The organism is Cupriavidus plantarum, from assembly GCF_905397285.1.
GTDB classification, from domain to species: Bacteria; Pseudomonadota; Gammaproteobacteria; order Burkholderiales; family Burkholderiaceae; genus Cupriavidus; species Cupriavidus plantarum.
On sequence record NZ_CAJPUX010000015.1, the window covers coordinates 1 to 56,271 of the forward strand.

The 56,271-nt window shown below is 66.6% G+C and carries 52 protein-coding genes and 1 rRNA gene (1 of these 53 only partly in view); 35 read left to right on the forward strand and 18 right to left on the reverse strand.

The features are described 5' to 3' along the window. Positions 1-28: 28 nt before the first annotated feature. Positions 29-142: ribosomal RNA gene (rrf, locus tag KHP16_RS27385) — 5S ribosomal RNA — on the forward strand. Positions 143-220: 78 nt separating this feature from the next. Further along, positions 221-517, forward strand: a complete 297-nt coding sequence (locus KHP16_RS27390) for a GIY-YIG nuclease family protein (protein WP_121491795.1) — start codon at positions 221-223, stop codon at positions 515-517. 64 nt (positions 518-581) lie between these two features. On the opposite strand, the gene KHP16_RS27395 is transcribed toward KHP16_RS27390, so the two are convergent. Together KHP16_RS27395 and KHP16_RS27400 are read right to left on the reverse strand one after the other, a co-directional pair. Beyond that, positions 582-1,007: an organic hydroperoxide resistance protein gene (locus KHP16_RS27395; RefSeq protein WP_109585553.1), complete on the reverse strand. Its 426-nt coding sequence runs from the start codon at positions 1,005-1,007 to the stop codon at positions 582-584. Positions 1,008-1,079: 72 nt separating this feature from the next. Then, positions 1,080-1,550, reverse strand: a complete 471-nt coding sequence (locus KHP16_RS27400) for a MarR family winged helix-turn-helix transcriptional regulator (RefSeq protein WP_211961558.1) — start codon at positions 1,548-1,550, stop codon at positions 1,080-1,082. Positions 1,551-1,727: 177 nt separating this feature from the next. Here KHP16_RS27400 and KHP16_RS27405 point away from each other — a divergent pair, with 177 nt between their 5' ends. Further along, a complete protein-coding gene (locus KHP16_RS27405) occupies positions 1,728-3,188 on the forward strand; it encodes a DegQ family serine endoprotease (protein WP_109585551.1) in 1,461 nt (486 codons plus the stop codon). Positions 3,189-3,438: 250 nt separating this feature from the next. Then, entirely contained in the window at positions 3,439-3,780 is a 342-nt protein-coding gene (locus tag KHP16_RS27410; protein WP_109585550.1) for a hypothetical protein, read from the forward strand. Positions 3,781-3,835: 55 nt separating this feature from the next. Here KHP16_RS27410 and KHP16_RS27415 read toward each other — a convergent pair whose 3' ends face one another. From KHP16_RS27415 to KHP16_RS27435, 5 genes are all read right to left on the reverse strand, one after another. Further along, positions 3,836-5,230 (reverse strand): MFS transporter, encoded by a 1,395-nt coding sequence (locus tag KHP16_RS27415; protein ID WP_211961580.1) that lies wholly within the window; start codon positions 5,228-5,230, stop codon positions 3,836-3,838. A 2-nt stretch (positions 5,231-5,232) separates the two neighbouring features. After that, positions 5,233-5,736 (reverse strand): MarR family winged helix-turn-helix transcriptional regulator, encoded by a 504-nt coding sequence (locus KHP16_RS27420; RefSeq protein ID WP_109585548.1) that lies wholly within the window; start codon positions 5,734-5,736, stop codon positions 5,233-5,235. 73 nt (positions 5,737-5,809) lie between these two features. Continuing rightward, complete coding sequence (locus KHP16_RS27425; RefSeq protein ID WP_211961560.1) at positions 5,810-7,822, reverse strand: transglutaminase TgpA family protein; 2,013 nt, start codon at positions 7,820-7,822, stop codon at positions 5,810-5,812. After that, positions 7,819-8,913 carry a DUF58 domain-containing protein gene (locus KHP16_RS27430; RefSeq protein ID WP_115953486.1) on the reverse strand — a complete coding sequence of 365 codons (1,095 nt, stop codon included), beginning with the start codon at positions 8,911-8,913 and terminating at the stop codon, positions 7,819-7,821. The genes KHP16_RS27425 and KHP16_RS27430 overlap by 4 nt, the downstream gene beginning before the upstream one ends. 42 nt (positions 8,914-8,955) lie before the next feature. Then, entirely contained in the window at positions 8,956-9,882 is a 927-nt protein-coding gene (locus KHP16_RS27435; protein ID WP_211961562.1) for an AAA family ATPase, read from the reverse strand. Positions 9,883-10,068: 186 nt separating this feature from the next. On the opposite strand from KHP16_RS27435, the gene KHP16_RS27440 reads away from it, so the two are divergent. Further along, a complete protein-coding gene (locus KHP16_RS27440; protein WP_115953484.1) occupies positions 10,069-10,914 on the forward strand; it encodes a phytanoyl-CoA dioxygenase family protein in 846 nt (281 codons plus the stop codon). Positions 10,915-10,931: 17 nt separating this feature from the next. Here KHP16_RS27440 and KHP16_RS27445 read toward each other — a convergent pair whose 3' ends face one another. Next, positions 10,932-11,750 (reverse strand): IclR family transcriptional regulator, encoded by an 819-nt coding sequence (locus KHP16_RS27445; protein WP_109585544.1) that lies wholly within the window; start codon positions 11,748-11,750, stop codon positions 10,932-10,934. A gap of 176 nt (positions 11,751-11,926) precedes the next feature. Here KHP16_RS27445 and KHP16_RS27450 point away from each other — a divergent pair, with 176 nt between their 5' ends. After that, on the forward strand, positions 11,927-12,853 hold the full coding sequence (locus KHP16_RS27450) for a LysR family transcriptional regulator (protein ID WP_109585543.1): 927 nt from the start codon (positions 11,927-11,929) through the stop codon (positions 12,851-12,853). A gap of 213 nt (positions 12,854-13,066) precedes the next feature. On the opposite strand, the gene KHP16_RS27455 is transcribed toward KHP16_RS27450, so the two are convergent. Beyond that, positions 13,067-13,360, reverse strand: a complete 294-nt coding sequence (locus KHP16_RS27455; protein WP_109585542.1) for a hypothetical protein — start codon at positions 13,358-13,360, stop codon at positions 13,067-13,069. A 171-nt stretch (positions 13,361-13,531) separates the two neighbouring features. After that, on the reverse strand, positions 13,532-14,083 hold the full coding sequence (locus KHP16_RS27460; RefSeq protein WP_109585541.1) for a YggT family protein: 552 nt from the start codon (positions 14,081-14,083) through the stop codon (positions 13,532-13,534). A gap of 161 nt (positions 14,084-14,244) precedes the next feature. Here KHP16_RS27460 and KHP16_RS27465 point away from each other — a divergent pair, with 161 nt between their 5' ends. Then, a complete protein-coding gene (locus tag KHP16_RS27465) occupies positions 14,245-14,685 on the forward strand; it encodes a MarR family winged helix-turn-helix transcriptional regulator (protein ID WP_109585540.1) in 441 nt (146 codons plus the stop codon). A 24-nt stretch (positions 14,686-14,709) separates the two neighbouring features. Here KHP16_RS27465 and KHP16_RS27470 read toward each other — a convergent pair whose 3' ends face one another. Beyond that, positions 14,710-15,426: a dienelactone hydrolase family protein gene (locus KHP16_RS27470; RefSeq protein WP_109585539.1), complete on the reverse strand. Its 717-nt coding sequence runs from the start codon at positions 15,424-15,426 to the stop codon at positions 14,710-14,712. A 208-nt stretch (positions 15,427-15,634) separates the two neighbouring features. Between KHP16_RS27470 and KHP16_RS27475 the strand changes: the two genes are divergently transcribed. Beyond that, entirely contained in the window at positions 15,635-17,473 is a 1,839-nt protein-coding gene (locus tag KHP16_RS27475; RefSeq protein WP_211961564.1) for a ShlB/FhaC/HecB family hemolysin secretion/activation protein, read from the forward strand. 120 nt (positions 17,474-17,593) lie between these two features. Here the strand turns inward: KHP16_RS27475 and KHP16_RS27480 are convergent, their stop codons facing one another. Then, positions 17,594-17,992: a hypothetical protein gene (locus tag KHP16_RS27480; protein ID WP_244214628.1), complete on the reverse strand. Its 399-nt coding sequence runs from the start codon at positions 17,990-17,992 to the stop codon at positions 17,594-17,596. A 150-nt stretch (positions 17,993-18,142) separates the two neighbouring features. Next, a complete protein-coding gene (locus KHP16_RS27485) occupies positions 18,143-18,733 on the reverse strand; it encodes a phospholipase D family nuclease (protein ID WP_244214627.1) in 591 nt (196 codons plus the stop codon). A 138-nt stretch (positions 18,734-18,871) separates the two neighbouring features. Between KHP16_RS27485 and KHP16_RS27490 the strand changes: the two genes are divergently transcribed. Further along, on the forward strand, positions 18,872-19,078 hold the full coding sequence (locus tag KHP16_RS27490) for a dodecin (protein ID WP_109585536.1): 207 nt from the start codon (positions 18,872-18,874) through the stop codon (positions 19,076-19,078). Between the two features lie 86 nt (positions 19,079-19,164). Here KHP16_RS27490 and KHP16_RS27495 read toward each other — a convergent pair whose 3' ends face one another. Both KHP16_RS27495 and KHP16_RS27500 read right to left on the reverse strand, forming a co-directional pair. Continuing rightward, the gene (locus tag KHP16_RS27495; RefSeq protein ID WP_211961566.1) at positions 19,165-20,841 is read right to left on the reverse strand and encodes a ShlB/FhaC/HecB family hemolysin secretion/activation protein; all 1,677 of its coding nucleotides are present in this window, start codon (positions 20,839-20,841) and stop codon (positions 19,165-19,167) included. A 165-nt stretch (positions 20,842-21,006) separates the two neighbouring features. After that, complete coding sequence (locus KHP16_RS27500) at positions 21,007-22,611, reverse strand: collagen-like triple helix repeat-containing protein (protein ID WP_430392574.1); 1,605 nt, start codon at positions 22,609-22,611, stop codon at positions 21,007-21,009. Between the two features lie 579 nt (positions 22,612-23,190). Here KHP16_RS27500 and KHP16_RS27505 point away from each other — a divergent pair. The 20 genes from KHP16_RS27505 (at position 23,191) to KHP16_RS27600 (ending at position 46,475) form a co-directional block, all read left to right on the forward strand. After that, positions 23,191-24,420, forward strand: a complete 1,230-nt coding sequence (locus KHP16_RS27505) for a collagen-like triple helix repeat-containing protein (protein ID WP_211961568.1) — start codon at positions 23,191-23,193, stop codon at positions 24,418-24,420. A gap of 408 nt (positions 24,421-24,828) precedes the next feature. Beyond that, positions 24,829-25,035, forward strand: a complete 207-nt coding sequence (locus KHP16_RS27510; RefSeq protein WP_109585532.1) for a Flp family type IVb pilin — start codon at positions 24,829-24,831, stop codon at positions 25,033-25,035. Positions 25,036-25,262: 227 nt separating this feature from the next. Beyond that, the gene (locus tag KHP16_RS27515) at positions 25,263-25,715 is read left to right on the forward strand and encodes a TadE family protein (RefSeq protein WP_244214626.1); all 453 of its coding nucleotides are present in this window, start codon (positions 25,263-25,265) and stop codon (positions 25,713-25,715) included. Positions 25,716-25,806: 91 nt separating this feature from the next. Then, positions 25,807-26,766 carry a Flp pilus assembly protein CpaB gene (gene cpaB / locus KHP16_RS27520; RefSeq protein WP_211961569.1) on the forward strand — a complete coding sequence of 320 codons (960 nt, stop codon included), beginning with the start codon at positions 25,807-25,809 and terminating at the stop codon, positions 26,764-26,766. A 15-nt stretch (positions 26,767-26,781) separates the two neighbouring features. Next, positions 26,782-28,146, forward strand: coding sequence for a type II and III secretion system protein family protein (locus KHP16_RS27525; protein ID WP_115953476.1), 1,365 nt, complete (start codon positions 26,782-26,784; stop codon positions 28,144-28,146). Between the two features lie 34 nt (positions 28,147-28,180). Then, positions 28,181-29,407: a pilus assembly protein gene (locus tag KHP16_RS27530; protein ID WP_415831137.1), complete on the forward strand. Its 1,227-nt coding sequence runs from the start codon at positions 28,181-28,183 to the stop codon at positions 29,405-29,407. Between the two features lies 1 nt (position 29,408). Beyond that, positions 29,409-30,725, forward strand: a complete 1,317-nt coding sequence (locus KHP16_RS27535; RefSeq protein ID WP_109585528.1) for a CpaF family protein — start codon at positions 29,409-29,411, stop codon at positions 30,723-30,725. Next, positions 30,718-31,644 (forward strand): type II secretion system F family protein, encoded by a 927-nt coding sequence (locus tag KHP16_RS27540; RefSeq protein ID WP_211961570.1) that lies wholly within the window; start codon positions 30,718-30,720, stop codon positions 31,642-31,644. The genes KHP16_RS27535 and KHP16_RS27540 overlap by 8 nt, the downstream gene beginning before the upstream one ends. Positions 31,645-31,654: 10 nt before the next feature. Beyond that, a complete protein-coding gene (locus KHP16_RS27545) occupies positions 31,655-32,782 on the forward strand; it encodes a type II secretion system F family protein (protein ID WP_211961571.1) in 1,128 nt (375 codons plus the stop codon). A gap of 11 nt (positions 32,783-32,793) precedes the next feature. Beyond that, complete coding sequence (locus KHP16_RS27550; RefSeq protein WP_211961572.1) at positions 32,794-33,642, forward strand: tetratricopeptide repeat protein; 849 nt, start codon at positions 32,794-32,796, stop codon at positions 33,640-33,642. A 13-nt stretch (positions 33,643-33,655) separates the two neighbouring features. Then, positions 33,656-34,036, forward strand: coding sequence for a DUF3613 domain-containing protein (locus KHP16_RS27555; RefSeq protein ID WP_244836088.1), 381 nt, complete (start codon positions 33,656-33,658; stop codon positions 34,034-34,036). Positions 34,037-34,049: 13 nt separating this feature from the next. Continuing rightward, positions 34,050-35,804, forward strand: a complete 1,755-nt coding sequence (locus tag KHP16_RS27560; protein WP_244836090.1) for a TadG family pilus assembly protein — start codon at positions 34,050-34,052, stop codon at positions 35,802-35,804. A 15-nt stretch (positions 35,805-35,819) separates the two neighbouring features. Further along, positions 35,820-37,202: a sigma 54-interacting transcriptional regulator gene (locus KHP16_RS27565; RefSeq protein ID WP_109585523.1), complete on the forward strand. Its 1,383-nt coding sequence runs from the start codon at positions 35,820-35,822 to the stop codon at positions 37,200-37,202. Between the two features lie 84 nt (positions 37,203-37,286). After that, a complete protein-coding gene (locus tag KHP16_RS27570; protein ID WP_211961573.1) occupies positions 37,287-38,432 on the forward strand; it encodes an exonuclease SbcCD subunit D in 1,146 nt (381 codons plus the stop codon). Then, positions 38,429-41,554 carry an AAA family ATPase gene (locus KHP16_RS27575; protein ID WP_211961574.1) on the forward strand — a complete coding sequence of 1,042 codons (3,126 nt, stop codon included), beginning with the start codon at positions 38,429-38,431 and terminating at the stop codon, positions 41,552-41,554. The genes KHP16_RS27570 and KHP16_RS27575 overlap by 4 nt, the downstream gene beginning before the upstream one ends. Positions 41,555-41,889: 335 nt before the next feature. Next, on the forward strand, positions 41,890-42,573 hold the full coding sequence (locus KHP16_RS27580; RefSeq protein ID WP_109585520.1) for a 3-oxoacid CoA-transferase subunit A: 684 nt from the start codon (positions 41,890-41,892) through the stop codon (positions 42,571-42,573). A gap of 21 nt (positions 42,574-42,594) precedes the next feature. Continuing rightward, a complete protein-coding gene (locus KHP16_RS27585; RefSeq protein ID WP_211961575.1) occupies positions 42,595-43,242 on the forward strand; it encodes a 3-oxoacid CoA-transferase subunit B in 648 nt (215 codons plus the stop codon). A gap of 38 nt (positions 43,243-43,280) precedes the next feature. Then, on the forward strand, positions 43,281-44,483 hold the full coding sequence (pcaF, locus tag KHP16_RS27590; RefSeq protein WP_109585518.1) for a 3-oxoadipyl-CoA thiolase: 1,203 nt from the start codon (positions 43,281-43,283) through the stop codon (positions 44,481-44,483). A gap of 171 nt (positions 44,484-44,654) precedes the next feature. Then, entirely contained in the window at positions 44,655-45,386 is a 732-nt protein-coding gene (locus KHP16_RS27595) for an SDR family NAD(P)-dependent oxidoreductase (RefSeq protein ID WP_109585517.1), read from the forward strand. Positions 45,387-45,470: 84 nt separating this feature from the next. Further along, a complete protein-coding gene (locus tag KHP16_RS27600; RefSeq protein ID WP_115953469.1) occupies positions 45,471-46,475 on the forward strand; it encodes a Bug family tripartite tricarboxylate transporter substrate binding protein in 1,005 nt (334 codons plus the stop codon). A gap of 164 nt (positions 46,476-46,639) precedes the next feature. On the opposite strand, the gene KHP16_RS27605 is transcribed toward KHP16_RS27600, so the two are convergent. After that, on the reverse strand, positions 46,640-46,897 hold the full coding sequence (locus tag KHP16_RS27605; protein WP_115953468.1) for a hypothetical protein: 258 nt from the start codon (positions 46,895-46,897) through the stop codon (positions 46,640-46,642). Positions 46,898-47,227: 330 nt separating this feature from the next. Here KHP16_RS27605 and KHP16_RS27610 point away from each other — a divergent pair, with 330 nt between their 5' ends. After that, a complete protein-coding gene (locus KHP16_RS27610; protein ID WP_109585514.1) occupies positions 47,228-47,791 on the forward strand; it encodes a PadR family transcriptional regulator in 564 nt (187 codons plus the stop codon). Positions 47,792-47,832: 41 nt separating this feature from the next. On the opposite strand, the gene KHP16_RS27615 is transcribed toward KHP16_RS27610, so the two are convergent. After that, the gene (locus tag KHP16_RS27615) at positions 47,833-48,828 is read right to left on the reverse strand and encodes an NAD(P)H-dependent flavin oxidoreductase (RefSeq protein ID WP_109585513.1); all 996 of its coding nucleotides are present in this window, start codon (positions 48,826-48,828) and stop codon (positions 47,833-47,835) included. A gap of 234 nt (positions 48,829-49,062) precedes the next feature. Between KHP16_RS27615 and KHP16_RS27620 the strand changes: the two genes are divergently transcribed. Beyond that, on the forward strand, positions 49,063-50,094 hold the full coding sequence (locus KHP16_RS27620; RefSeq protein ID WP_211961585.1) for a tyrosine-type recombinase/integrase: 1,032 nt from the start codon (positions 49,063-49,065) through the stop codon (positions 50,092-50,094). A 55-nt stretch (positions 50,095-50,149) separates the two neighbouring features. Further along, positions 50,150-51,178 (forward strand): UDP-glucose 4-epimerase GalE, encoded by a 1,029-nt coding sequence (gene galE / locus KHP16_RS27625; protein WP_211961576.1) that lies wholly within the window; start codon positions 50,150-50,152, stop codon positions 51,176-51,178. Positions 51,179-51,246: 68 nt separating this feature from the next. Here galE and KHP16_RS27630 read toward each other — a convergent pair whose 3' ends face one another. Continuing rightward, entirely contained in the window at positions 51,247-51,552 is a 306-nt protein-coding gene (locus KHP16_RS27630) for an H-NS histone family protein (protein WP_109585511.1), read from the reverse strand. Positions 51,553-52,038: 486 nt separating this feature from the next. Between KHP16_RS27630 and KHP16_RS27635 the strand changes: the two genes are divergently transcribed. From KHP16_RS27635 to KHP16_RS27645, 3 genes are all read left to right on the forward strand, one after another. After that, entirely contained in the window at positions 52,039-53,829 is a 1,791-nt protein-coding gene (locus KHP16_RS27635; RefSeq protein ID WP_109585510.1) for a methyl-accepting chemotaxis protein, read from the forward strand. Positions 53,830-53,986: 157 nt separating this feature from the next. Further along, positions 53,987-55,975, forward strand: a complete 1,989-nt coding sequence (locus tag KHP16_RS27640) for a putative bifunctional diguanylate cyclase/phosphodiesterase (RefSeq protein ID WP_115953464.1) — start codon at positions 53,987-53,989, stop codon at positions 55,973-55,975. A gap of 128 nt (positions 55,976-56,103) precedes the next feature. Continuing rightward, positions 56,104-56,271 carry the beginning of a response regulator gene (locus tag KHP16_RS27645; protein WP_109585508.1) on the forward strand. It continues 216 nt past the right edge of the window, so only the first 168 of its 384 coding nucleotides appear in the window; it begins with the start codon at positions 56,104-56,106; its stop codon lies beyond the right edge, outside the window.

Sequence of the window (56,271 nt, forward strand, 5' to 3'; positions counted from 1 at the left end):
GACCTCCTCAGCGTGACAACCCCTTATGCCTGGTGACCATAGCGAGTTGGAACCACCCCTTCCCATCCCGAACAGGACCGTGAAACAACTCCGCGCCGATGATAGTGCGGACTACCCGTGTGAAAGTAGGTCATCGCCAGGCTCTTATGCTCAGAACCCCTCAGCGCACTCCGCTGAGGGGTTTTGTTTTTTACGCTTCTGATTCACGCTGCTGCATACCATGACCGCAGACACGACCGAAGACGATCCGTGCTGGTATCTCTATATGCTCGAGTGCGAGGGCAATTCGATCTATACCGGCATTACGACGGACGTCGCGCGGCGGTATGCGGCCCATGTTGCCGGGATCGGTGCGAAATATACGCGCGCGCGCAAGCCGGTGCGCCTGCTTGGCTGGATGCGGTTTGCCACGAAGTCCGAAGCGCTACGCGCGGAGATTGCCACGAAGCGGATGACGGCGGCGCAAAAGCGATTGTTCTGCGCGCAGCTGGAGTCTCCCGCTTCCGGGAACCCGTGATCGAGAATCCAAAAGACAAAAACGCCGGCGCAAGCCGGCGTTTTTCTTTTGGAACCTTGCTCGATCAGACCAGCGTCAGCGTGACTTCGATGTTGCCGCGCGTGGCGTTCGAGTACGGGCACACCTGGTGCGCGGCTTCGACCAGCTTCTGGGCGGCTTCGCGCTCGATGCCGGGCAGCGAGATCTTCAGTTCGGCCTGAATGCCGAAGCCTTGCGGAATCTGGCCGATGCCTACCGAGCCGTCGATCTTGGCGTCGGCCGGGATGGCGATCTTTTGCTGGCCGGCCACGAAGCGGATCGCGCCCAGGAAGCAAGCGGAGTAGCCCGCGGCGAACAGCTGCTCGGGATTCAGGCCGTTGCCGGCACCGCCCATCTCCTTCGGTACCGCGAGCTTGACGTCGAGTTGGCCGTCGGACGTGACGGCGCGGCCGTCGCGGCCACCGGTGGCGGATGCATGGGCGGTGTAAAGGACTTTGTCCAGCTTGGTCATTTCTTTGCTCCTGGTTTCGTCGCCTGTCGAGGGCGGTTTGACGTCAAAGGGTTCCACGCCGCAGCGCGGTTTTCATCCATCGGTCCGCGCGTTCTCCAGCGTAGACCGCAATGCCTGCAAACGTAGTGTCAGCGCCTGAATTTCCTCGACGGAGCACTGCGTTGCGCATAACAACTTCTCCGGGATCCCAACCGCGCGCTGGCGAAGCTGCCAGCCCGCTTCGGTGAGTGTCACGATCACGCGGCGTTCGTCCGCGGGGTCGCGTTCCCGGCTTACCAGCGACATCGACTCGAGGCGCTTGAGAAGCGGGGTCAGCGTGCCGGAATCCAGCGACAGGCGCTGGCCCAGTTCCGATACGCTTAGCTTCTCGCATTCCCACAACACCATCATCACCAGATACTGCGGATAAGTAAGCCCAAGCTCCCTGAGGATGGGCTTATATACCTTGGTCATGGCCAACGAACTCGAGTACAGCGCGAAGCAGAGCTGCTGGTCCAGCATCAGCAGCGACTCGGGCTTGGTGGGGGTGGTGTCGATGTCCATGTCTGATATCTTATACGCAATTCAATTGTGTGCAAGATAAATTTGGCGTTAGCCATGTTAGACGAAGGGTTGTTGAAGGCGTCCCGTTCTTTAAGTGTGATTTAAGTCTGCGTCCCTAGGATGACACTGTCGCGCTGGAATACCCCCGCGCAAAGGACATCAGAAAGGAAGAAGACCATGATCCGCCAGACGCTTGCTCGCTCTGCCTTCGGTATCGCAGCACTCGCCGCCATCGCCGGGGGCTACACATATTTGCAGAAGGAAGTCATCACGCCGGGATACGCCGCGCCGGCGCCCGTCGTGGCTTCGGCATCGCCGGTGGCAGTTGCCACGCCGACCGACTTTTCGGCGATCGTCGATCAGTATGGCCCCGCGGTGGTCAACATCAGCGTGACCGCCCGCGCGCAGCGTACCTCGGCACAGGGTTCGGGTCTCGATCCGGACGATCCGCTCGCGCAATTCTTCAAGCGCTTCGGTCCGCAGTTCCAGGCACCGCAGCAACAGCAGCCGCAACTGGTACGCGGACTCGGCTCGGGCTTCATCGTCAATCCCGATGGCGTGATCCTGACGAACGCGCACGTCGTGGATAACGCGACCGAGGTGACCGTCAAGCTGACGGACCGCCGCGAGTTCAAGGCGAAGGTGCTGGGCGTCGATCCGCAGACCGACATCGCGGTGATCAAGATCGATGCAAAGGATCTGCCGACCGTGCGTCTCGGCGATCCGTCGAAGGTGCGGGTCGGCGAGCCGGTGGTGGCGATCGGTTCGCCATACGGTTTCGAGAACACGGTCACGGCGGGTATCGTCAGCGCGAAGTCGCGTTCGCTGCCTGACGACACGTACGTGCCGTTCATCCAGACCGACGTGGCCGTGAACCCCGGCAACTCGGGCGGACCGCTGTTCAACCAGCGTGGGGAAGTCATCGGCATCAACTCGCAGATCTATAGCCAGACCGGCGGTTATCAGGGACTGTCTTTCGCGATTCCCATCAACGTTGCGACGAAGGTCGAACAGCAACTCGTCGCGCATGGCAAGGTCACGCGCGGCCGTCTGGGTATCTCGGTGCAGGAAGTCAATCAGGCGCTGGCCCAGTCCTTCAACCTGCCGAAGCCTGCCGGTGCGCTGGTCAACTCGGTGGAGCCGGACAGCCCCGCCGCGAAGGCTGGCCTGAAGCCGGGCGACGTGATCGTTCAGCTGGGCGACGACGTGATCGACCACTCGGGCGATCTGCCGGAGCACGTGGCCGATATCAAGCCCGGCACGGAGACGCAGCTGAAGGTCATCCGCAAGGGTGAGCCGCTGACGCTGGCGGTGAAGGTGGGCACGGCGAAGGAATCGGCCGTGGCGCAAAAGGGGAACCCGAACGACGCGGGTGGCAAGCTCGGCCTGGCCGTGCGGCCGCTGACGCCGAACGAGAAGCGTGACAGCGGCATCGACGGGGGCCTCGTCGTCGAGGACGTGGCAGGTCCGGCCGCGCGCGTCGGCATCCAGCCGGGCGACGTCATCCTGTCGCTGAACGGTACGCCGATCAGCTCGGCGGACCAGCTGAAGTCGCTCGTGTCGAAGGCGGGCAAGCAGGTCGCACTGCTGGTCCAGCGCGACGACGCGCGCATCTTCATCCCGCTCGATCTCGGCTGATCGACGTGCCTCGGGTGACGCGGTTTACGCTGCACCCGAGGCAGGTATACGTCAGGTATACGCCGACGTAAACCACAGGTATACGGGGCGTATACATACCCGCAAAGCCTTGCCAGAGGCCGATTTCAAGCCAACAAAACACACCCGAAGCGCGCGCGAACAGGTATGATCACGACTGCGATGCATGAAGCGTGTGGTGATCTCGGTCACCACGTCTGGTTCCTGCTGAATCGACAGAAGAAGGAAGTCTATGCAGTTGGATTTCAACCGCGCTCCCCTGACCTCCGGTACCACCCCCGGTACCGAGCGTGTCCGGCAATCGCCGGGCAAGTCAGCCGGAAGCGCAGCGTCTCCGCGCAGGCGCAAGAAGGTCGAGCCGCCTCACTGGGAGCGCGGCTATCGTTCCCACTACTACCGTAACGATCGTGGCGAGAAGCTCGGCGAGGTCCGGCTGTCCGATCGCGGGGAATTGCCCGTCGTTTATCGCTGGGCCGCCGGCAACTATTCGGGTGCCGAGGGTTCGCTCGTCCATGCGCGTGCGCGCGTCGAGGAAACCGTGGGCTTCGGGATGCGTCAACTGTCGCTGTTCTGACCCCGGACGATAGAGATCGACGTTAGAGGCCAGCGACATTCTCAAGCGGACTTGCCTAGTCGAGCCGCCGTTGTACCAGCATGAACACTGCCGCGACCAGCGACAGTGCGGCGACAAGCCGGTAAAGATCTCCGCAGGCCACCAGACGCGCCTGCTGTTCCATGACCGCGAACTGCCGGTTCTGGAGCAGTACTGCCCCCAGCCCCGACGCAAACGAGCTCGCGACCTGCCGCAACAGGTTCTTGCTGCGATAGCCATGACCGAAATCTTCCGCGCTCAGCGAACGGAACGTCAGGCCCGCGATCGGGATGATCACCATCACGCCGAACAGGCCCTTGCCCAGCAGTCCCCACAGCATGGCCGACGGACCGGCCTCGGGCGAGAGGCGCGAGAAATACCACGATGACGCGGCCATCACGAGCAGGCCCGCGACCATGACGGGCTTCTTGCGCGGCAGCCGTCGCGCGAGCCGCAGGTAGATGAGAATGCCGATCAGGCTGACGGTCGCCGCGAAGGTGTTGAGCCAGCCGGTGGTCGCCAGCGGAACGTGCAGCGCCTGCTCCGCGAGGACGGGAAAAACATAGCCGCTGAGGTTGCTGATCAGGTAGTACACGAAGTACATGGCCAGCCCGGTGAGGTACACCGGGTCGCGAAGGCCGCGCAGGCGCAGCATCGGTGCGGCATGGTGCCATTGCCGCCAGAGGAATGTGCCGAGCAGCAACAGGGCGATGCCGGCGGCGATGGCGAGCCGCAGGGGATGCGAGAAGACGTCGAAGCGCGCGGTGGCGAGCACGGACTGGAGCGTCACGATGGCGGCGCCGAACAGCAGCAGCGGGCCGAGCGCAAGGCGGTCGGTGTCGCTCGCTGCCTCCGCATCCGGAAGCAACCGCCACGCGCCGATCGCTGCAACGATGGCGAAGGGCAGCACGCCGAAGAACACGTCGCGCCAGACACCGCGCTCGACGAGTTCCGCCGCGAAGGCGGGAGCGAGTGCGGAGGCCCCGAAGATGCCGAGCATGAAGATCTTGATCGCGCGCGGGCGGTCCGCGGCGCCGAACAGGACGTTCACGAGGATGCGGCAACTGGTGAACAGCGCGCCGCCGCCGAAGCCTTGAACGAAGCGGGCCACGAGCATCTGCGCCAGCGACGTGCTGGAACCCGCCCCGATCGTGCCCGCGATGAATGCGAGCAGCGCCGCGGTCAGGTAGCGGCGATAGCCGAATCGACGGGCGAACCAGTTCTGCTTGAGAATCATGAGCATGCTGCCGACCGCGTACGCGGCCTGCACGAGCGCAAAGCTGCGCTCATCCGCATGGATGCCGCCGACGATGTGCGTCGACGCGAAGACGAACATGATGTTCTCGAGGAACTCGACGCCGGTGGCGAGTCCGAGCAGGATCATCAGCAGCGTCTGCCGCTGCCGGTGGGTCAGCCAGCGGCTCTGCCGCATCGTCACGGCTGCCCGGCCTCGGCTTCCAGCGCGGCGAGGGTCTGGTGGAGCTTGTTGAGGGAACGCGTGGCGGCGGTCAGGCCGCTGTCGCCGAACGGGGCCCATGCTTCGCCGTAGGCCGCATGCACGGCCGGGATTGCGCGATCGAGCAGCCGCTGCCCTGCCGCCGTGAGGCTGAGCTCCAGGCTGCGGCGGTCTTGCGTCGACGCGGTGCGCCGAACGAGTCCGCGCGCCTCCAGGCGATCCACGAGGCGCGTCATCTGCGTGCGCGTGGCGTCGATGGCGACGCCGAGCTCGGACGGAATGGTGGGCTCGCCGGCATCGATCGCAAGCATGCTGAGCACGAGGTACTGGCCGAGATCGAGATCGAACCTCGCGAGCGCGCGTTCGATATGGTTGCGCAACAGCCGCGCCGATCGAAGCAGCAGGCGGGAGGCGAGAATGAGGTCGCGCGGCGCCTCGGGGTGCTGCTCGCAGAAACGGTCGATGCGGCGTTCGAACGACATAGTTTATTTCATCCGTAATAGTTACGTATGAAATTATATGCACCGGCTTCCCGGGTGGCAATGGCCTTGGTGTTCAGCGTTGCCGGATGGAAAGGATGACCTCGCACAATGCCCGATGGAGCGCGGCGAGGCTGCCGGGGCCGGCTGCGGGCGGCGCGCCGTAGCGCAAGCGCACGTATTCGGCGGTAAAGGCGTGGAGGGCTGGCGCCGCCTGCGGCATCGCGGCAGCGGCGCGCTGCGCGAACGCCTGCGGCCCTTCGGCGGCGCCGCGTTCGTAGCCGCGCTTTGCCAGTTCGCGGCAAAAGCGCGCGTACATCGCCTGCAGCGGATCCAGCCGCTGGCGGCGCAGCCACAGCGGGACCAGGCCTATCAGCGTCAGCGAGGCGAGGCCCATCATCAGGATTTGCGGCAGGCGGTCGTCCATGCCGAACTGTCGCAGCAGCGCCATCTGGCGATCGCGATCGTAATCGAGGATCCAGCGCTGCCACGTGTACATCAGGCCGTCGAAGCTCCAGCGCAGGTCGCGTAGCCAGCCCGGTGTCCGCAAGGCGCGCACCGCGTCGGCCTCGTCGCCCGCGAGCGCCGCATCGACGCCCTCTTCCACGCGGCTCGGGGCGACCGCGCTGGTTGGATCCACGCGCACCCAGCCGCGGCCATCGATCCAGACTTCGGCCCACGCATGCGCGTCGGACTGCCGCACGATGTAGTGCCTGCCGATGGTGTTGTACTCACCGCCCTGATAGCCCGTGACCACGCGCGCGGGTACGCCGGCCGCTCGCATCAGAAACACGAAGCTGCTCGCATAATGTTCGCAGAATCCGCGGTGCGTATCGAACACGAACGAATCGACCTGCTGGCTGCCAAGTGGCGGCGGGGAGAGCGTGTAGTAGAACGCTTCGCCGGCAAAGACGCGCAGCGCGGCCTGCACGCGCTGCCACGGATCGGCTACCGTCTCGGCCCACCGCGCGGCGAGGGCGCGGCTGCGCGGGTTGCCCGGGGGGAGCTCCAGCGCGAGGGCGCGGATGCGTGGCGGCAGGGTTGCGGACGAGGCAGCGCCATGCTCGAACGTCGAGCGTGCGCGGTAGCGGACCGCGCGGTCGATGGGCGCGCGCGCGAAGAATTCGCCGTCGTAAGACATGCGTGCTTCTGGCATGCCGGAAAGCGCGATGCCGCGGTCGAGCAGATAGAGCCACGATTGCTGGCTGGCCTCGAGCGTCACCGAGTAGTCCCGCATGCCTGCCGGCGCGGGCGTGGCGACATCGGATGCGTCGTCGCGGAGGACGGGGGCGGCGCGTACCAGGCGCTGCTGTTCGAGTGTCCGCCATTGCTGGCCGTCGTAATGCCAGAGTATCAGCGCGCGCCAGTAGAGCGCGCTGGGCGGCAGCGGATCGCCACTCATGTCGGCGCGAAACGCGACCTCGGTCGAGCGGATCAACTCACCGATACTGCCGGGGCGCATCGTGTCCGTAATGCCCGTCTTGCCTGTCGATTCCGATTGCGGCAGCCGCCACAGCGGATGGTCCAGGCGGGGGAACAGCACAAACAGGAACAGCGCCCAGGGCAGGCCGATCAGCGCCATGCGGCCCAGCAGCGGCCAGATCGCCAGCCGCCCGCGCGCCTCGGGGTGATGGAGCAGCAGCCAGTTGCGCAGTACCCATGCGCCGATGGCCATGCTGTATAGCGCGAGCCAGAACGGCTGGTCGGTCAGATAGAGGGTAAGCAGCAGATAGAACGATAGCTGCGTGACGATCGTCGCATCCGACAGCGCCCGGCATTCGAGCAGCTTGAGGATGACGAACGCGCCAAGCAGCGCGACGCAGAGATCGCGGCCGAGGCTGCCCCCGGCCTGCCAGACGAGGGCGGCCGAAGTCGCGAGTACGAGCATCGCGACGACGGCCAGCATCGTGCGCGAGGGCAGCGGGGCGCGCTGGCGCCACAGCAGCCAGCGCCATGCCATCAGCACGACGAGCAACAGGCTGACCGAGACCGGCAGCGTGCGGGCCTGCGGCGCGAGCACGAGCGCGAGCTGGCCCATCAGCATGCCGTGTTCCTGATGCGCGAGCGGGCGGAGGCGGGCGGCGGTCATGACGTCGGGCGCTCCGGCCACAACGCGAGCGCCTCGAGGCAGGCGCGCCGATGCGCGGCGCCATGGCCCGGTGGGATTTCGACGGCGGGCAATCGCAGGCCGATGTCGAGATCGTCGCCCGCCGCAAGGACCCATGCGCAAAGACGCGACAGGCGAGCTTCCGTGTCCAGACCATCGGGCAGCGCATGCCAGTCCAGCCAGCAGGCGGGGTCGCGTGTGGCCTGACCGGTGCGGCTCATCCAGCGGCCCGTGCGCGCGCTGTGTTTCCACGCGATACGGTGCAGCGGATCGCCCGCGCGGTAGCGGCGCAACTGGTCGATGCCGTCATCCGACGCGATGGACAGGGCGCCGTCCTCGGCGTCGTCGGCGCGCGCGAGCAACGGCATCGGGGGCGCGGCGGCTTCCGGTGCGGGATACACGAGCGTGGCGAGCGGCAGGTCGGCGTAGCTCCAGACGCGGAACAGACCGAAGGGGAAACGGCTCTCCAGCGTGACGCGCGGCAGGGTCAGGCGGCCGCGGCGCGTGGCGGGCAGACGCAGCGCCAGTGCGCCGCTGGCCTGCGCGTCGAGCGTCAGCGAGGCGGCCTCCGTGGGGACGGTGGATGCGGACGCCGCGCTCGCGGCACCGCCTGGTCGGCGCGTTGCCGGACGACCTGGGATGCGAGGGCGCTTGTCCGCCTGCACGCGGGCTTCCATGCCGATGCGCGCGGTGTCGTCCCGGTTATCGACGTGCAGCGCGAAGACCGCCGCATCGCCGACGAACGCGGGCGATACGGCGCCCGCGCTGACCTCCAGGTCGAGGAGGTTGCGATACGCGGTCCACATGCAGGCCATGACGATGCCGATAAGCAGGAACGTCAGTGCGAAGCCCAGGCTGATGTTGTAGTTGAGCGAAGTCATCAGCATCGCCAGCAACAGCACCGCGAAGGCCATGCCGCCGCGCGTCGGCAGGATATAAAGCTGGCGGCGATGCAGGGTGACCACGCCGTTGACCGGGCCGTGCGCGCGACGCAGCCACTCGGCCGGACCACGTGGGCGGCCGTTGGGTGCGGACGGGGGCCCGCTCGTCGCGTTGGATGTCGGCGTGGACATAGAGGTGGTGCGATAGCGCGGTAGCCTGCGACCCGGACAGGCTCAGGGGATCGCGACCGATGCGAGGAGCCTGTCGATGACCGCGGTCTGGCTGGCGCCCCTGCTGGCGCCGGATGGCAGCAAGCGATGGCCGGCGACGGCAGCGAATACGGCCTGCACATCCTCCGGCACGACCATTTCACGCTGATCGAGCAGCGCCCACGCACGCGAGCAGGCCAGCAGCGCAAGGCCGCCGCGCGGCGACAGGCCCGCGGCAAAACTGCTCTCCGCGCGCGTGGCCTGCACGAGCGCGAGCACGTAGTCGACGAGCGCCGGCGCGGCGTAGACCTTGGCGGCTGCCGCCTGCAAGGCGACGACCTGCTCGGCGTTCATGACCGGCGTGACCTCGGTGGCCGACGCGCCGCCAAGATACAGCACGCGCTCGAACGACGGGTCGGGATAGCCCAGCGAGATACGCATCGTGAAACGATCGAGCTGGGATTCGGGCAGGGCATGCGTACCGATCTGCTCGAGCGGATTCTGCGTGGCGATCACAAAGAACGGCGTCGGCAGGGCATGCGTTGCGCCGTCGTGCGTGACCTGATACTCGGCCATGGCCTCGAGCAGCGCGCTCTGCGTCTTGGGCGGCGCGCGATTGATTTCATCGGCGAGCACGAGCTGGGCGAAGACGGGGCCGCGATGGAAACGGAATTCGCCCGCATCGCGCATGAAGACCGAGACACCGATGAGATCGGCGGGCAGCAGGTCGCTCGTGAATTGCACGCGCTGATACCGGAGGCCGAGCGTGCGGGCGAGGGCGTGAGCGAGCGTGGTCTTGCCGACGCCGGGGACATCCTCGAGCAGCAGGTGACCGCCGGCGAGCATGCAGGCGAGCGAGAGCCGAACCTGGCGCGGTTTGCCCAGCACGATACGGCCGAGTTGCTGTTGGGCCTCGGCAAGCGAGGCGAGAATCCTTGGGCGGGCAGTCACGTTGGCCTGTACTCTGACGGTCGGAACATCGATCGGATATTCGGTAGGGCGAGACGAACCCGCCCATTGTAGCGGCGGGCCGTGCCGGACGAACGGTCTGCTTCCGCACCATGCGCACCCGGGTTCTGGCATCATCGGTCTGTTGGCGCCTGCCGGCTTTTTTTCAGATTGCCTTTATCCGCTGCAATGACTCTTCCGTTGAAGGACGCATCTGACGCGTCCGTGTCCCTGGATTTCGACTCCTCCGCGCCGCTGGCCGATCGCGCTGGTCTGGCGAGTCTCGCGCGTGCCTTTCATGCGGGCGGTTACGTGATCCTGCGCGGCTTTGCGAGCGAGGCGCAATGCGCCGACCTCGAGGCGGTCACGCGCGAGCATCTGGCGGCGGCGGTACCGCCGGTGGAATTCGAGGCGGATCTCGGTTATCCGGGCGCGCCGGCCACGCGGGAATCGGCGGGCGGGGCGACGGTGCGGCGGCTGCGGCAGGCCTATGGACGGCACGAGGCGTATCGCCGCTGGGCCGCGGACCCGCGCATCGTGGCCACGGTCGAGGCATTGCTTGGCGAACCGGCGCGGCTGACGCTGGCCCATCACAACAGCGTGATGACGAAGCATCCGTTCTACGGCAGCCAGACCGGGTGGCATCGCGATACGCGCTATTGGTCGTTCACGAGTCCGGAACTGGTCACGGTGTGGCTGGCGCTCGGCGACGAAGACGAACGGAATGGCGTGCTGCGCGTGATTCCCGGCTCGCACAAGGCGAAGCTCGAACCGGCGCAGCTCGATCCCGCGGAGTTTCTTGTGGAAGCGCACCCGGCCAGCCAGCAGTTGCTGCGTGGGACGGTGCCGCTCGCCTTGCATCGCGGCGATGTGCTGATCTTCGACAGCCGGTTGTTCCATAGCGCGGGGCGGAATGAATCGAACGCCGTGAAGCTGTCGATAGCGTTCGCTTACTTCGGTGCAAGCAACCGTCCTGTGGCCGGTTCGCGCTCGGCGGAGTTTGGCAGCGTCGAGTTGCCGCCGGCACCCTACTGACCTGCCGAGCTTTCGGGTCAGGTACGCAGCTGTACCAGGCCGGAGATCTTCTCCGAGGCCTCGAGCAGCGGCGGCAGGAAGCGCTCGACCATCTCCTGGGCGCTGGTCCGGTTGGCCTGGCCGCTGATATTGATGGCGGCGATGACCTGCCCCGACCGGCTTCGGATCGGCGCCGCCACCGACACGAGTCCCTCTTCCAGTTCCTGATCGTTCTGCGCCCACCCGCGCGCGCGGATGGCCGCGATCAGCGTCTTCAGTTCGCCGATATCCGTGACGGTGCGGCTCGTGCGCGGGCGCAGGTCCGACGCCCGCAGCACGCGGTCCAGTTCCGTCTCGTCGAGGCCCGCGAGCAGCACGCGGCCCATCGAGGAGCAATAGGCGGGCAGCCGGCTGCCGATCGACAGGTTGATCGTCATGATCTTGCGCGCCGGCACGCGCAGCACGTAGACGACCTCGGTGCCGTCGAGGACGGAGATCGAGCAACTCTCGTGGACTGACTGGGACAGCGCTTCCATGATCGGCTCGGCCAGGTTCCAGAACGGCATCGACGTCAGGTAGGCGAAGCCGAGGTCGAGGATCTTGGGCGTCAGGCGAAACAGCCGCCCGTCCGCCTGCACGTAGCCGAGTCCCACTAGCGTCAGCAGGATGCGGCGGGCACCCGCCCGCGTCAGCCCGCTGGCTTGTGCGATTTCGGTGAGCGTCTGCGCGGGGTGCTGGGCGTTGAACGCGCGAATGACGGAGAGCCCACGCGCAAACGATTGCACGTAGCTGTCGCTGGGTTTTTCCGTGGCGGCGCCCTGCGGCGTACCCGGTTCGTGGTCGGCTTCTGTCGCCATCGATGGGAAGTGAAAAATCCGGCCGGAGTGGCGCGGAAAGGCCGAAAGAGTAGTGGAAATATGCGCGCCTCGCCAGTGCCCGGCGTGCGTCGGAAGCTGTGGCATCGTGCCGCGCGCGCTGACTTGGGGGCGGCTCTCCCGCATAATGTGCGTTTGCACAACGTTGGTAGCACCCGGTGAACGAAACAATCCAGTGGAATGATTGGGAAGCGTTCTGCTGCGTGGTCGAGCAAGGCACTTTCACGGCGGCGGCCGCGCAACTGGACTGTCCGAAGTCTCGCGTGTCGGCGGCCGTCGCGCGGCTGGAGACGGCCATCGGCGCCAAGCTGCTCGAGCGCACGACGCGCCGCATGCGGCTGACCGACGCGGGTGGCGCTGTCTATCGCGACGTCGCACCGCTGTTTGCGCGATTACGCGAGATCCGTCAGGAGACGCTCGCGCGCGAGGAGCGCGTGCAGGGCATGCTCCGTATCGCCACGCCGTACGAATTCGGCGCGCAGCAGCTGGGTGGCGTGATTTGCCGAACGCTGGCGGCCCATCCGGCGCTCGACATCATCGTGGAAATCTCGCAGGGCCTCGTCGATCCTATTCGCGAAGGCTTCGATATCGCGTTCGTGACTGTCGAATCCGATCTGCCCGACTCGGGTACGATCGCCCGCCGCATCTGGCACGTCGAACGCGGCCTCGTTGCGGCGCCCTCCCTCGCGGCCAGCCTGCCCGCGCAGATGCAGCCCGAGGATCTCTCGAACATGCCGACGCTGGCCACGCCGGGCGCGACCTTCTGGGAATTCACGCGCGACGGCGAGCGGATTTCCGTGCCGATCCGCCCCCGCATGCAGACCTACAACGCCGAACTGCGGCTACAGGCAGCCCTCTCGGGACTCGGCATCGCGCGCGTGCCCATGACCTATGCCGAGGCGGAGATTGCGCAGGGCCGACTCGTCCGGGTAATGCCGGATGTGCCGTTACCACCGCTCCGCGTGTTTGCGCTGCTGCCTGACCGCCGGCTCCAGCCGCGGAAGGTGCGGGCGTTCATGGAAGCGATCGAGTCGATGATGGGCGACGAAGAAGAGGGTGGTGCGGGCAGCGGACTGACCTGGTAGCGGGCTTGACCGGCCGCGGGAAGGGGGAAGTGGGAGGGAAACGCGGGAATACTGCGAAGACTGCGGAGACTGCGGAGACTGCGGGGGGATACTGGAGGGGAGGCAGGCTGCCGAATCTTGTGGACCCGACCGTCCGCCTCTCACCGTGGCCCTCTCTGGCAGGAGAGGTCAAGCAGGCTTCAGGCGCGCCCGGCGCCCGAAGCAGCGAAGCGCTCAGGCGCCTTCGCTAAACGCGTCGCGGCGTTCCGTGACGGTGCGGGCACCGTCGCTGTACGGGCTGCGCGGCTCGGAAACCGAGCGTGCGCCATCGGTGAAGGTGCTGCGGGGTTCGTTGATGCCGCGCGCGCCGTCAGTGTACGGGTCGCGGGCGCCAACGTGGCCGATGCTGCCGTCGAGACGGGCAATATCGGTCCGGGGCTGGGCGGCGTTGGCGGCGGCGCCCATGGTAAGGCCGAGGGTGACGAGCACGGCGGCGGCCGTGCCCTGGAGCTTGGAGAGAGTCTTCATTTGTCGTGCTGTCCTACTGTATTTTTGTGAAAGCATCGTGGTTGGGTGCCACGGTGGCTGTAATGTAGGCGCCAGCACGCGCGGGAAAAAGGGGCAATCCTCGACACTCTGTCCAGCTAGCTGAACAATCAGTGAAAACCCTAAAAGTCTCTAATGTGTGTGCAACATCAATCACACACTGCCCAGGCTGAGGCGGGCGAGCACCATCAGCAGGATTTGCGCGATCACGAACAGGATCAGGGGCGAAATGTCGAAGCCGCCCAGGCGCGGCACGATACGGCGCAGCGGACGCAGCAGCGGCTCCGTCAGGTGATAGATGGCCGGCGCCACCGGCGACTGCGGGTTGACCCACGACAGGATCGCCATGAGCAGCGTGACCCACATGATGAGGCTGATGCCCCACTTGAGCACGTGCAGGACTGCGATGGCGAGAATCACGGGCAGGAAGCCGAGCGGATCGCCTTCGTACAGCAGCGTGCGGCACACCAGATAAACCACCGCCGTGAGCCAGGCCGCGATCAGCGTGGCCCAGTCGATGCCGCCGAAGCCGGGGATGATCCGGCGTAACGGGCGGACCAGCCAGTCCGTAATTTGGAAGACGCCCTGCGAGACGGGATTGCGCGAGGGCAGGCGGGTCAGCTGCATCCACAGGCGCAGCAGCAGCGCCATGCCAAACAGCGTGAAGACGATATCGAGCAGGAACTGGACGATTTCCGTGAACATCGGGCGGATTTCCGGTGGGTGGTGAAGGTGGCTACGACCGCACAGATTCTGCCACACCTCGTTATGCGCGCGACCGCACCGGACGTAGCAAATGCGCCCCCTATAATGGGCGGCCTTTGCAACGCCACGCTGTCTGGTGGCGCACATCCCGACGCCGACACATGACACGCAAGACCCCCGCACCGCTCACCAAGCAGGAATTCGAGGCACTTTCTGATTTCCGCTACCAGTTGCGGCGCTTTCTGCGTTTCTCCGAAGATGCCGCGCGCGGCGAGGGGATGACCGTGCAGCAGTACCTGCTCATGCTCCATATCCGCGGCTTTCCGGATCGGAACTGGGCCTCCGTGGGGGAGCTTGCCGAGCGGCTGCAGACGCAGCAGCATGGCGTCGTCGCGCTGGTCAATCGCTGCGAGGCCGCCGGCCTGGTCACGCGGAAGGTGAATGCCGACGACCGGCGGATCGTCGAGGTGCATCTGCTGGCCAAGGGCGAGCGCAGCCTGAACCGGCTTGCCCTGCGCCACCGCGCCGAGCTCGAGTCGCTGCGCAACACCTTCCGTGTCGCACGCATTACTGCCTTCAACGACGAGGGCGACGACGCCTGATCCTGGCTTGACCCTAGCCTGACCCTAGCTCAGGTGTTCCGACAGGAAGGCCAGTGCGCGGCCATGCGCCAGCGCGGCCGATGGCTGATGATAGGAGCCACGCGCCCAGCAGTTGAAGCCGTGATCGGCCTTCTCGTAGACGAACACTTCGGTGTCCGCCTTCCCTTCGACCGCCGCGCGGATATCGGCGACCTGGTCGAGCGTGATGTGTGCATCGAGTGCGCCGAAGTGGAACTGCGCCGGCACGTTCAGCCTGGGCGCTTCCCGCAGGTTCGCATGGATGCCGCCGCCGTAGTAAGGCACCGCCGCGTCGACCAGGCCGCGCGCCGCCGAGAGGTACGACAGCAGGCCGCCGAAGCAATACCCCACCGCCGCGACCTTGCCCTGGCCACCGAGCTCCGCGCGCAGTGCGCGCACCGTCGCCGCGATGTCCGACACCGCGGCGTCGACATCGGTCGCCTTGCGCAGCGCGAAGGCCTGTTCCATGTCCGCGCCGGCGTAGCCGAGTTCCACCCGCGGCGACTGGCGCCAGAAAATATCCGGTGCCAGGACGACGTAACCATCGGACGCGTACTGGTCCGCGACCGAGCGGATGTGTTCGTTGACGCCAAAAATCTCCTGGATCAGCACGATGCCGGGGCCGCCGGCCTGCTTGCCTGCGGGCGGCAGGCTCAGATAGGCATCGAAGCTGCCATCGTTCGTTTCCACTCGAATCCAGCGGCTATTGGTCGTATTTGCCATGTGTGAGTACTCCGGGGTTGGAACAGGAATGCATAAACGCGTTTGCAAGTGTGCCATCGCTGTGGCATGACTGCTGGACGGCATGGCAATCGGTCTCTCCGTTCGTTTACCTGCGTCATGTCGCACGCTTCTTTGGACGTATTCCGAGAGGCAAGACGCAATGACTGTGACATTGTGGCGACCCGTCACAATCATCGATGTCTTGCTCATGCCGCTCCTGCCGACTCGTCAGCCCGTATCGATCTCTGTCCTGAGTACCGCCCGCGCCAATTTCCGGATGCCGTTCGCATCGCTGCTCGGCGCGGTTTGTGTGTTTCCTGGCTTTGCCACTCACGCGCAGGCGCAGCAGGCGGGGGTCCCGCAGGCGCTGCCCGACGCGGGACGCGCGTCGCGGCTGCTCCGGCGCGATCAGTTGATCGAGAACCAGCAGCAGGAACGCCTGCAGGAGGATCAGGAGCGCGCGATGCGCGCATTGCCGGATCCGCAGGGGGCGGACCTCGGAGCGATGTCTCGCGAGGACCGCCAGGTCGAAGCGCAGCCGCCCGAGGAGGCCGAGGCGTGCGGCGAGGTCCTGCGCATCGTATTGACTGGCGATGCGGAGCGCGTCGAGGCGGGTGAACTGGCGCGGCTTCGCGAGGCGTTCGAAGGACGATGCCTCGGCACCGCCGATCTTCACGCGCTTCGCGCGGAACTGACACGGTATTTCATCGAGCGAGGCGAGGTGACGACGCGCGCCTATCTGCCCGAGCGCCCCGCCGAGGACGGCGCGCTCGCGATCCACGTGATCCAGGGCGTCATCGAGCGCTACGACGTCGACAGCAACCGCGAGAAGGCGGTGTGGCCGCCAGGCGTGTTTCCTGCGCGTCCAGGGGAATTGCTCAACCTGCGCGATCTGGAGCAGGCGGTCGAGCAGATCAATCGGCTCTCTTCCAACGATGCGCGAATCGGGCTGTATCCCGGGACCGAGCCGGGGCAGACGATCGTGAACGTGATCAACCGCAGTTCGCGGCCCCTGCACCTGTACGCGTCGCTCGACAACATGGGAACCAAGGCCACGGGCCGCAACGCCTTATCGGCAACGCTCACGCTCGACAGTCCGTTCGGCTTCAACGAGCTGTTCGCGCTGACGCGACGTCAATCGGTCTTTCCGCTGGAGGGGGGCCATCGATCGGATGCCACGGCGCTGCAGGCCCAGGTTCCGTACGGCTATCACGCGTTATCGATGCAGTGGAGCCGCAGCACGTACCTGAATACGGTGACGTTCCCCTATAGCGGACGCAAGATCCCCATCGAAGGCCGCACCGATCTGTTCAGTGTTGGGGACGACCGCGTCGTCTATCGCGATGCGATGTCGCGCGTCACGGTGTCGGGCCGGCTGGCGTTGCAGTCGGGGCAGACCTGGATCGCGGGACATTCGCTTGGTGTCAGCGATCGCGATTTCACGTTTCTGGACCTCGGGATTGGCGCGACGACGCGGAGGTTCGGGGGCATCTCCACGGCGCGGTTTAGTGCGGTGCGCGGTCTCGCGATGCTTGGGGCTTATCGCGATCCCGCTGGCTTGCGCGACGATGTCCCACACGCGCAGTTTCAGAAATTCACGATGGCGATGAGCCATGCGCGGAGGCTGCAGGTCGGCAGCCGCGCGGTGGTGCTGTCCGCCCAGTTCAGCGGACAGTATTCGCTGAACACCCTCTATGGTTCGCAGCAGCTCTTGATTGGCGGACCCGGATCGGTGCGCGGGTTTCGGGATCATAGCCTCGGGGGCGATCACGGCTATTACGTGCGGACCGAGGCGAGCCTGCCCTGGCTGGTGCTGAGCGGCGCGAACGCGGTACGGGGACGCCTCTATGCGGGGTTCGACTGGGGTACCGTGATCAACCGGAACCCGGCGGCGCGATCGGGGGCGTTGACGGGTGTGGCGCTGGGGATCGGGGCGACGTGGCGCGCCGTCAGTATCGATGCGGCGCTGTCGCGGGCGGTGCGGGCGCCGTCGTCGCGGATGCGCGAGGGTACGCTGGTTGGCGTGCGGGTGAGTTGTTCGCTTTGATCTAACTTCGCCCCAAAAAAACTTCGCAAAAAAAATGCCGGAACCCGACGGGGACGGGTTTCCGGCATCGGACCGCGCGAGGCGGTCGCAGTGCTACTGATCTGTGGCGCGCTGGAAGGATTACCAGCGCAATTGCACGTTTCTGGAACCGGGGCTAAGTGTGGTCCGCTTCGAGGCCCCTTCATAAGTGGCGACGACCTGGTACGACGCACGCGGGCCCTTGATCAGGCAGCGCGGGCCGTCGGAGGTGAATTCCGCAACCTGCTTGCCGTTGCGCAGCAGTTTGACGTTGACGTCCGCGAGGTATTCGCCGTTGCTGCCCTTCGTGAAGAGCAGTCCCATGTCGTAGTGGCTCGCTTCGGAGCGCAGCTGTTGCTGTTCGTCCTGGGCGACGCCGCCGCACACGTACGTGAACGGGCCCGCCGTAGCAGTGGTGAGGTCAGCCTTTGCCGCAATCGGGAGCGTGAGCGCGGCAACGGTCGCTGCCGCAAGCGCCACGCGCTTGAAACCGGATTTCATCTGCAATGTCCTCTCGCGGTATGCGCACGGGCGTACGCGGTCCGCTGATGATCATGGCTCTAGTAGATATCGGCCGGCGCGGCTCGTATGTCAGTGTTTGGCTGAATTTTGCGCGAGTGCACGACGTTGCGTCGTGCACTCATGGCGTGGTCAGTACTCGGACGACTGGCGGAAGCGCGTGTTCCAGTTGTCGGTGTAGGCGCGAACGATGGCAGCGTCGCCGCGGATAAGCATGCCGTTTTCGGCGTTGCGCTGCTGGGCGGCCTTCGTGAAATTGAACGAGCCCGTGAACACGGCCTGATCGTCGAACACCATGACCTTGTTGTGGGCGATGGCGGGCTTGGTATCCACCACGACCGGGATGCCGGCGTGCTTGAGGAACGTGGCGCTCGTGTAGCGCTCGGATGTCTGGCTCTTGTCCACGATCACACGGACGTCCACGCCGCGACGGTGCGCCTCCGCGACGGCTTCGGCGATGGCGGCGTTGGTGAACGAGTATGCCTGGATCAGCAGCTTGCGGCGCGTCTTGCCGATGGCGTCGACGATCATGTCCTGGCAGCTGGGGCCGTCTGGCACGAAGCAGAGGGTGTAGCTGCTGCCTGTGGCGAACGGCGCGGGGCGCGTGGTTGGCGTGCCGATGGCGTCGGCGAGGCTTTCCAGCGATGAGGCCAGGCGTGCGTGGGCGGTTGTGGCGCAGAGGAGCAGGGCAACGGTGGCGATGAGTCTTTGACTGGCGGGCACGGCTTGATGGGGTCGATTGACAGGGGTGGAAAACCGGCCCGCAGCGTAGCAGGCTGTGTGCCCCTGAGCAATAACCATCACACCTGCTTACTTTCGTTTCCTATGATGGAGAGACGAACAACCAAACAGGAGTACTCAATGTCGAACCACACGTACAAGCTCGTCGAGATCGTTGGGACCGCGCCCGATGGCACGGATGCAGCGATTCGCAATGCTATCTCGAAGGCCAACGAGACGATCAAGCATATCGACTGGTTTGAGGTTGTCGAGACGCGGGGGCATGTTGTGGATGGAGCGGTGGCGCATTTTCAGGTGACGGTGAAGATCGGGTTCAGGGTGAATTGAGTTGTGCCCTCTCCCCAGGGGGGGGCTTCGCCCCCCTTCGGGTCAACGTGAGCCCTCTCCCCTGGCCCCTCTCCCCGGCCCATCGCTCAATCAAACTGATACGACCACAGCAGATTGATGCGCGGCGAGCGGTGGCTGGCGTTGACGGGTTTGTCCGCGACCGGTTGCGCGAGGGAGATGTCCATCGAGTAGAAGCGGCGGTCCGAGAAGCGCAGCCCCAGCGCGACCGAGGCAAGGTTGCGGTGGGATAGCGAGAAGCTGTTCGAGAACACGCGCGCCATGTCGTAGGCAATGAATGGCTGCAGCGTCTTCAGGTACGTGAAGTCCACCGCGAACATGCGGTTGATCTCCGCCGATGCGCCGAAGCCCTTGTCGCCCGCGACTTCGCCCGCGGGGTAGCCGAGGCCGAAGAAGCGGCCGCCGAAGCTGATCTGTTCGCTGGACGCGAGCTTTTGCGCGCTGTACTGGCCGGCCGCCGAGAACGCGACACCGAAGCCGAGCGGCAGGTCGTTGGCCTGCGACAGCAGGAGCCGCGTGCGAACGAAGCTGAGGTCGTTCTGGTTGTTCTCGCGGTTCGCGCCCAGGCCGTCGATGCCCTTGAACACCCCTAGCGTGGCGCTACGCGTGACACCCTCCCCACGAAACTGATAGGCGAGCTCCGCGCTGGCCACCCGCACGTTGGTCCCCAGCGTGATTTGCCGTCCCGCGCCGGGCTGCACCGCCTGGGTGTAGCGTTCGAACTGTTCGTTGAGATAGAAGCCGCCCGTGGCAGTGAGCGTATGGCGGTTGCTGAGGATGAACGGGTAGCTTAGCGACGTGCCGATGCGTTTGCTGTCGTTGACATAGCGCGATTCGAAACCGATCGGTGCGAGCGTCGAATTCTCCGGATTGCCGCGATAGTGCGACGCATACAGCTTGGCGAGCATCCCCTCCGTGCCGAGCGGCTGCGCATAGCTGGCGGCGTAGTACTCCTCGCTGTTGGGTCCCTTCGGATAGAGCGCCGAAATCGAGATCTGTTCGCCGAGCGGCGTCAGGCTGTTCGTCGTCGCCGTAGCAATGCCGCGGATGCCCGGCGACACGTACTCGAGGCCAGTGCCGAACGTGAACGGCTTGCGCTTGACGTCGAGCACCATCTCCGACGCGCCGTCGGTCGTGGTCGGCGGCTGCACGGTGGCGGCGACCTGCATGCCGGGCTGTTGCGCGAGCACGTTGACGTAGTGCTCGAAGCTTTCGGTGCGCAGCGGACGGTCCTTTTTCAACTGCTCGGCGATCTTCCGCAGGCGGCCTTCGGCCGGACCGGGCTTGCCCTGCACGGTGACGTTGGAGACGTAGCCCTCCACCACGGTGACGAGCACGTTGCCGTTCTCGAATGCCTGTGCGGGCACGAAGGCGAACGAGAGCGGGTAGCCCGCTTCCTTGTACATCGCGGTCACGTCTTCCGCAGCCTTGAGCAGTTCGGCGACGGTGATTTCGCGATTGGCGAGGGGGGCGAACTTGGCGGCGATCTGATCGAACGGCAGCGTCTTGACGCCTTCGATCTGGAAGCGACGTGGCGTGAGCCGCGCGGCGAGCAGGTTCTGCAGCGCGTTGTCGGGACGTTCGACCTGAACGGTGACGTTGCTTTGCGGCGGCCTGGCCGGCGCGATGGACGGCAGCGTTTGGGTGGGATCGCCCTGCACGGGACTGCGTTCGGCGAACGCGGGCAGGTGATGACAGGTACCGACGCCGATGATCAGCGCGGCAACGCGATGGCGTGTACGCATGGTAATACCCCAGAAGAAATGCACTGCATGCCGGCGTTGGAGTGGCCACGTCGTGTGGCCCGGTCGCGTGCCTCGCCCGACAGGGGTGCCGTTCCCCCTGCCGGTTCTGCGAGGCCGCTGCCGTATTGCTGAGGTGCGGTGTTGCTGTGCGTGGGTGGCCGCGGATCAGCGCTTGCCGCCGAGTGCGCCCGTCACGCCGCCGACGAGACCGCCTACCAGGCCCGTCACCGGAGCGAGGGCGCCGGCGCTGCTGCCGGAACCCGAACCGCCGCCGGTATGGCCTGCGGGCGCATTGCCACCGCTGAGCGCGCTGGTGACGCCGCCGACGAGGTTGGTGACCGGAGCGAGCGGGCTGTTCGGTGCGCCGCCACCGCTCGCCGCTCCGCCCACCGCGCTGGTCAGCCCGCTGGTGAGACCGCTGACGAGGTTGGTGACGGGCGCGAGCGGGCCGCTGGCCGCGCCGCCGCTCGTGGCACCGCCCACCGCGCTGGTGAGCCCGCCGGTCAGGCCACTGACGAGGCTGGTGACGGGTGCAAGCGGGCCGCCGCTGGCCGCGCCGCCGCTCGTGGCACCGCCGACCGCGCTGGTGAGCCCGCCGGTCAGACCGCTGACGAGGCTGGTGACCGGCGCGAGCGGGCCGGTGGCACCGCCGCCGTTGCTGCCGCCGGTAAGCCCGCCAGTGAGCCCGCCGAGGAGACCCGTGACCGGTGCAAGCGGGTTGCTGCCGGCCCCGTTGGGGTTATTGACGACACCGCCGACCGACGCGACGGTGGTGCCCGCGCTGGTGAGGACGCCGCCGACGCTCGAGACCACCGGGGTGTTGGCGTTGGTGAGCGTGTTCCCGCCGTTCGCGAGCGCGCCGCCGAGCGCGCCGAGCAGCGTGCTGACGGGCACGCCGAGACCCGTTGCGGCGCCGACGTTCTGCGTGGTGCTGGTCACCGCCGACGTCAGCGGCACGATGGCCTTGCTGACCGTGCTCGTGACCTGTTCGACCGGGCCCGTGGAGAGCGCGGCGCCGAGCTTGTCGCCAACCTTGTCCACCACGCCGCCGACCTGCGTCACGACGTTGCCCACGGGCGAGGCGACCGCGCCGAGCGGCGCGAGCGTGCCGGTGCCCAGGCCGGCCACCGCGCTGCCCGCATTGCTGACCGCGCCACCGAGATTGCTGACGACATTACCGGTGCTCGCGACGGTGGTGCCGAGCGGGTTCGTGTTGTTCGGCATGTTGCCGAGGCCGTCCTTGACGCCATCGCCGAGCGCGCCGACGGCGCCGCCGACCGACGCCAGCACGCCGCCGAGACCGTCCTTGGTTTGCGTCGAGACGACGGGCAGCGGTGCGTTCTTGACCTGATTGCCGACATCGGTGACGGCGTTGCCCACGCTATTGACGATGTTGCCGGCGTTATCGGCCACGGTGCCGGTCGGCGTCTTGACGACGGTCTCACCGCCGTTGTTGCCGCCGTTGTTTCCGCCATTGTCGCCACCGTTATTGCCGCCGTTGTTGCCACCGCTGTTGCCACCATTACTGGCGTTATCGGTGCCGCCGCCCGTACCGTTGCCGCCGCCGATCGTGCCCGTGGATCCGTTGCTGCCGGACGTGCCCGCGGTGCCCATCGACGTGGAACCGCTGCCGCTTGCGCAGCCGCCCAGTGCGAGCAGCGAGCCGACCAGAGCGGCCAGAGCGACCTTGTTTGCGACCTTGTTGGCGATGTTGTTTGCTGCGTGCTTCGAAGCACGACGTTGTTCGTTGCGCATGACCGTTTCCTTGATTTACCCGACAAAGGACTCACGACGCTTGTTGCCGCTGTTGTGTCCCGCATGTGGCGGCGCGCCGTACCCGTATGCCAGTAGCGCAAGCGATGTGCCAGTGAACCGCGCACTTACCGCTTCTGTGGGGGGAGGTTGCTGGAAGCCGCGTGGCACAAGGGTTTGCGCGGCATTGATCAAACGCGCGCATCAAGCGGACGGCGTCGCGCGGGCGTACGGATCGCGTTACGCGTTACGTAACGGCGGGGTGACGGCGAAACACGTTACGTGACACGTAACGTCCGCGGGGCAGCTATCGCGATGTAGCGATGCGCGATGGCAATGACGCAGAAAGCCGCATGTCACAAGGCTTTGCGACATACGGCGGGAGATCGTTTGAGACAAGTGTCAGCGCTTGGCACGCGCTTTGCGGAATGGGTTCCGCCGATTCGACAACGCAAAGAAGGGACAGCGCAAAGAAGGGACAGCGCAACGACGAATGCAGCGTCGCCGATCCGAACGGGTGGTTGGCCACGACAGATGTCGATGGAGCCTTATAGCCGCGCGGGACACACAGCGAAAGAACACCAAAGGAGAACGATCATGAAGGTCACGACCCACCGTCCGATGAACGTGATGGCCATCGCCAGCGCGGCGGCACTGCTCATGCTGGCAGGCTGCTCCTCTGGCGGACACGGTAGCGGCGCAAGCCCCACCAATCCGAGCCAGTCGCAGACGCCGTCCGATCCCACGCCGCCCACGCAGACGCCGCAGACGACGCCCGTGGGCCAGGTAGGCGAGGGCGTGGGCAATACCGTCGTGGCGACAGGTAACGCCGTCAGCCAGATCGGCAAGCAGCTGCAGGACGCGAATCTCCCCGTGCTGCCGGATGCCACGCAGGATGCGACCGGCGGCGTGTTGATCAAGGCCGGCGAGACCGTGGCCACGCTAGGCGATGGCGTGCGCGATGGCCTCGGCAAAATCGGCGCGGTCGACAACCCCGTGGGCGTCACCGTGGGCAACACGGGCAATGTCGTCGTGAAGACTGGCGAGACGGTCTCGAGCGTGGGCGATGTCGTGAAGTCGCTCGGCAGCGATCAGCTCTCGCCGCTCGCACCGGTGGTGAATCCCGTGGGTGGCGTCGTGCAGAAGGTCGGCGATGTCGTGCAGACCGTTGGCGGCAAGCTCGGTGACACGTTGAACAACGGTCCGGTTGCGCAGGTCACGGGCGCGACGAGCAAGGTGATCGTGCCCTTGACCACGCAGCTCACGAACGCGACGCAGACCGTCGGCGGTGCCACGGGCCTCGGTACGCCGGTGAACTCGCTGCTCACGACGCTCGGCGGTACGGTCGCGAGCGGCGGCAGCATGCTGACGAATGCGGACAAGCCCGTGATTTCGCCGCTCGGTGGCGTGGTGACGGAACTGGGCAAGACCGTGGCAGTGGCCGGCGTGGCCCTGCACGGCAATGGTGGCGCGGGCGGCGCGGGCGGCAATCCGCTCGGCGGCCTGCTCAACAACCTGCCGCTCTCCGGCGTGACAGGTGGCCTCGGCGGCGCCGGGGGTTCGGGTAGCGGGAGCGCCAGCCCGCTAGCCCCGGTCACGAATCTGCTGGGCGGTGTGACAGGCGGTCTCGGGAACGTAGCGGGCGGGGGTTCGGGAAGCGGGAGCGCCAGCCCGCTCGCACCGGTCACCGGTCTGCTCGCGCCCGTGACGGGCCTGGTCGGTGGATTGACGAGCAGTGTCAAGGGCGCCGCGGGTGGGGCGGCCAGCACGGGCACGAGCGGGCAGCCCGCGCTCGGGTTGCCGAATCTGCTCGGTCTCGCACGCTGAGTCGTATTTCGATCATCAGGATTTTCCCTTAACGACTACTTTACGGTGCGTTGTCGTCTTTACCCCGCGCGGCGCATCCTTTTATTCGAAGCATGCAGCGTTCTGGCTTTCTAAAGTCAGGACGCTGCACTTTCTTCATGTTTTAACCGGCCGTTCTTTCACAAATCGCGTATTCAGCGAGGACTTACTCTGTTCGTAGGTCACGCTTCAAACGCTTGTCTGTGCGTATGCTCACATTGGCATAGCTCGAATGGGGGGTATGTCTACAACATTGCATGTTTTATAAATTCTCTACCAGCGAAAAAAACGTCAGAAGTAACTGACCGATTAGAGTCAGTTCGGGTACATGGGGTGAATAACAGCAGCGCTGGGTCGCGAGTTGTTCCTTTTCACGTCGGGAGTGAAACCATGAAAAAAGTGCTGGCGCGCTTTCATCGGCAACAACGCGGTGCTACCGCGATCGAATACGCCCTCATCGTGGGTCTTGTGGCGCTCGGCATCGCGGTTGGCGCGAAGCAGCTGGGCGGCGATATCAGTTCGGGCTTCACCGCGCTGGGGACCACGGTCAAGAACATGATGACTGGTACCTCGTCCGGCTCCGGCTCCGGAACCTGACCGCAGGCCCCTCGCGTGAACGCTTGAGCGTTACGCCCACCTCTCCGCGCATTTGAAATCTCCAACACGCGTTCGCGTGCCCAGGCATGCGAGTGCGGGAGTTCGCGCGCGTTCGGTGAAGGTACGTCGTGCGGTCACGCCGATCAACGAGAAACGCTTTCTCATTCAGGGTCCGCGCCACCGGTTTGGCGCGCGGCGGTCTCACGACCGGGTGAAGCATGTCACGAATGGAAAACCGGAATCGGCGCCGTACCGCGGGGGTTGCGGCGCTGGAGTTCGCCATTGTGCTGCCGATGTTGATATCGGTCGTCCTTGGCATTGTTTATTACGGCGTTGTATTCGCTCTGCAGCAGGCGCTGACGCTCGCTGCGGCGGAGGGCGCGCGCGCTGCGCTGCGCTATCCGCTGGCATCGAACGGTGGCAACGCGGGGTCGACGGTGGGCCCGCGTGTGCTCGCCGCCGCGCAGACTGCGCAGGCAACGCTGCCGGTTTCCATTCGTTCGCGCGTCAATAACGCAGATATCGCGCAGGCCATCGCATGTACCGCGCCTGCCGGTGCCGTCTGCGTGCGCGTGACCCTGAACCTGCCTACTACTTCGCTGCTGCCCACGCTGCCGCTGGTCCCGGTACCCGCGACGCTCACTGGCAGTGCGACGGTGCAGCTCTCCCCGGATACATGACAACAAGGTTTCTCTGCGCCGCGGCCGGTCGGATACGTGCCGCGCGGTCGTGTCTCACGACACGAATTGCGGGTTTCAAAAGGGTCGATGCATGAGCAGCAATACCATTCGAATCATTGCGGTCTGCCTGCTCGTGCTGGCGGGCCTGCTGGCGTTGCTCGCCTGGCAGGTCAGCCGCCAGAGCACGCCCGTCGTGCAACCGCAGGGCACCGTCGCGCTGCATCCCGTCGTGGTCACGACGCGGCCGGTGGAGGCGGGGAAGCCGATCGCCGCGGATGCCGTGCGCATCGCGCAGTTGCCGCTCGACCCCGGCGGCGCGTATCGCGACACGACACGTGTGGTGGGACAGGTGCCGCTGGTCAGCCTTGGCGCCAACGTGCCGGTACTCGAGAGCCAGTTGCTCGCGGGCCTCGCGCGGCAGGTGCCCGATGGCGAGCGCGCGGTCGCGGTGGCCGTCGATGAAGTCATCGGCGTCGGCCATCAGGTCCAGCCAGGCGACTATGTCGACGTGTTCGTGGTGATGCGGCGCGACTCGCAGGAGATTGCCGAGAGCCAGGCGCGCATGCTCCTGTCGCGCCTGCGCGTGCTGGCCTACGGGCACGGCGCCGTCAACGAAGCGCCGCAGCAGGAGGCCGAGCAGCTGATGACCCGCCGCGACGGCGCGAAGACAGCGGTGCTTTCGGTTCCGCTCGCCGCGGTCAGCCAGCTTGCGCTTGCGCAACAGGCGGGGCGATTGATGCTGGCGCTGCGCAATCCGAAGGATCCGGAGATGCCCAGCGAAGGCATGTTCGCCGAACCCGCAGGTGTGCTGAAGGCCCGCGCCGGCGTGCCCGCGGAAGCGCAGCATGCTCCTGCGGATCGCGCGGTGGCGGGCGTCGCGCTCGCGGGGATGATCGGCGCGCCGCCAGCCGCAGCGCGTAATGTGGGGCCGGTCCCCGCACCGATCACACAACCCGCGCCTGCCGCCGCCCCCGTGCGGCGCGAGCCCGCTACGACGGCCCGGACTTCCGGCGTGGAGGTCATCCGCGCTGGCAAGCGAGATACGGAATAACACGAGTCGCACGGTATGCCCACTTCCTTCCTCAATGCCCTGCGATTTTCCCTGGCCTTGTTCGCGTTATCGACCTCTCTTACCCCTGCGGCGCACGCGCAGGATGCGGCCGCGGGCGCGCGCTCGATGCGCATGCTCGCGGGCGCGCAGCAGGAGATACGTCCCGGACCCGCGCTCGAGCGTGTGGCGGTGAGCAATCCGGCCGTGGCCGATGCGCTGCTGCTGAAGCATCGCAGCGGACCGCCGTCCGTGCTCGTCGTCGCCAAGTCGCCGGGGGTGACGGACCTGATGATCTGGAGCGGCGGCGCGCCGGTCAGCTATTCGGTGCAGGTGGACGCGGTGTCGCCCGATCGCGGCGGTGCCGACGTGAGCATCTCCACCGCGGGCGCCACGATCAGCGGCCAGTCGCCGGACGCCGCCGCAGCCGCGCGCGCGCAACGTGCGGCGCGCATGGCGACGTCGGCGGGCAAGGCCGCGGATGGCAAGGGAGGGCTCATCGTCGACCGGTCGACGGTGCCTGTATCCGGTACGGTGCAGGTCGATGTGAAGGTCATGGAGATCAGCAAGACGATTATCAAGGAAGTCGGCCTGAACTTCGTCAAGCAGAACGGCGGCTTTGCCTTCGGCTCGTTCAGCCCCACCACCATCAGCAAGATCACGCCAAGTCCGCAGGGCATGGACATCGAGGGCACGGTGCCCATCGCGAGTGCGTTCAACCTGCTGGCCGCGTCGGCGTCGCGCGGGCTGTTCGCCAACCTGAGCATTCTGGAAGCCAACGGTCTCGTGCGCGTGCTGGCCGAGCCGACGCTGGTCACGCTGTCCGGGCAGAGCGCGAGCTTTCTCGCGGGCGGCGAGATTCCGATTCCCGTGCCGCAGGCGCTCGGGACGACGACGATCCAGTTCAAGCCCTTCGGTATCGGCCTGACGGTGTCGCCGACGGTGATCTCGAGCCAGCGCATCGCGCTGAAGGTCGCGCCCGAGGCGAGCGACCTCGATCCGTCGCGCGGTATCCAGATCAACGGCGCTTCGGTGCCGGCGATCGTCACGCGGCGCGCGGACACGATGATCGAGCTCGGCGATGGAGAAAGCTTCGTGATCGGCGGCCTGGTGAGCCGCAACACCGTGAGCAACGTGAACAAGGTGCCGTTCCTCGGCGACCTGCCCATCATCGGGGCGTTCTTCAAGAATCTGAACTTTCATCAGGAGGACCGTGAACTCGTGATCATCGTGACGCCGCACCTCGTGAAGCCGATGGCGAAGGACGCCCCGGCGATAGCCGCGGTGGGCAACGATGGCACGACGCGTACGAACCCGAACGTGTGGGGCCGTTTCATTGCCGGGGAGTACGTCGATCCGACGCTGCCCGGTTTCTCGCGATAGGGATCAGGCAGCGATGATGCAGCGAGACGTGGAGATCGATTACTTCCTGATGAATACGCGGCGCGACGACGTGCGCCACTGGCTTGGCGGCGCATTGACGGGCCTGGGCGCGCTGGTCGCCGAGGACGGATCGCATGAGTCGTTCGTGGAGCAGGTAAGCGCGATTCGGCCGGGGCTCGTGTTCCTCGATTTTTCCGGTACGCACGCGCAGGTGTCCGGGCGGCTCGCCGAGCATGTCGTGCGCCTGTTCCCCACGCTGCCGCTTGTCGCGGTGGGACATGCGTCGGAGCCGGAGGCGATGCTGATGGCGCTGCGCGCGGGCGTGCGCGACTTCATCGACCTGCGCGGCAACCCGTCCGATGCCACCGCGGTGGTCAAGCGGCTGATGCTGCCGCGCTCGCAGGTCAAGGCGGCCGAGCCGACGCGGCGGGGCGGCATCGTGGCCGTGCTGGGCGCGCGTCCTGGCGTGGGCGCGACGACGCTCGCGGTGAACCTCGCCGCGACGGTGCGGCAAGGTTCACGGCCGGCGTCGTCGGAAGTCCTGCTGCTGGACCTTGGACTACCCGTGCGCGATGCGGCCTTGTATTGCAACGTCTCGCCTGAGTTTCATTTTGTCGAGGCGGTGCGCAACCTGCGGCGCTTCGACCAGGTATTCGTGCAGACCGCGCTCGCGCGTCAGGCCAACGGCGTGTCGCTGCTGCCGCTGCCCTCCACGCTCGGCGAGCTGCGCGACATCTCGTATTCGGAAGCGCTTGCGCTGCTGGACCGGTTGCGCGCGTTTTTCGATATGCAGGTGATCGATCTCGGTGGCTTCACCAACATGGATTTCATGTCGCAGATCGTCAGCGCCGCGGACCACGTGATGATCGTCGTGGAACAGAGCCTCGGGGCGATCGTCTCCGCGGCAGAGCTGTTGCAGGAGCTGAAGAAGCGCGAGATCGAGCGCGACGATCTGCGGCTCGTGGTCTCGCGTTTCGACGCGCGGCTCGGCGTGGATGCGGCGCAGATTGCCGATCGCGTGGGGGTGCGGGCCGTGGAGACGCTGCCGGAGCGACGAGAGGCGCTGCTACTTGCGACCAACCGCGGGGTGGTACTCGCGGATGACCTGCCTGCCGATCCATACGTGCGCGCCGTGGAGGTGCTGGCGGAGCGGCTGGGCTATCAGGCGGGGCATGCGGCCGATCGCGGACTGCTGGCCCGGATGAAGGAGAAACTGCCCGAAGGCTGGCGCGCGCCGCGCCGCAGGCGGGCTGGGAACTGACATGACGCAAGCGATCGAATTCTCGGATAACGCCGCCGCACCGTTTCCTGCTTCGCAGGAGTTCCACACCATCAAGGAGGCCGCGCACGAGCATCTGCTGACCCGCATCGAGGAACTCGGCGCGGAGTTCGGGCGGTGGTCGCGCGTGGCCATCCAGCGCTTTGTCGATCTGGAGCTCGAGAGTTTCACGCGGTTGCGCCGCATTCCCATCAACGAGGCGGAGCTGCGCCAGATCTCGGAGGCGCTGACGAAAGAGCTGGCCGGATTCGGGCCGATCGAGGACCTGCTCAACGACCCAGCGGTCGAAGACATCCTCGTCAATGGCGCGATGGACGTCTACGTGTCGCGCCATGGCGTGCTCGAACGTATTCCGGTTCGGTTTGCCGATGGCGGCCATCTGCTGCGCATCGTGCGCCGGATCCTCGCGCCGATCGGCCGCCGTCTCGACGAGTCGAATCCGATGGTCGATGCGCGGCTGCCCGATGGCGGCCGCATCAACGTCATCATTCCGCCGCTCGCGCTGGAAGGGCCCGTGGTGTCGATCCGGAAGTTCCGCAAGGATCCGCTGACGCCAGCCGACCTGCAGTCGCTCGGCACGATGAACCCCGAGATCTGCGAGCTGCTGGAAGCTGCGGTGAGAGCGCGCTGCAACATCCTCGTCAGCGGCGGCACCAGTTCGGGCAAGACGTCCTTGCTGAACGCGCTGGCGACGTTCGTGCCCGTGACCGAGCGTGTGATCACGATCGAGGACACGGCGGAACTGGCGCTCAATCACCCGCACGTGGTGCGGCTCGAGAGCCGGCCCGGCGGGTTCGAGGGCACGGGTGTGGTGACCATTCGCGATCTGCTGCGCAACAGCCTGCGGATGCGGCCCGATCGCATCATCGTCGGCGAAGTGCGCGGCGGCGAGGTGCTCGAGATGCTGCAGGCGATGAGCACGGGGCACGATGGCTCCATGGGCACGATCCACGCGAGCAGCCCGCGCGAATGCCTGTACCGGCTGGAGATGCTTGCCGGTTTTGCCGGGTTTCAGGGGAGCGAGATCAGCCTGCGGCGGCAGATCGCCAATGCGATCGACTTCATCGTGCAGATCGGCCGGCTGTCCAACGGCAAGCGCCGCATCCTGTCGATCACCGAGGTCACGGGCCTCGGCGACAACATCATTTCCACGCAGGAACTGTGGCGTCACGAGCCCGTGCAGGGTCCGGACGGCAACGAGACCGACCGCTGGCTGTCGCTCGGCCTCTTGCCTCACTCGCCCAAGCTGGCGCGCATGCGTCCGGCCGGCTTCATGCTCGACGATCGCTTCGATGTCTAGCGCCAGCCTCCTGCTCGCCGCCATCGCGCTGCTGATTCTCGGCGCGGGCCTGCTAATGCTCGCGACGGCGCGCGCGCGTGCGCAGGCCGAGGGGGCCCGCGCGCATTTGCAGGCGCAGACGGAGCAGGTGCGCGCGCGGTACGCCACCCCGGTCGAGCCCGGGCCGCAGGCGGCGACCCGCGACCTCAGGCGGCGCTGGACCGATCTGCTGAGGCGGGCGGATCTGGCCGACACGCGGCGGACGTATCTGCGCTACGGCGCGCCCGCGGGCGTGGCGATTCTCGTCGGGGCATTGATCGGCGGTGCGATCGGTGCGGTGGCGATGCTCGTCATGGCGGCCGCGCTGATCGCCTTCCTCGTCTCGCTGCGCATTCGCCGCATCAAGACGCGCATGCTGCGTCAATTGCCGGGCTTTCTCGATGGCGTGGTGCGGCTGATGGCGATCGGCAGCAGCGTGCCCGCGGCGTTCCAGAACACCGTGGTCAATACCGAGGCACCGCTGCGGCAGTGCCTTGTGCAGGCAATTCATCTGCAGCGCGCCGGGAAGGAGCTCGATCAGGCCGTATTGCAGGTTGGGCGCGTGTACCGGCTGGACGAGCTGGTCATGGTGGCGGCCGTGCTGCGGCTGGCCACGCGCTACGGTGGGCGCGCGGATGTGGTGATGGAGCGCACCGCGACGTTCATGCGCGATCACGAGGAGGCGCAGCGCGAATTGCTGGCGATGTCGGCGGAGACGCGAATGTCCGCGTGGGTGCTCGGCCTGCTGCCGCTCGTGATGGCGGGCGGGCTGTTCGTGATCAATGCTGGCTACATCCTGATGATGTGGAAAGACCCCGCGGGCCGCGCGATGCTTCTCGCGGCTGGGGGTCTGGAGATCGCCGGTGTGGCGTTGCTGTATCGGCTGGCCCGATCGATCTAGGAGCGCGCCCATGACCATGACGACATTGGTTTCGCTTAGTCTGCTGTTGGTGGCATGCGCGGCCGGGCTACTGGCATGGCCGCTGCTGCGCCAATGGCGGCAGCGGTCGCGCGCGGCACGCACGATCGACTCCGCGCTGCAACGGCAGGCAGGGGCCTCCGCGCCGGCCGCGGGACAGACGGTGGGGGGCGGGGTGACTTCCAACGCTGCAACAGCAGCGACCTCGGCCGGAGCGGCGGGTGCGGGAGGTACCTCGAACGCTGCGCATGCCACGCATGCCGCGCATGCCGCGAATGGCGCGAAAGCGGCCAGCACCGCTGGCCCACCGCTCGGCGGCAAGCTGGGCCACACGCTGGGCAAGACGATCCAGTCGCGCTTCAACCAGCGGTGGCTCGAATCGCGCATCGGCCGCGCGGTGGTCACCGAGGAAGAACATGCGCTGCTGGAGCAGTGCGGCTTCTATGGCGTGCGGGCGCGCGCGGTATTTGGCGCGTTGCGGGTGGCGCTGCCCATCGTGGCGTCGATTCTGGCGGTGATATGGAAGGTGCAGGGCGGCCAGGCGCAGGGCGGCGGCGAGGCGGCCCTCACCTGGGGCTTCGTGGCGTTCTCGCTCGGCTTCTTCGCGCCCAAGCTGTGGCTGCGGCGCCGTGCCCGATCCCGGCTGGCGCAGGTCGATGAGGAACTGCCGGTCCTGATCGACATGCTGCGGCTGCTGCAGGGCGTAGGGATGTCGATCGACCAGAGCCTGCAGATCATCGTGGTGGAGTTCGGCAACCTGTTGCGCGTGCTTGGGCCCGAACTGCATCGCGCGAATCAGCAATTCGCTTCGGGCCGTTCGCGCGAGCAGACGCTGCTGCGTATTGGCCGGCTATTCGATAGCGAGGATCTGAAGGGGCTGATCACGTTGCTGACACAGGTGGACCGCCACGGCGGTGGCGTGCAGGAGCCGCTGCGGCAGTTCGGGGAACGATTGCAGGTCGCGCGCAAGGCGCGCATGAAGGCCAAGATCGGCAAGTTGACCGTGAAGATGACGGGCGTGATGGTGGTGAGTCTGCTGCCGGTGCTGCTGATCATCACCGCGGGTCCGGGCTTTCTTGGCGCGATTCGGTTACTGGCACAGATGGGTGCGGCACGATGACGATAAAGGGAATGGCACGCGCGGCGGCCACGTCGGTAGGCATGACGGTAGCGGGGGGCACGTTGCTCCTGCTGGGTGGGTGTTCGGGTCTGGGACTTGGCTCCAATAGCGCCGAGCGCCTCGCGCAGCAGGCCGACGCGCAGATCGAGCTCGCGAAGATGCGGGACAAGGAAGAGCGCGCCGAGTACAGCGACAGGGGCGTGTATATCGGCCTGATCGGCCGCATGCAGCAGGAGGGGCTGTATTACGCCTCCCTCGCGCATATCGACGCCTATCAGCAACGTTTTGGAGCCACCCCTGAACTCAAGCTGCTGCGTGCCGATGCGCTGCGCGAGACGGGACAGGACGATGCGGCCGCGCAGGCGTATCGCGAGCTGGTGACGACCGATCGCGCGGCGCGGGCATACCACGGGCTTGGGTTGCTTGCCGGGCGGCAGGGCGATTTTGCGCGCGCGGTGATGGAGCTCCGGCAGGCGACGACGCTGGATCCTGTGAGCGCATCGATCGCGAACGACCTTGGCTATGCGCTGATGCGCGGGGGCGCGTTGCAGGAAGCGAAGGTCCCCGTGATGCAGGCGCTGCAGCTCGACGGCGCGAATCCGCGCATCGTGAGCAATGCGGCGGTCTGGATGATGGCCGATGGCAAGCGCGCGCAGGCCACCGCGATGATGCAGCAGGCGAATTTGCCCGAGAGCACCCGTGCGGCGATTCGCAAGGAGGCCGAGCGCATCGCGCGCGCGGTGCAGGCGCGGGCCGGCGCCGGGAGCAGCGCGGGGGGCAAGGTCGCGGCCGCCAGGCCGCTGGCGATGTCCGACGCGCGCGCCACGCAAGCCGGCGTACAAGCCGCCGTGCAACCGTAACGAGACCGACACCATGATGCTTGCCACTCGTCTTTCCAGCTTCCGTCGAATGCTGCTGCTCGGTGCGGTGCTGTGTGTGTCCGCCGTGCCCGCGCTTGCGCAACAGCAGACTACCGATGGGCCAACCATGTCGGCCGTGCCGCCCTTGCCCTCCGTGCCGGTCATCGAACGCAACGATACGCGCGCGCTGCTGCAGATCCAGCGCTCCGGCGCGCAGGCAGGTCCCGGCCTGCCGATGACGGGCGAGCAGGCGGCGCTCGGCTATGAACGGTATCTCGAGAGCTTCCGCTACGCGATTCCCGAGTCCTTCACGAGCCAGGCCACGGGGAGCCCTTTGCGGCGCGACGGGGGCGGCGGGGGCAGCCAGTCGCTCGGACAGGCGATGGGCCAATAAGGACCGACCCATCATGCCCGCCGATCGCTTCGCCACCCGCGCCGCCTTCACCCGCGCTTCTGCCACCCCAACTTCCGCCGTCTTTTGCGGCGGGGCAGCCGGCGCGCGCGTTCGGCAGCGGGGCGCCGTGAGCGTGATGGCGGTGATGCTGATGGCGACCATCGGCGTTGCGGCGCTCGTGTCGATCGACATCGGCTATGTGTTCTACGGGCAGCGGCAGCTACAGAAGGTCGCGGATCTGGCCGCGGTGTCGGGCGCGCAGCAACTCAAGCGCGCGTCGGATCTTGCGGCTACCAGTGCCGGCGTGCTGGCGGCGGTGCAGGGCGCCGCGTCACAGAACGGCTACCCGGCCGCGGTGACGACGGCCTGCGGCGAGGTCGCGGCGGGCGCGGCGGATGGCATGCGCGCATGCCTGGGCTTGTGGGATCCGGGTAATCCGGCGAATGGCGATAGCACGCGGCATTTCAACGCGGAATATCCCGCGACCGTGTCGCCCAACGCGGTGCGCGTGCAGGCCACGCGGACGTTGCCGGTGTTGTTTGTGTTTCCCGGGTCCGGTGGGCGGCAGTTGAGAGCGGAGGCGATTGCGGTGGGGAGTCCGCCAGTGGCGTCGTTTTCGGTGGGGAGTGGATTGTTGGATGTGGATACGGCCAATAGCCTGCTGGGCAAGCTGCTGGGGCCCAACGTGACCGTGAAATTCTCGGCGGTGGACTGGTCGGGGCTCGTCGGCACCAATATCACGCTGGAGCAGCTGCGCGTCGCGGCGGGTGCCGGCACCATCAATCAGCTGCTCGGCATGGAGTTGTCGCTGCGCGATTTCTACGCGCTGGTGCTCAAGGCGGCCAACAAGAGCTCGCTGCTCGGCGTCGCCGTGGGAAGCCCCGCGACGACACTAGGCGTGGGCGCGGTGGGCGTTGCCGTCAGCATGGCGAAGTTGCTCGCGCTCGGCGTGCTGGCGCCGGCGGCTTCGTCGGCGGCCGAGGTGGGTCTCAACGTGGCCTCGTTGCTGATGCTCTCGGCGCAAGTCGCGAACAGCAACGGTGCGCGTGTCGATCTGGGCGGCCCCAATCTGGGCATCGCGCGTGCCAGCATCGGGCTGTTCGTCACGCAGCCGCCGCAGACGGCGGTGGGTCCCGTGCGGCAGACGGGAACGAATACATGGCAGACCACCGCGCGCACCGCGCAACTGGGCCTGCGGCTCGACGTCGTGGTCGATCTGCCGATTGCTTCGGTCAATCTGCCGCTGTACGTCGAGGTGGCGTCCGCGACGGCATCGCTCACGCAGCTCCAGTGCGCGGGCACGTCCACCGACCGGCGGGCGACGCTGCGGCTGACGCAGCAGGTGGCGAAGGTATGCCTGGCAAAGTCGGACGGCTCCGCGAATTGTGAGCCGACCAAGACCGTGCTCGCCAACATCCTCGGCGCCCAGGTCGTGAACGTGCCGATACCGGCGGTCCCTGTGGGTGCGGCGGGATCGCAGGACGTCGTGCTCGCGCCGGGCGGACAAACGCATGCGACCGCAACGAACCCGCTGTCAACGGCCATCGGTTCACTGCTGGGCAACCTGCGGCCAACGATTGAATTCGGCGGCCTCGGGTTGCCGCCCATCATCGACGTCGGCGCCTTGGTGAATGCATTGCTGGTGCCCGTCGCAAAACTGCTGGATGTTGTGGTGCCCACGCTGCTGACGCCGCTCGGCATTCAGCTCGGCAACGCCGACCTGTGGATGAATGGCATCGACTGCAACAACGCCGATCTGGTGTATTGAAATGAAGATGACAACATGAAAGCCGACCGCTGGGCCTACGAGAGCCTTGAAGTCTATGTCTGGGAAGGCAAGTACGAGATTGCCGACCGCGTGGCGCGCTTTCTGACCCCGCTCGGGGTCGATGTGATTCGCGCTGGCGCGCTCGAGTCGTTTCCGGCGGAGCCGCGTACCAAGCCTTGCGTCGCTGTGATCAGTGCGTCGGCGATCGGGACCGCGAAGTTCACGCTGGAGTGGGAGGCCGCGCATGGCATGCCCGTGGTGTGGGTGGCCGCGCCCGACCGGGAGGTGGATCCGGGGCGCTTTCCCGCCGAGTACGCGCACATCCTCCCGCACGACTTCACGGGTCCGGATCTGCGTACGCAGATCGGCAAGCTCATGCCGCAGTTGCTGGCCGCGTCGGAGACGGGACCCGATGTCGCGGACCTCGTCGCCGGATCGCCCGCCATGCTGCAGTTATTGCAGCAAGTGGACACGTTTGCCGACTTCGACAGCAACGTGATGCTCTACGGCGAGACCGGCGCGGGGAAAGAGCGCATCGCGCGGCTGTTCCACGATCGCAATCGCACGTACGGCAAGGGCCCGTTCATCGCGGTGAACTGTGGGGCCATTCCCGATGGCCTGTTCGAGTCGCAATTCTTCGGCCATGCGAAGGGCGCGTTCACGGGCGCGATGTTCGCGCATCGCGGATATTTCGAGCAGGCCAACGGCGGCACGCTCTTCCTTGACGAAATCGGCGACCTGCCCCTGTTCCAGCAAGTCAAGCTGCTGCGCGTGCTCGAGGAGAACGCGCTCACGCGGCTCGGTTCGGCGCTGCCCGTAAAGCTCGACTTCCGGCTGGTCGCGGCCACCAACAAGGACCTGCGTGAAGCGGTGGGGCAAGGCAAGTTCCGGGCGGACCTGTATTTCCGCCTTGCGGTGATCGAGCTGCGCATCCCAAGCCTCGAGGAGCGCGGCGCCGCGGACAAGGTGGCGCTGCTGCAATCGTTCATGCGCCATATGATGGGCGCCAAGCGGTTCGACGTCCTGCCGCCGATGCCCGATTGGCTCCGCGGCGCGGTGGGGACCGCGTTCTTCAACGGCAACGTGCGGGAGTTGCGCAACCTTGCCGAGCGCGTGGGCATCACGGTGCAGCAGTGCGGCAGCTGGGACGAGGAGCGCATTCGCCCGCTGTTTCGGGGGTTGCGCCCCGGCGCGTTCGATGGCGGAGACCGCCCCGCGGAGTCGCGCGGCGATGCGGAGGAACGGCGTCGGATCATCGCGGCGCTCGATGCGAACGGCTGGCGGCGGCAAGACACGGCGACGTGTCTCGGCATCAGCCGCAAGGTGCTGTGGGAGAAGATGCGCAAGTTCCAGATCGTCGATAGCGAGGCCGCCGATAACGAGGTCGAGTCCGCCTGAAACGATGGGGAAGCCGCATGAGACGCTGGCGTGACGTTATGATGCGGCACTCGTGTCGCGAATGACGTCGCCCAAGGAATCAGATTGCGCTTTCTCCACACCGCCGACTGGCATCTCGGTCGGCTGTTCCATGCCCGTAGCCTGATCGAGGATCAGGCTCACGTGCTCGACCAGTTCGTTGCCCTCGTGCGCGACACGCGGCCCGACGCCGTGCTGATCGCCGGGGACGTCTACGATCGAGCGGTGCCGCCGCCCGACGCGGTTGCCTTGCTGGACGATGTGCTCGCGCGCATCGTCGTCGGCGAGCGAGTACCCGTCGTGATGATCGCCGGCAACCACGATAGCGCCCAGCGGCTCGACTTCGGCGCGCGGCTCATGACCGGTCAGGGTCTGCATGTGGCGGGACGCGTGGGCGCGCAGGCCAGCGCCCTCACGCTGCGCGATGCGCATGGCGACGTGCGGATCTACGCGTTGCCCTATGCGGAGCCCGCCGTCGTGCGGGACGCGCTGGGGCTGGACCTCCCGAGCCACGAGGCCGCGCTCGGCGCGCAACTGGCGGCCATTCGCGCCGCGCATCCGGCCAACACGCGCTCCGTGGCCGTGGCCCATGCCTTTGTCGTCGGTGGCGCGGTGAGCGAATCGGAGCGTCCACTATCGGTGGGCGGCAGCGGTGCCGTGGCGGCCGGTGTGTTCGACGGTTTCGACTACGTCGCGCTCGGCCATCTGCATCGTCCGCAGACGCTTGGCACCAACGTCCATTACTCCGGTTCGCTGCTCAAGTATTCGCTGTCGGAGGCTTGTCATGCCAAGAGCGTGTCGCTGGTCGAACTCGACGGCTCGGGCGCGGTGCGCATCGAACCCATCGCGCTGACGCCGCTGCGAGACCTGCGGCTATTGCGTGGCGACCTCGCGACGCTCATCGCGAACGCGGCGGACGACGCTTGCCGCGACGACTACATTCATGCGGTACTCACGGATGCCGGCGCGCTGCTCGACCCGATGGCGCGGCTGCGGCAGGCCTATCCGAATGCGCTGGCGATGGAGCGCGCGGTCCTCGCGCGCAGCGGCACCGCGCGGGAGGCGGGGCGCCGCCTGCGCGAACTGGATACCGGCGCACTGTTCGCCAGCTTCTTCCGCGAGGTGGCCGACGCCGACCTCGACGTGGACCAGCGCCGCACGCTGGACGACCTGCTTGCCGCCATGGCCGCATCGGAAAGGGAATCGGCATGAAACCGCTCCACCTGAAACTGCAGGCGTTCGGTCCGTTCGCGACCAGTGAGTCGATCGACTTCACCCAACTGGGTGACCAGGCATTTTTCCTGATTCATGGCCCCACGGGGGCCGGCAAGACCACGTTGCTCGATGCCATCTGCTTTGCGCTGTATGGCGACACGTCGGGCGGCGAGCGCGATCCCCGCGACATGCGCAATGCCAACGCCGATCCGGCGCTGCGGACGGAAGTCACGCTGGAGTTCGCGCTGGGCGCGCAGCGTTATCGCGTCACGCGCTCGCCCGCGCAGGAGCGGCCGAGCCTGCGGGCGTCGGGTACGCTCGTGCGCGAGATTCCCAAAGCGCAGCTCGATGCGTTGACCGACGAGCGCTGGGTCAGCAAGGCCACCCAGCCGGGTCGTGTCAGCGATGCGGTGCGGGAACTGCTGGGCTTCGATAGCGCGCAGTTCCGGCAGGTCATCGTGCTGCCGCAGGGTAGGTTTCGTGAGTTGCTGACGGCAAAGTCGCAGGAACGGCAGGCGATTCTCGAGCGGCTGTTCCAGACCGAGCTCTATCGTCGCGTGGAAGAGTTGCTCAAGGAACAGGCGGCGGGGATTCGTCGCGAGGCGGATGCGATTGCCCTGCGGCGCAAGACGCTGCTCGACCAGCATTCCCTGGCGACGCCAGAGGCGTTGGCCGCGCGGATCGCCGGGCAGCAGGACGCGTTGTCGATGCTCGACCGGCAGGAACAGCTCGCGCGGGCCGATAGCGATGCGGCACGGGCCGCGCTGAGCAAGGCCGAGATCGAGGCGCAGCAGCTCAAGCGCTGGCACGATGCCGAAGAAGCGTTCGGCAAGCTATCGGCGCGGCGGGAAGCGATGGTCGCCGAGCGGGCGCGGCTGCGGACGGCGCAGCGGGCGGCGCAGGTATCGCCGATGGCCGAGCATCTCGCGGCGATGGTGCGCGATCAGACCGAGGCGCGCGAGGCGCTTGCGCAGCGGGAGCAGGAGGTCGCCACGCATTCGACGGCGGCACGCGGGGCAGCGGAGGCGCTGGCTGCGGAACAGGGACGCGCGGAGATGCGTGTCGCCCTGCAGCGGGACATTGCCGCGCGTGAGGCGATGCTGCCGCGCGCACGGCAGATGCGCGCGTTGCAGGCGCGTCTGGGCGATGCCGCCAGGGCGCTGGCGGCGGCGATCGCTGCGCGGGATGCGGCGACGGCGGCGGTTTCCAGGCTTGTGGAGCGGGAGCAGACGGTCGCAGGCGATCTCGAGCGAGCGCGCGCGGCGGCGATGCCATTGTCCGCGCTGACGTTGCAGCGCGATCGCGCGGTCGAGCGGCAGGCGCGGCTGGAGCGTTATGTGGCGGCGCGCGCGTGTCTTCCTGCCTTGCGCGAGGCGTTGGTGGCTGCCGGGCATGCGCATGGCCGCGCGGTGGCGGCCCGGGATGGCGCGCGGCAGGCGTTGGCGCATGACGAGCAGGCCTGGCGCGCTGGGCAGGCCGCGCGGCTCGCCAGCGATCTGGCTCGCGGAGCGCCATGTCCTGTGTGCGGAGGGACGGACCATCCTTCGCTGGCCGTGCGTAGGGAGTTGCTCTCGGTCAGCGACGCGCAGCTCGATGCGAGCCGCGAGGCGTTGCAGCGCGCGGACGAGCACATGCAGGCAGCGGGTGTGCGCCGGCAGACGGCGGAGAACGAGCTCGCGCAGGCCGAGGCCCGGCTTGCGGACCTTGCCGAGCTGGCGGAACTTGTTCCGACGCCTGGGGACCCTGCCGATGCACGCGCGACCAGCACAGCCGACGCAGCCAACGCAGACGTGCTGGCGGAAGCCGCTGCGCAGGCGGTGCAGGCCGATCTGGCCCGGCTCGCCGCGGCGCTGCAGGTCGCGGAGCAGGCCGCCGCGCGGTTGCCCGGGCTCGAGGCCGCGCATATCGAGGCGCGGCAGGCGCATGAGGGGGCGGTGGCGCAGCAGCGTGAGGCTGAGGCCGTGGCTCAGCGGCTCGCGCATGAGTCCGCGCAGCTCGAAGGCGAATGGAAGGGCGCGTGCGAGCAGGTGCCCGAAGACTCGCGTGACCCGGCTGTGCTGGACGCCGCGTTGAGCGCGGCACGCGACCGCGCGCGAGAACTCGAGGAATCGCTACAGCGCGCGCAGCTGGCCGAGCGCGACGCGGCGGCGCAGCTGGCGGCAGCCGTGGCGGCCCTCGACGCCGCGCGCACGCAACTGACACAGACCGATGCCCGCCACGTCCAGGCCCAGGCGTCGTTCGTCAATGCCATCGCGGCGGCGGGATTCGACAGTCTCGAGGCATGGCAGACCGCCTGCCTGCCGCCCGCCGCGATGGTGGCCCTCGACGAAGCCGTGCGTGACTTCGAACTCGAGATCGCCCGCGCGGCCGACCGCCGCGAACGCGCCGAAGCCGAGGCCAAATCGCTGCAGCCGCCCGACCTGCCCGCGCTCCGGGCTGCGCGCGACACGGCGGCCGCCAACCTCGAAGCGGCGATCCGTCAGCGCAGCGAACTTGCCGCCGCGCGCGAAACACTGCTTCAGTGCCAGCGCCTGCTCGACGCCCTCGACGCCGACGGCCGCGACATCGAGACGCGCTATGCGGTGCTGGGACGGCTGTCGGAAGTCGCCAATGGCAACAATCCGCGCCGCATCACGTTCCAGCGCTTCGTGCTCGCCTCGTTGCTCGATGAGGTCCTCGAAGCCGCGTCCCAGCGCCTGATGCGGATGAGCCGCGGCCGCTATACGCTGCAGCGCGTGCGCGAGCAATCCGACCAGCGCAGCGCGGGCGGGCTCGACCTCGAAGTGTTCGACCACGACACCGGCGGCACGCGTCCCGCCAACACGCTCTCCGGCGGCGAAGGGTTTCTTGCCTCGCTGTCCCTCGCGCTGGGCCTCGCCGACGTCGTGCAATTGCGCGCGGGCGGCATCCAGCTTGACACGCTGTTCGTGGACGAAGGGTTTGGCACGCTCGACCCGGAGAGCCTCGACTTCGCCATCCGCACATTGCTGGACCTGCAGCAGGCCGGCCGCCTCGTCGGCATCATTTCGCACGTCAGCGAGCTGCGCGAGCGCATCGACGTGCGGCTCGAAGTGCGTCCAGGCGCGGCTGGCAGCCACGCCGTCCTCCAACTACCCTGAGTCCATGCGGGGCGGCGCGTGCCGTCCCGCTGGCTTGACCGCGCGATGGTCGCAGGTGTAATCTCTTCCCACTGTTCATTGTGCGAATTCAAGTTCGATATGCGAACAGCATAGCCGAACCACTGAATTCCGCGACCGGGCAGCCTGGGGCGCCACGACGCCGCTTGTACCAGACAACACAAGATTGTCGGACCCTGTTCCGCTGCCGCCGCGCCAAGCCGCGACGCAGCGGATGATTCGTCCAGCCAGAATTATCCGGAGACCTGCTTTGCGCGCCGCCCCCTGCGGCCCGGGCCCGGAACCCCCTGCCGGACCCTTCCGTGATTGGAACGCAAGTGATCAACAAGCTTTATGACTCGGTGGAATCGGCGGTCGCCGACATCCACGATGGCGCCACGATCATGATCGGCGGCTTCGGTCTTGCGGGCATGCCCGCGGAACTGATCGACGCGCTGATCGCCCAGGGCGCTCGCGACCTTACCATCGTGAACAACAACGCCGGCAACGGCGAGACCGGTCTGGCCGCGCTGCTCAAGGCCCGTCAGGTGCGCAAGATCATCTGCTCGTTCCCGCGACAGGCCGACTCGTACGTCTTCGACTCGCTGTACCACGCTGGCGACATCGAGCTGGAACTGGTGCCACAGGGCAACCTGGCCGAACGCATCCGCGCGGCCGGTGCCGGCATCGGCGGTTTCTTCACGCGCACGGCCTATGGCACGCCGCTGGCCGAAGGCAAGGAAACGCGCATCATCGACGGCAAGGGCTACGTCTTCGAGAAGCCGATCCACGCGGACTTCGCGCTGATCAAGGCGGACACGGCGGACCGCTGGGGCAACCTCACTTACCGCAAGACGGCCCGCAACTTCGGCCCCATCATGGCCACGGCGGCCAAATGCGCGATCGTGCAGGTGAGCCATATCGCCGAACTCGGCGAGATCGATCCCGAACGTGTCGTCACGCCTGGCCTTTTCGTCAAGCGCGTGGTGAAGATCGAAGGCGCCGCCGCCAAGGCCGCCTGACGCGCGACAAGGAGAACAGACATGAAACGCCTGACCCGCGATCAAATGGCCGCCCGCGTGGCCAACGACATTCCCGAAGGTGCCGTGGTGAACCTCGGCATCGGCCTGCCCACGCTGGTGGCCAACCATCTGCCCTCGGACCGCGAAATCCTGCTGCACAGCGAGAATGGCGTGCTGGGCATGGGCCCCGCGCCCGCGCCGGGCGAGGAAGACGGCGACCTTATCAATGCCGGGAAGCAACCCGTGACGCTGAAGGCTGGCGGCTCGTTCTTCCATCACGCGGATTCGTTCGCGATGATGCGCGGCGGCCATCTCGATTTCTGCGTGCTGGGCGCATTCCAGGTGTCCGCGAAGGGCGACCTCGCGAACTGGCATACCGGCGCGCCCGGTGCGATCCCCGCCGTGGGCGGTGCGATGGACCTCGCCATCGGCGCCAAGGAGGTGTTCGTGATGATGGAACACCAGACCAAGCAAGGCGAGAGCAAGGTGGTGGCGGAGTGCACGTATCCGCGGACCGGCATCGGCTGCGTGACGCGGATCTATACGGACCTCGCCACGATCGACGTCACGCCCGACGGCCTAGTCGCGCGCGACCTCGTCGAAGGCCTGAGCTTCGACGAACTGCAACGCATTACCGGCGTGGCGCTCAAGCAGGCCGTGGCCGCCTGACGTCAGTTCACACGACATAGCACCGAGAGAGACAGATCATGACCGAAGCCTTTATCTGCGACGCCATCCGTACCCCCATCGGCCGTTACGGCGGCAGCCTGTCGGCGGTTCGCCCCGATGACCTGGGCGCCGTGCCGCTGCGCGCGCTGCTCGCACGCAACACCGGCCTGGACCCGGCCGCGATCGACGATGTGATCTTCGGCAACGCCAACCAGGCGGGCGAGGACAACCGTAACGTCGCGCGCATGTCGCTGCTGCTCGCGGGCCTGCCGGAAGCAGTGCCGGGCTCGACGATCAACCGCCTGTGCGGTTCGGGCATGGACGCAACCGGCACGGCCGCGCGCGCGATCAAGTCGGGCGAGACCAACCTGATGATCGCCGGCGGCGTGGAAAGCATGAGCCGCGCCCCGTTCGTGATGGGCAAGGCCACCTCGGCCTTCTCGCGCGACGCGCAGATCTTCGACACGACCATCGGCTGGCGCTTCATCAACCCGGCGATGCGCGCCGCGTATGGCGTGGACTCGATGCCGGAGACCGCCGAGAACGTGGCCACCGATTACAAGATCAGCCGTGAAGACCAGGATCTGATGGCGCTGCGCAGCCAGGAAAAGGCTTCGCGCGCGCAGGCCGACGGCACGCTGGCGCAGGAAATCACCGCGGTCACGATTCCGCAGAAGAAGGGCGACGCGATCGTCGTCGAGCGCGACGAGCATCCGCGTGCCACCAGCATGGAAGCGCTGGCCAAGCTGCGCGGCGTGGTGCGTCCGGACGGTACCGTGACGGCCGGCAATGCCTCGGGCGTGAACGACGGCGCCTGCGCGATCCTGCTGGCGAGCGAAGCCGGCATCAAGCAACACGGCCTGACGCCCCGCGCGCGCATCGTGGGCATGGCAACCGCCGGCGTGGCGCCGCGCGTGATGGGCATTGGCCCCGTTCCCGCTTCGCAGAAGGTGCTCAAGCAACTCGGCATGACCATCGACCAGATGGATGTGATCGAGCTGAACGAAGCCTTTGCGGCGCAGGGTCTCGCGGTGCTGCGCCAGCTCGGCGTGGCAGACGATGACAAGCGCGTGAACCCCAACGGCGGTGCGATCGCGCTGGGCCACCCGCTCGGCATGAGCGGCGCGCGTCTGGTGACGACCGCGATGTACCAGCTGCACCGTACCGGTGGCCGCTACGCGCTTTGCACGATGTGCATTGGCGTGGGCCAGGGTATCGCGATGGTCATCGAGCGCGTGTAACGCTTCGCGCTCAACCTTCCGACCTTCCTGCCGTTAACCCTGAGTGGGAAGGTTCAGTACGGTCTCTTCCCCAACGAGGTAGAGCAAATGCGGCCGGGCCGACAGGCTCGCCGGCCTTGCCGCATCTTTTTCTGATGGAACCGGCGTCGTTAGCCGGTGCGGAGTATTGAGATGTCCCTTCCCGTTGCCACGCTCGTCACCGGTGCAAGTTCCGGTATTGGACGCGCCATCAGCGAAATGCTGCTGGCCGATGGCGTGACCAAGGTGATCAACGTCGACTACGTTGCCCCCACCTGGTCCCATCCCAACATGACCTTTTTCCAGGCCGACCTGACCAATGCCGAGGCGACCCGCGCCGTGGCGGAACAGGTGACCTCGCAGTTCGCCGTCACGCGGCTCGTGAACAACGCCGGCGCCACGCGTCCCGGCACGGCCGACACGGCGACCGTGGCCGACCTGAACTACGTCGTCGGCCTGCACCTGCAGGCTTCGATGCTGCTGACTCAGGCCTGCCTGCCCGCGATGCGCGCGGCCGGCTATGGCCGCATCGTCAACATGGCCTCGCGCGCGGCGCTGGGCAAGCCGGATCGCGTGGTGTACGCCGCGACCAAGGCCGGCCTCGTTGGCATGACCCGAACGCTGGCGATGGAGCTGGGCGGCGACGGTATTACCGTCAACGCCGTGGCGCCGGGTCCCATCGCCACCGAGCTGTTCCGAAAGAGCAATCCGGAGGGCAGCGAACAGACCAAGCGCATTCTCGCGAGCATCACCGTGAAGCGCATGGGAACGCCGGAAGACGTGGCTCGCGCCTCGCTCTTCTTCCTGTCGCCCGACAATGGTTTCGTGACCGGTCAGGTGTTGTACGTCTGCGGCGGCACCACGCTGGGCGTCGCGCCAATTTGATGGCGCCCTTTTAACGACAAGATTCAGCACAACCCGGCAGCCTTACGAGGGCTGCACGGTCCCATCGATACAGTGGAGTCAAGCATGAGCATTACCCAACGTCCTTCGAAGGTGCGCAGACACCTGCTGGCAGCCGGCGTGGCAATCGCCGCCGGCATCGCTTCCATCGGCGGCGCCTACGCGCAGGGTACCTACCCGACCAAGCCGATCACGCTGATCGTGCCGTTCTCGGCCGGCGGCACCACCGACATCCTGGCGCGCATCGTCGGCCTGGAACTGGGCAAGGCCCTGGGCCAGCCGGTGGTGGTGGACAACCGTCCGGGCGCGGGCGGCAACATCGGCGCGAGCCTGGCGGCCAAGGCGCCGGCCGACGGCTACACGCTGTTCATGGGTACGATCGGCACGCACGCGATCAATCAGTCGCTGTACTCGAAGCTGCCGTTCGATCCGGTCAAGGATTTCGCGCCGATCTCGCGCGTCGCCATGGTGCCGAACGTCGTGGTCGTGAACCCGAAGGTGCCGGTCAACAACATCAAGGAACTGATCGCCTACGTCAAGGCGAACCCGGACAAGCTGTCGTTCGGCTCGTCGGGCAGCGGTTCGTCGATTCATCTGTCGGGCGAACTGTTCAACATGATGACGAACCTGCATATCCAGCACATTCCGTACAAGGGGAGCGCCCCGGCCGTGAATGACCTGCTGGGCAACCAGATCGGCCTGATGTTCGACAACCTGCCGTCGTCCTACCCGCACGTGAAGGCCGGCAAGCTACGCGCCATCGCCGTGACCTCGGCCAAGCGTTCGCCGGCACTGCCGGACGTGCCGACCGTGGCGGAAGCCGGTGTGCCGGGCTATGAAGCGACCTCGTGGTTTGCGCTGTACGCCACGGGTGGCACGCCGCAGCCGATCGTCGACCGCCTGAACGCCGAAGTCGTGAAGATCCTCGCGATGCCGGACGTGAAGAAGAAGCTCGCCGAGCAGGGCGCCGAACCGAACCCGGAAAAGCCGGCGCAGCTGGCGGCGTTCATGAAGACCGAGGCCGCGAAGTGGGCCAAGGTCGTGAAGGCTTCCGGTGCGACGGTGGACTGATCCGCGTCCCGGCAGTCCTGCGGCACCATGAAAAACCGGCCCATTGGGCCGGTTTTTGTTTGCCGGATCTGCTAGGCCCTAAAAGAAACCCGCGACACCATGCCGATGTTCGCGGGCCGAATCCCAAGCCCCTGGCTTCAGGGCGGGAGGAGACATTCGGGGTGCTACGTCAGGCTGTACTTGACGACCTGTTCCTCGACGCCAACGAAGCGCACGAGCTGACGCAGTCCGCTCGCGTACTCCTTGATATGGTGGCCTTCCGGCGTGTCGGGTAGCCGATAGTAGATCGGCGCGGAAGTCGCCCGGCGCTGGATCGGACCCGGCCGATCGCTCGACGCCAGGGAAATCTCGTTCGTCTCGGCAGACAATTCCGACAGTTCGGAGAGCGCGGACAGGGTCGCGGTGTCCGGTCTTGCGTTCATGACAGACTCCCAGGATGCATATGGATCAGCCACGCACGGCGGTGCGCCGATGGCGCGCGCATGCGGGTTGCAATGTCTGGAATGTATTGCAGGCGATCGGGAATTGCCATTTCGACTTTTTTAATTCTGTATCGGAACAACTGCTTAAATCGTCAGAAATGGATGAAGGTGACATTTGTCACATTCTGGTGAATGCCTTCTCCAGATCCGGGCGCGGTCTCACCGGTTAACGGCATGACTTGCCCCGACTTGCGCGATACCATTACGCGATCGTCGCGGGCGGACCCCCTCTCGCAAGCTCCGTGCCCGTCGAAAAACGCCAACCAACGCATGTCCACTCCGCACGCACTGTTGATCTCGCTCATCGAGAAGCCGTCGTCCGGCTATGACCTTGCACGCCGCTTCGATCGGTCGATCGGCTACTTCTGGCACGCGACGCACCAGCAGATTTATCGCGAACTTGGCCGCATGGCGGAGCAGGGCTGGATCGCCGTGGAGGAGCCGCCGAACATGTCAGAAGGCGACGAGGCGGAAAAAAGGAACCGTAAAAAGGTATATCGGGTGCTGCCCGCCGGACGCGAGGAACTCGCGCGCTGGGTCCGGTCGCCGGGACACGGCCTGGACCAGCGCGAGGAGATTCTCGTCAAGCTGCGGGCGGACGCAGCCATCGGCCCGCTGGGGTTGGGGGAGGAAATGGCGCGCCTGATCGCGTTGCACGAGGCGCGGCTCGAGACCTATCGCAATATCGAGCGCAGGGATTTTGGCGTCGCGCCGGTGGACCGCGCACAGCAGCTGCAATACGCGCTCCTTCAGCGTGGGATTCGCTTCGAGGAAGACTGGGTGGCGTGGGGGCGGGAAGTGCTGTCGCTGCTCGCCGCCCCCTCGATGCCCTGAAGCCGCCCTGATGCCGTCCTGAAGCCGCCCTGAAGCCGGGCTCAGCCCAGCGCGGGCGCGGCGGCGGTCGCCGTGCCGGGCGCGGCGAGCCCCAGACGGTGGCGCGCGAGCGCGTATTCCTCGATGAAGCGATGCACGAGGTCTGCGGCCGGTACCACGCGTTTGATGGCACCGACGCCCTGACCCGCGCCCCAGATATCCTTCCACGGCTTGACGCGTGTCGAGCCGAAATTCATCGACGTGGGATCCGAAACGGGCAGGGCGTCGGGATCCAGCCCGCTGCGAACGATGCTCTCGCGCAGGTAGTTGCCATGCACGCCCGTGAACAGGTTCGAGTAGACGATGTCCTCGGCGGCGCTGTCCACGATCATCTGCTTGTACGCGGCGTCCGCATTGGCCTCGACCGTTGCGATGAACGCGGAGCCGATATAGGCGAGATCCGCCCCGGCCGCCTGGGCGGCGAGGACCGCGTTGCCGCTTGCGATGGCGCCCGACAACAGCAGCGGACCGTCGAACCACTCGCGGATCTCGTGCAGCAGCGCGAACGGGGAAATGGTCCCCGCATGGCCGCCGGCTCCAGCCGCCACGGCGATCAGGCCGTCCGCGCCCTTCTCGATGGCCTTTCGCGCGAAACGGTTGTTGATGACGTCATGCAGCACGATGCCGCCGTAGCTGTGCACAGCGTCGTTGACCTCTTCCCGCGCACCCAGGGACGTGATGACGATGGGTACCTTGTATCGCACGCACAGTTCGAGGTCGTGCTGGAGGCGGTCGTTGGACCGATGCACGATCTGGTTGACCGCGAACGGCGCCGACGGACGGTCCGGATGACGCGCGTCGTGTTCCGCCAGTTCGGTCGTGATGCGCTCCAGCCAGACCTCGAGCTGCTCGGCGGGCCGCGCGTTCAGCGCGGGAAACGAGCCCACCACGCCCGCCTTGCACTGGGCGATGACGAGGTCCGGGTTGGAAATGATGAACAGCGGCGAGCACACCGCGGGCAGGGAAAGACGGTTTTGCAGCAGGGCGGGCAGGGCCATGGTGGGAAGTCTCCAGCGAATATTCAGGTCGTCGAGTTCGTCTACGCAGCCGTTATTACGCAGTCGTTATGCAACTCGTTGCATAGTATGGTCGATAGTATAGAGCAGATGGCCCGCACCGCAAGCGGCAAACGGCGATGGATGTTCCTGTGGCGGGTTGTCTACAATGGGCGCATCGCCTGCCAGCCGACGGAACCGTCAGTGACCATCCCTTCCCGCGCCGACCATCCGGCCATGCATGCCGAAGCGCTCTTCGATGCCGACCTCGACAGCTGGCGCGCACAGCCGGAACGGGCGTTCGACGGGTGGCTGTCGCAGCACGGCTTTCGCCATGGGACGGCTGTCGTCTATCGATCGATGTGGGGCAAGCTGCTTCGATGGTCCGGCGAGCAGGGCCTTGCGCCGCTGACGTGGTCGGCTGCCCAGATCGGGGAGTTCCTCGACGCCCAGAAGCTGCACAAGTCGCACCGCTATCGTTACGCACGACTGATCGAGCGCGTGTTCCAGCATCTGTCGCTCGCGCGGCAGGACCTCGTGAACCCCGCGAGCATCGCCGTGCGCACGAAGCTCGCCGATGGCGAAAACGACCCCACGGCATTCCTGTTGCCGGGCGAGCGCGACCTCCTGGTCGCGCGCGTGCTGGCTCCGGCGGCCGAGGATGCCCTCGCCGCCCGCCAGGCGCCCGGCCAGCCGAGCCGTATTTCGCCCACGCAATGGAAGCGCGCCCGCGACGTGGCGCTCGTGGCGGTGCTGCTCGGCGCGGGGCTGAAGGTGGCCGAGATTCGCGCGTTGCGGCTCGATGCCATTGACGGGCTCGACGATCGCGATGACCATGGCGTGCCTGCCCTGCGGATGGTGCGCGCGGACAACGGGCGCGCCTATACGGCAACGCTGTTCGGTTTCGCGCATGCGCCGTTGCGGCACTGGCTCGCGCTGCGGGCGGCGGCCGGGACGCTGGGCGACCTCGTCTTTCCGGCGCTGGCGTCCGGGCGGCCGATGCATGCCGCGTCCGTCTATCGCCGGGTGGAGATGCTGCTCGACGAGGCGGGCGTGCTCGCCGGCCGCAGTGAGCGCGCCTCCCCACAGACGCTGCGCAACACCTGTGGTGCAATGCACTTCGATGCGGGCGTGCCGCCTGCCGCCGTCGCGCAGATGCTGGGCATGCGCGACCTCGAGTCGGGCTGGCGGCTGCATGCGGCGTATCAGGCATGGCAGGCACGTGCCGGATTGCCAATGGCGCATCGCGCCGAGATTTCTCCGGCGTAACCTTCGGCGGGTATGATGGCGCCCGCTCAACGATTTCCATCCAGAAAACGATCACATGTCCGAGACCTTACTGCTGACTGGAGCCACCGGTTATATCGCTTCCCATACCTGGGTCGCGCTGCACAATGCGGGATACAACGTCATCGGCCTCGATAATCTGTGCAACAGCAATCGCGCGGTCGTGGAACGTCTCGCACGCATTACCGGAGCCGAGCCAAATTTCGTGGAAGGCGACGTGCGCGACCGCGCCTTGCTGGACCGGCTTTTCCGCGAGCACAAGATTGCTGGCGCGATTCACTTTGCCGCGCTCAAGGCGGTGGGTGAATCGGTGAACAAGCCGCTTGCGTATTACGACAACAATCTGAACGGCCTGCTCACGCTATGCGCGGCCATGGATGCTGCGGAGGTGCGCCAGCTGGTTTTCAGTTCGTCGGCGACGGTATATGGCAATCCGCACACCGTGCCAATCCTCGAAGATTTCCCGCTTTCGGCGACGAACCCGTACGGACAGACGAAACTCATGGGCGAGCAGATTTTGCGCGACCTGGAGTTGTCGAATCCAGCATGGAAAATCGGGTATCTGCGATATTTCAATCCGGTGGGCGCGCATGAAAGCGGACTGATTGGCGAAGACCCTGGCGGCATCCCGAACAATCTGATGCCGTATGTGGCGCAGGTGGCCGGTGGCCGTCGCGAAAAACTGATGGTGTTCGGTGGCGACTATCCGACCGTGGACGGCACCGGTGTGCGCGATTACATCCACGTGTCCGACCTGGCCGATGGCCACCTGGCGGCGCTCGTCTATCTGCGCGACAAGGGCCAGGGCATGACCGTGAACCTGGGTACCGGCCGCGGTTATAGCGTGCTGGAGGTGGTCAAGGCGTACGAACGGGCCAGCGGCAAGCCGGTGCCGTACCAGATCGTCGATCGCCGTCCCGGCGATATCGCGTCCTGCTACGCGGACCCGGCGCTTGCGCAAAGTCTTCTTGGCTGGCGCGCCAGGCATGACATCGATCGCATGTGCGAGGATTCGTGGCGGTGGCAGTCGATGAATCCGCTTGGGTTTGCGGGTTCGTGCGTCTGACCGTGACTGCGACAAATAAAAAACCGGGCGATTTGCCCGGTTTTTTAATACCTGCCGCCCCGTGAGGCTTAGCGGATCAGGAAGTCCTCGACGGTCTTGCCATTGGCCAGTGCCTGCGTCAGCCAGCCCGGGCGCTTGCCCCGGCCGGTCCAGGTATTGCCAGCGGTGTCGCGATAGCGGACCGGCACCTTGCGGCTCGCCTTCTTGCCGGCCGCGGGCTTTGCGCCGAAGCCCAGATCGTCGGCCGTGAGGCCATATTGTTCGATTTTCTCGCGAATATCGGCAATCACCGCAGCTTGCTCGCGAGACTTGATCTCCTCGGCCTGCTTCTGCAGTTCGTTGATTTTCTGAACGATTTCCTGATAGGTCGCCATGGTTGCCTCGATCGCTGATTGACGACGGGAATTATATCCATTTATTGCGTGGCTGCAAATCGGCGTAACGGCCGTTCTCCGAGAAACAGCGAATGAACGCGGAATGCGTTCATTTCAAATTGCGCACTGAACTTTTGTAGAGAAAGCGAGTCGTCGGGTATTTTCGCGTGACCTGCGGAACGTTCCGCCGATGCAGAATTTTCCCATCGGCATGCTGTCTCGGATTTGTGAAAATCGGCGCAACTTCCTGCACCGCCGCGCCAGTGTTACGTTTGGGAAAATTTCGACCGTGTGCCGGGAGCCCCACAATAACCGTCCTCACGGTCATGTGCGCGAATGTGCATTCGTGATTGCGATTTACCGGTGCGCCTCAAGGATGAACCCGGGTCGCCGTTATTGCCCCTGAGCGGTTCACCATAGAGTGGCCCGCCGGAACGGGGGTGAGGAGAACCTTCGTCGCATCCAACCTAATGGCTTCGGCGCACCATGTCCTTTCAGAATATTCAGATCAAAACCCTGCTTAGAGGGGCGATGGCTTCGTTGACCGTCATTCTGCTGCTCGTAGGCGGCGCAGGGTTGCACGGCATTTCACAGTCCAACGACGCGCTCAAGGAAACCTATTCCAATCAGCTGGCATCGGCGCAGGCCCTCAGCGAGGCGATGTTGGGCACCACGCGCATCCGTCTGGCACTGGACCGCGGCGTGATGCCGGGTGCCGAGAACGACGATCCGAAGAAGCATGTCGACCGTTCGAAGGTGTTCGTGGAATCCTCCGAGACCGCATGGAAGCGCTATATGGCGCTGCCGCAGGGCGACGAGGAGAAGGCGTTGTCCGGCGAACTGGCGCGCAAGCGTCAGGACTTCTTCGAGAAGGGCGCCGTGCCGCTGCAGAACGCCTTGCTCGCGCAGAATCGGGAAGAGGCGCTGCGCCTGGCGCGCGACACCCTGCCCGAAATGCAGCGCGCCATGAGCACCGCGCATGAAGCGCTGGAGAAATTCCAGATGCGGACAGGCAAGGACAACTTCGACGGCGCCCAGTCGCGTTTCGAATGGCTGCGCATGGTGGTCGTGGCGCTGATCGTGCTCGGCATGGCCATCGCGCTGATCGGCACCGTGACGCTGCACCGCGCGATCGTGCGCCCCGTGGAAGAGGCGCTCGGCGTGTTCGAGCGGATGGCCCGCGGCGACCTGACGTCGCACATCGTCAGCGTGTCCCGCAACGAGATCGGCCGCATGATGCAGGCGCTCGCGACCATGCAGGACAGCCTCTCGGGCATCGTCGCGCAGGTGCGCGGCGGCACCGATTCGATCGCGTCGGCCACGCAACAGATCTCGGCCGGCAATACGGACCTGTCGCAGCGTACCGAGGAACAGGCCTCGTCGCTCGAGCAAACGGCCGCCAGCATGGAAGAGCTGACGACCGTGGTGCGCCAGAACGCCGACAACGCGCGCCAGGCCGGCGTGCTCGCCGGAGAGGCCTCGCAGATCGCGCTCAAGGGCGGCGATGTAGTCGGCCGCGTCGTCGATACGATGAACGAGATCAACGGCGCGTCGCGGAAGGTGGTCGAGATCATCGGCGTGATCGAGGGCATCGCGTTCCAGACCAATATCCTCGCGCTGAACGCGGCCGTGGAAGCGGCACGCGCCGGCGAGCAGGGCCGCGGCTTTGCCGTCGTGGCGGGCGAGGTGCGCAGCCTCGCGCAGCGTTCGGCCAATGCGGCCAAGGAAATCGAATCGCTGATCAGTGAGTCCGGGCAGCGCGTGGAATCGGGCACGCGCCTTGTGGCCGAGGCCGGCCAGACCATGGGCGAGATCGTCCAGGCCGTGCGCCGCGTGACGGACATCATGAACGAGATCGGCGCGGCCACGCAGGAACAGACGACGGGCATCGAGCAGGTCAATCAGGCCGTGAGCCAGATGGACGAGGTGACCCAGCAGAACGCGGCGCTGGTGGAGGAAGCCGCGGCCGCGGCGGGCGCGCTCGAAGAGCAGGCCCAGAAGCTCAAGAGCGTGGTGTCGGTGTTCACGCTCGCCGCCAGCGGCACGCGTCCGGCGCCGATGGTGGCCGCCGCCGTGGCGCGCGTGGCGCCCGATCTGTCGGACGCCCCGGCGCCGGCGCCGGCCCTCGCGCGCACGGCTGTCGCGCGTCAGCCGGTGAAGCCGTCGGCAGTGCGTGCGCCCGTTGTACGCAAGCCACGCGAGACGCGCCTGTTGCGTCCCGATGTGGCCGCCGCGGGCGCCGGCGCGTCCGCCGACGACAACTGGAGCGCGTTCTGACGTTCTGAATGAAAGGATTTGAGCGAACGGCTGTTCACACGGCGACGGCAAAATGCCATGATGCGGGCTTTTGTTTCTGCCTCTTCGGTGTGAGTCGCGCACGCGTTCCAGCCTTCGTTCTCCCGGATTCGCGCAAGCCCGCTGCCCGTAAGCCCCGATGATTGCCTCGACCTCTAGTCTCCTGTTGTTCGCTGTGCTGCTCGGCGCCGCCGCCGCGCTCGGCATGCGCGCAGCCAGGCCGGACGCGGGCCGGGACGGCAAGATGCTACGCCGCCTGTCATGGTCGGCCGCCGTCATGTCGCAGGCATCGATCGGCATGCCGCTGTGGGTGGCCATGGGTTCCGGCTCGCTGCCAGCGCTCGAGGATCCCGTGCGCGCGGTCTCGGCGTTCGCGTCGGCCACCGCGGCCGGCATTGCCTCCACGCATGTTTTCACATTACTGAAACATTGGCTGCGGGGCGCGACGCGCGCCTGGCGCGTCGTGGCCGTGATGTCGATGCTCGGCGGCGCTGGCATGGTCGCCGTCGCCGGCGCGCGCATGGGCCGGCTGTGCGGCAACGGTTCGCTGACCGCGCGCGCCTGCCTCGACGCGGCGGTGCTGCCTGACCCCGGCTGGCTCGGCGGTGGCATCGCGCTGCTCTGCTTCGCGATGTTCGCGTTCCATCGCGCGCAATCGCGCGGCTGGCTGCCCGCGCCGATGCGTCCCGAAGCCACGCTGATCGACGATACGCCCGACGACTTCCCGTCGGCCGCGCTGGTACCGCGCGTCGCGGGGCGCGGCGGTCGCAAGCCGGTCGGACGCATCCCCGGCCTGACGGTGCGTCCGTCCGGCCGCGGCGGGGAGACCGTCGGCGAATACAGCGTCTCCACCGATCTGCCGGATCGTGTCGCTTTCGGCCGCTGGCTCGACCAGACCCTTGCACAGGCAAGGCTGACCGAGACGGGCTGCGCCGTGCTGCTGATCCATATCGCGGATTTCCGCGAGGTGGATGAGGTCTTCGAGGTCCGCGCCGACGATATCCTCGCGCAGGACGCGGGCGCCCTGGCGCAAGCCGCGCTGGAGCCGCACGACTTCCTCGCGCGCCTGGCGCGCGACGAGTTCGCGGTTGGCGTGCCCGAGCTCGTGCACCACAGCCGCGCGCATGAACTCGGCTCGCGTGTGCTGGGGTCGCTCGCGGAGTTCGTGGCCGCGCGCGGGCTGCAGATGCAGATCGGCGTGAACATCGGCATCGCCATCTATCCACGCGATGCGCAGACGTCGGAGGCGCTGATGCAGGCCGCCCGCGTGAGCCTGTCGGAAGCCCGCGAGAGCGGCTCCAACCAGGTGCGCGTGTTCAATTCCGCCGCGGGGGAGCGCGCGCGCCGCCTGCGCGTGATTCGCCGCGACCTGTGGCTGGCGATCCAGGACGACGGCCTGTCGCTGCAATATCAGCCGAAGTTCGACGTGAAGCACCGCACCGTGGTCGGCGCCGAGGCGCTCTGCCGCTGGCGCCATCCGACGCTCGGCGTGGTCAATCCGGCCGAGTTCATCATGGTGGCCGAACAGTCCGGCCAGATCGACAAGCTCGACGACTGGGTGATCGCCAGCGTGTGCGCGCAGGTCCGGCTGTGGCAGGACGCGGGACTGCCTGTCGTTCCCGTGGCGATCAACGTGTCCGGGCTGCGCTTTGCCAGCCGCAACTTCCCGCAGTACCTGCTGGAGCAGATCCATCAGCACGACATCCCCCCATCGGCGATCACGCTGGAGATCACCGAGACCGCGGCGATGAAGGACATCGGCAAGTCGCTCGAAACGCTGGCCGAACTGCAGTCGCTCGGCATCCACGTGGCGCTCGACGACTTCGGCAGCGGCTATTCGAGCCTCGGATACCTGAAGCGGCTGCGCGTCGGTACGCTGAAGATCGATCGCACGCTGATCGGGGGCCTCGATGCGGACCCGCAGGGCCGCGCGATCGTGGGCTCGATGGTGGCGCTCGCGCACGAACTGCGCATGAAGGTCGTGGCCGAGGGCGTGGAATCCCATTCCCAGCTCGATATCCTGAACGGCATGGGCTGCGACGAAGTGCAGGGCTACCTGATGGCTCAGCCGCTGGATGCGTCGTCGTTTGCCGAGATCCTGCGCGACAGTCAGCCGGTACGCGTCTGATCCCAGGGGAAAATTAAGCGCCGGAATTAGAGCTTTCGTTCTAATTTGCGGGATGCCCCCCTTCGCGGCGCTAAAGCACGGCCGGGCGCAGACGTTAGAACGAGAACCTCTCGCGTTCTGGAGCCGTCATGTCCCTCCCAACCATCCTCGTCGTCGACGATTCGCCGTCCATTCGCCGCATGATCGGGGCCTGCCTGCGTGCCGCGGGTTATCAGGTTACCGAGGCCGCCGATGGCAAGGAGGCGCACGAGGTGGCGCGCGAGGGGGCGTTCGGGATGCTCGTGACCGACCAGGTC

Excerpts from the sequence above, each read along its gene's own strand:
- KHP16_RS27510 (WP_109585532.1), top strand. The coding sequence starts at position 24,829 with ATGAAAAAAGTGCTGGCGCGCTTTCATCGGCAACAACGCGGTGCTACC.
- KHP16_RS27600 (WP_115953469.1), top strand. The coding sequence starts at position 45,471 with ATGAGCATTACCCAACGTCCTTCGAAGGTGCGCAGACACCTGCTGGCA.
- pcaF (WP_109585518.1), top strand. The coding sequence starts at position 43,281 with ATGACCGAAGCCTTTATCTGCGACGCCATCCGTACCCCCATCGGCCGT.
- KHP16_RS27505 (WP_211961568.1), top strand. The coding sequence starts at position 23,191 with ATGAAGGTCACGACCCACCGTCCGATGAACGTGATGGCCATCGCCAGC.
- KHP16_RS27490 (WP_109585536.1), top strand. The coding sequence starts at position 18,872 with ATGTCGAACCACACGTACAAGCTCGTCGAGATCGTTGGGACCGCGCCC.
- KHP16_RS27420 (WP_109585548.1), bottom strand. The coding sequence starts at position 5,736 with ATGTCGTTCGAACGCCGCATCGACCGTTTCTGCGAGCAGCACCCCGAG.
- KHP16_RS27425 (WP_211961560.1), bottom strand. The coding sequence starts at position 7,822 with ATGACCGCCGCCCGCCTCCGCCCGCTCGCGCATCAGGAACACGGCATG.
- KHP16_RS27430 (WP_115953486.1), bottom strand. The coding sequence starts at position 8,913 with ATGTCCACGCCGACATCCAACGCGACGAGCGGGCCCCCGTCCGCACCC.
- KHP16_RS27400 (WP_211961558.1), bottom strand. The coding sequence starts at position 1,550 with ATGGACATCGACACCACCCCCACCAAGCCCGAGTCGCTGCTGATGCTG.
- KHP16_RS27595 (WP_109585517.1), top strand. The coding sequence starts at position 44,655 with ATGTCCCTTCCCGTTGCCACGCTCGTCACCGGTGCAAGTTCCGGTATT.
- KHP16_RS27550 (WP_211961572.1), top strand. The coding sequence starts at position 32,794 with ATGGCACGCGCGGCGGCCACGTCGGTAGGCATGACGGTAGCGGGGGGC.
- KHP16_RS27545 (WP_211961571.1), top strand. The coding sequence starts at position 31,655 with ATGACCATGACGACATTGGTTTCGCTTAGTCTGCTGTTGGTGGCATGC.
- KHP16_RS27440 (WP_115953484.1), top strand. The coding sequence starts at position 10,069 with ATGACTCTTCCGTTGAAGGACGCATCTGACGCGTCCGTGTCCCTGGAT.
- KHP16_RS27540 (WP_211961570.1), top strand. The coding sequence starts at position 30,718 with ATGTCTAGCGCCAGCCTCCTGCTCGCCGCCATCGCGCTGCTGATTCTC.
- KHP16_RS27640 (WP_115953464.1), top strand. The coding sequence starts at position 53,987 with ATGATTGCCTCGACCTCTAGTCTCCTGTTGTTCGCTGTGCTGCTCGGC.
- KHP16_RS27525 (WP_115953476.1), top strand. The coding sequence starts at position 26,782 with ATGCCCACTTCCTTCCTCAATGCCCTGCGATTTTCCCTGGCCTTGTTC.
- KHP16_RS27575 (WP_211961574.1), top strand. The coding sequence starts at position 38,429 with ATGAAACCGCTCCACCTGAAACTGCAGGCGTTCGGTCCGTTCGCGACC.
- KHP16_RS27460 (WP_109585541.1), bottom strand. The coding sequence starts at position 14,083 with ATGTTCACGGAAATCGTCCAGTTCCTGCTCGATATCGTCTTCACGCTG.
- KHP16_RS27635 (WP_109585510.1), top strand. The coding sequence starts at position 52,039 with ATGTCCTTTCAGAATATTCAGATCAAAACCCTGCTTAGAGGGGCGATG.
- KHP16_RS27610 (WP_109585514.1), top strand. The coding sequence starts at position 47,228 with ATGTCCACTCCGCACGCACTGTTGATCTCGCTCATCGAGAAGCCGTCG.
- KHP16_RS27605 (WP_115953468.1), bottom strand. The coding sequence starts at position 46,897 with ATGAACGCAAGACCGGACACCGCGACCCTGTCCGCGCTCTCCGAACTG.
- KHP16_RS27535 (WP_109585528.1), top strand. The coding sequence starts at position 29,409 with ATGACGCAAGCGATCGAATTCTCGGATAACGCCGCCGCACCGTTTCCT.
- KHP16_RS27565 (WP_109585523.1), top strand. The coding sequence starts at position 35,820 with ATGAAAGCCGACCGCTGGGCCTACGAGAGCCTTGAAGTCTATGTCTGG.
- KHP16_RS27620 (WP_211961585.1), top strand. The coding sequence starts at position 49,063 with ATGCATGCCGAAGCGCTCTTCGATGCCGACCTCGACAGCTGGCGCGCA.
- KHP16_RS27410 (WP_109585550.1), top strand. The coding sequence starts at position 3,439 with ATGCAGTTGGATTTCAACCGCGCTCCCCTGACCTCCGGTACCACCCCC.
- KHP16_RS27470 (WP_109585539.1), bottom strand. The coding sequence starts at position 15,426 with ATGGCAAATACGACCAATAGCCGCTGGATTCGAGTGGAAACGAACGAT.
- KHP16_RS27475 (WP_211961564.1), top strand. The coding sequence starts at position 15,635 with ATGCCGCTCCTGCCGACTCGTCAGCCCGTATCGATCTCTGTCCTGAGT.
- galE (WP_211961576.1), top strand. The coding sequence starts at position 50,150 with ATGTCCGAGACCTTACTGCTGACTGGAGCCACCGGTTATATCGCTTCC.
- cpaB (WP_211961569.1), top strand. The coding sequence starts at position 25,807 with ATGAGCAGCAATACCATTCGAATCATTGCGGTCTGCCTGCTCGTGCTG.
- KHP16_RS27615 (WP_109585513.1), bottom strand. The coding sequence starts at position 48,828 with ATGGCCCTGCCCGCCCTGCTGCAAAACCGTCTTTCCCTGCCCGCGGTG.
- KHP16_RS27585 (WP_211961575.1), top strand. The coding sequence starts at position 42,595 with ATGAAACGCCTGACCCGCGATCAAATGGCCGCCCGCGTGGCCAACGAC.
- KHP16_RS27415 (WP_211961580.1), bottom strand. The coding sequence starts at position 5,230 with ATGCGGCAGAGCCGCTGGCTGACCCACCGGCAGCGGCAGACGCTGCTG.
- KHP16_RS27480 (WP_244214628.1), bottom strand. The coding sequence starts at position 17,992 with ATGAAATCCGGTTTCAAGCGCGTGGCGCTTGCGGCAGCGACCGTTGCC.
- KHP16_RS27630 (WP_109585511.1), bottom strand. The coding sequence starts at position 51,552 with ATGGCGACCTATCAGGAAATCGTTCAGAAAATCAACGAACTGCAGAAG.
- KHP16_RS27560 (WP_244836090.1), top strand. The coding sequence starts at position 34,050 with ATGCCCGCCGATCGCTTCGCCACCCGCGCCGCCTTCACCCGCGCTTCT.
- KHP16_RS27455 (WP_109585542.1), bottom strand. The coding sequence starts at position 13,360 with ATGAAGACTCTCTCCAAGCTCCAGGGCACGGCCGCCGCCGTGCTCGTC.
- KHP16_RS27405 (WP_109585551.1), top strand. The coding sequence starts at position 1,728 with ATGATCCGCCAGACGCTTGCTCGCTCTGCCTTCGGTATCGCAGCACTC.
- KHP16_RS27395 (WP_109585553.1), bottom strand. The coding sequence starts at position 1,007 with ATGACCAAGCTGGACAAAGTCCTTTACACCGCCCATGCATCCGCCACC.
- KHP16_RS27390 (WP_121491795.1), top strand. The coding sequence starts at position 221 with ATGACCGCAGACACGACCGAAGACGATCCGTGCTGGTATCTCTATATG.
- KHP16_RS27515 (WP_244214626.1), top strand. The coding sequence starts at position 25,263 with ATGGAAAACCGGAATCGGCGCCGTACCGCGGGGGTTGCGGCGCTGGAG.
- KHP16_RS27445 (WP_109585544.1), bottom strand. The coding sequence starts at position 11,750 with ATGGCGACAGAAGCCGACCACGAACCGGGTACGCCGCAGGGCGCCGCC.
- KHP16_RS27495 (WP_211961566.1), bottom strand. The coding sequence starts at position 20,841 with ATGCGTACACGCCATCGCGTTGCCGCGCTGATCATCGGCGTCGGTACC.
- KHP16_RS27465 (WP_109585540.1), top strand. The coding sequence starts at position 14,245 with ATGACACGCAAGACCCCCGCACCGCTCACCAAGCAGGAATTCGAGGCA.
- KHP16_RS27555 (WP_244836088.1), top strand. The coding sequence starts at position 33,656 with ATGATGCTTGCCACTCGTCTTTCCAGCTTCCGTCGAATGCTGCTGCTC.